This is a genomic window from Comamonas endophytica (assembly GCF_023634805.2).
In the GTDB taxonomy this organism is placed as follows: Bacteria; Pseudomonadota; Gammaproteobacteria; order Burkholderiales; family Burkholderiaceae_C; genus Comamonas; species Comamonas endophytica.
This window is the reverse complement of the sequence record NZ_CP106881.1, coordinates 517,035-574,705: the sequence shown is the minus strand read 5'-3', so window position 1 is coordinate 574,705 and position 57,671 is coordinate 517,035. Positions and strand designations below refer to the sequence as shown.

The window sequence follows — 57,671 nt, the reverse complement described above, 5'->3', positions numbered from 1 at the left end:
TGCCGGCCAGGCCCGTGCGCGTGGCATAGGCGCGCACGCGCTGCGGGTCGTCGGCGGCGAGGAACAGCTTGCCCGTCGAGGTCAGGTGCAGCGGCGCATGGCCGCCGATCGCCCGCACCACCTGCATGCCCGAGCGCTCGCTGTAGGTGCGCTCCACATAGACGATCTCGTCGCCCTGGCGCACGCTCAGGTTGACGGGCTGCTGGATCTGCTTGTGCAGCAGGCGCATCGGCGCCATGGCGGCCTCGCGCACGCTGAGCCGCGCCTTGACCAGATTGCCCAGCTCCAGCAGGCGCATGCCCAGCCGGTAGCTGCCCGACTCGGGGCGGTCGACATAGCGGCCGAGCGTCAGGTCGTTGAGGATGCGGTGCGCGGTGGAAGGGTGCAGCCCGGTCTTCTCGCTGATTTCCTTGAGCGACACCGCTTCCTCGCGCGAAGCCAGCACGTCGATCAGGGTGAACATGCGTTCAAGGACTTGGACGCTGGGCGCGCCCGGCGTGCCGGATTCATTCGTTTTCATCATGCGGAAGATGGACGGCAATGTCGGATTCTAGCGCCTGCCCACGCGCGCCCGCGCAGGCGGGCGGCCTTCACGCCAGCGCGGCGCGGCGCGCGGCGTGCTCCGCCCGGTCGACGCGCTGCCACTCCTCATGGATGCGCACCTCGTGCGGCAGGAAGCGCGACTTGTATTCCATCTTGGCGCTGTGCTCGATCCAGTAGCCCAGATACACATAAGGCAGGCCCATCGCGCGTGCCTGGTCGATCTGCCACAGCACATTGAAGGTGCCATAGCTGGCGCGCGCCTCGGGCTCGTAGAAGGTGTACACGGCCGAAAGCCCGTCCTCCAGCACGTCGAGGATCGAGACCATCTTCAGCGCGCCGGGCGCATCATCCGCGGCCGGTTCGCGGAATTCCACGAGACGCGAATTGACGCGGCTTTGCAGCAGGAACTGGGTGTACTGGTCGATGCGGTCTTCATCCATGCCGCCGCCGCTGTGGCGCCGGCGCTGATAGCGCAGGTACATCTGGTAGTGCTCGTCGCTGAAGGCCAGTCGGCCGATCGAGACCTGCAGCGCCTGGTGCTGGGCGATGGCGCGGCGCTGGCTGCGGTCAGGGCGGAATTCGTGCGCCAGCACGCGAAGCGGAATGCAGGCGCGGCAGCCGTCGCAGTAGGGCCGGTAGGTGAACAGGCCGCTGCGCCTGAAACCCAGCGTGACCAATTCGGAATAGGCGGCGTCCTGTATCAGATGGCTGGGCGTGGCGACCTGCGAGCGGGCCATGCGTCCAGCCACGTAGCTGCAGGGGTAGGCGGCAGTGGCATAGAACTGCAATGCCTGAAGGGGGAGGTCGTTGAGTTGCGTCATGCGAGGCCCAGCCGCTCCCAGTATACGGCGTCGAAGCGCCAATCCATGCGCGGCCGGGCGCGCTGCGCCTGCACCTGCGCGACGAACTCGCTGCGCGGCATCGTGCGCGCGCCCATCGAGGCCAGATGCGGCGTGGCCTGCTGGCAATCGATCTGCGCGGCGCCCTGCGCGCGGCACAGCGCGACCAGCGCCGCCAGCGCGATCTTCGAGGCGTCGGTGGCATGCGCGAACATCGATTCGCCGAACACCGCGTGCCCCAGCGCCACGCAATACAGGCCGCCGACCAGCTGGCCGTCGATCCAGGTCTCCACGCTGTGGGCATCGCCCTGGCGGTGCAATTCGCTGTAGGCCTGGACGATGCTTTCCACGATCCAGGTGCCGTCCTGGCCGGGGCGCGGGGTGCGCGCGCAGTGGCGCATCACCGTCTCGAAGGCGGAGTCGATGCGGATCTCGCAGCCGGGCGTGGCGCGAAAGCGCTGCAGCGTCTTGCGCAGCGAGCGATGCAGCCTGAAGTCCTGCACCTGCAGCACCATGCGCGGGTCAGGCGACCACCAGAGGATCGGCTGCCCGGCGCTGAACCAAGGGAAGATGCCCTGGCAATAGGCATTGCGCAGGTGCTGGGCATCCAGCTGCCCGCCCGCCGCCAGCAAGCCGGGAATGGGATCGCCCTCGCCCCAGGTCTGCTCGACGCCGGGGAAGGGCTCGTGCGGAGCCAGCCAGACAAGGGAGTTGGACATGGAATTCAGATGGGTAGGGGAGCATCCTACAGCCGATGTTGCATTGTGTTGACATCGGTTGCGACTTCCAAGGCTTAATTTACGTCTATCCGCAAGCGTTGCAAACGCTTGCGCCGACTAGAAGCCATCAAGGAGCAAATATGCCGTTCAGCAAGATCTGGGGTGGGAGTTTGACCGAGCCGCGCCATATCCGCCGCAGCCGGGCCTATCTTCAGGAAGCACGCATGGCAATGCTCGAACATTCGATCGCCGCCGAGCATTACCAGTCTTCGGCGGAGATGTATGCCGCCCGTGCGCAGCGCCTGGAGCAGGAGATCCACGAATGGGAGGAACAGGCGCTGCGCCGCCACAGCGCCGCCAAGGGCGGGCTGCCCGCGGCGCGCGTGGAGGCTCCCGCAGCGGTGACGCCCATGGCCGGCCCGTCGGTCGTGCGTGCCGCCTGAGCGCGCCGTTTGAACCAATGCCACTGCCCCGCGCCATCACTGGCCGGGGCAGTTGGTCTTTCTGGGGCTGCGCCCGCGTGCAGGAAACGCTTATTGGGTCTTGACCCCCGAGCTGGCGACGACGCCGGCCCAGTGCGCCGCCTCCTTCCGCACGAATGACTTGAAGTTCTCCGGGCCTGCGGGCGCGGCGGTTTCCACGAACAGCTGCTCGAGCCCCTTGCGCACCGTGGGGTCGGCGAGTGCCGTGTTGAGATGCTGGTTGAGACGGCGCACGGTTTCCTGGGGCGTGCCGGCAGCGGAGAACAACCCGAACCAGCCTTCCTGGACCACGTTCGGATAGTTCAGTTCCTTGAAGGTGGGCACGTCGGGCAGGAAGCGGCTGCGCTGGTTGGCGGCCACCGCCAGCGGCTTGATCGAGCCGGCTTCGAGATACGACGCGACCGCGCCCGAGGTGGCGAACATCATGCTGATGCGCCCGCCCACCAGGTCCTGCAGCGCCGGCGGGCTGCCGCGGTAGGGCACGTGCAGCGTGGCCGCGCCGGTCGCCTGGCCGAACACATGGCCCAGCAGGTGCGCCGTGCCGCCGATGCCGGTGGAGCCATAGCTCAGCGGTGCGCCGTTGCCGGACGCCAGCAGGGCCTTGAGCGTTGCCGGGCCCTTGGCCGGCACCACCAGCACGCTGGCGGTGCTGCCGATGAAGCCGATGGATTCGAAATCCGCCACCGGGTCGTAGGGACGCGGCGCATGCACGGCGGGTGCGATCGCATTGGTGGCGATGTGGCCCAGCAGCAGCGTCTGCCCGTCAGGCTTGGACTGCGCCACGTACTTGGTGCCGATCACGCCGCCGGCGCCGGCCTTGTTCTCGACGATGACGTCCTGCCCCAGCGTCACGCTCATGCGCGCCGCGATCAGCCGGGCCACGCCATCGGTGGCGCCGCCCGCGGGGCCGGCGACGACGATGTTGATCGGGCGCAGGGGATGGGCAGGCCGGTCGGCGGCGCCGGTCGGGCCGGCCAGCAGGGCACCCAGTGCCAGCAGGCTGGACAGCATGCGTCGGGGGGAAGGAATTCGTTGGGTCATGGTCATGGGGAAGGCATGCGGCGGCGTTACCGCTGCGCATTCGGGCAGCGGCGGGCAGCGGGAGATAAGGGAAGCTGTTTACTGCACGCGGTCGCTGACCTGGGTGCGGTACATCAGGCGGCGGGCCAGGGGGTCGAAGGCATCGCGCCGGTGCAGCGTGACGCGGTTGTCCCAGCCCACGAGGTCGCCAGGCTGCCACTGCTGGCGCCAGGTGAATGCATCCTGCACGGCATGCGCCCAGAGCGTGTCCAGCAGCTCCTCGCTGTCGGCCAGCGACAGGCCGGGCACATACGCATTGCGGCGGCGGCCGAGGTACAGGCTCTTGCGGCCGGTCACGGGGTGGATGCGTACCAGCGGATGACGCGCGCCCACCGTATTGCGCGGATCGGTCACGCGCTCGAAGCCCAGGCGCAGTTCGCCGGCGCTGTTGATGCTGGCGTCATGGATGCAGTCGAGCCCGGCAATGGTCTGCTTCAGATCCTGGGGCAGGCCTTCATAGGCGGCATACAGGTTCAGGAACTGGGTGTCCCCGCCGCTGGCCGGCACTTCATGCGCATGCAGCAGCGCCGCGCGCGGCGGCGTGGGGTTGTAGGTCATGTCGGCATGCCAGACGGATTCGCCATCGCCGAGCCCGCCGATCGGCTGGGCATCGATCTTCACATTCGAGATGATGGCGATTTCATCGGGCAGTTCCTGTACGCTGGCGTGCATCGCCTTGGCCGCAATGGGTCGCTTGTCCAGCTCGCCGAAGTGGCGGGAAAAGGCGATCTGCCCCTGCAGGCTGAGCTGCGTCTGGCCGCGAAAGCGCAGCACCAGATGGCGCTCCCAGGCATCCTTGATGAACGCCACTGTGCGGGCATCGAGCGGCTGTGCAAGGTCGATACCGTCGATCTGGGCACCGATGTGCTCTCCCAACGGGGTGACGCGGAGCTGTTCTGTGGTGGCGTGGGTCATGGGGCAAGCCGGCGCAAGTCAAAAACGCGATACTACGCAGGGCTGCTTCGACATGGAACGAATAAAAACTCATTTCCTTCATTCGAAAACAGCTTAGAAGCTTGGGGCCTGCCGTGGCAAAAGGCAAAAAAAGCCAAGCAGTCGAAAACTGCTTGGCTTCTTGTGGCTCCTCAACCTGGGCTCGAACCAGGGACCTACGGATTAACAGTCCGGCGCTCTACCGACTGAGCTATTGAGGAATATCTGCGGTACGCCCGGTACAATTGCCGGGCAGAAATTTTTGGCTCCTCAACCTGGGCTCGAACCAGGGACCTACGGATTAACAGTCCGGCGCTCTACCGACTGAGCTATTGAGGAACAACTTGACTGACGCAATTGCCTTGTTCGATTGCAAGGCAAGAAAAATTCTTGGCTCCTCAACCTGGGCTCGAACCAGGGACCTACGGATTAACAGTCCGGCGCTCTACCGACTGAGCTATTGAGGAACAAGACTTGAATTATAGGATGAAAATTTCCGTCTCCGGAAAAGATGGGCAATTTTTGCTGAATTTCTTGCCGCTCAGGTTTCGGGCCTGGCCCATAGCCAGGCCAGCACGCAGGCCATGCTGGTCAGCGAGAACCAGCGCACCCAGCTGGGCACGGGAGCCCAGCACACCACGGCCGCGCCCAATGCCATGGCGGCGCTGGCGCTCCATTTGGCGCGCCGACCCACGCGGCCGCCCGCGGCCCAGTCCTGCAGCATCGGGCCGAACAGCCGGTGCTGCCACAGCCACAGATGCAGCCGCTCGGAACTGCGCGCCGCTGCCCAGCCCGCCAGCAGGATGAACACGGTGGTCGGAAGGCCGGGAATGAACACGCCCGCAATGCCCAGCGCCAGGCACAGCCAGGCGCAGCCCTGCAGCAGCCAGCGCAGCGGGCGCGAGGGCAGCATGCGCAGCGCGGGAATGCTGCGCGTCGGGGCAGGGGCGGGCTGCTCGGGATCGGGCATGGCCTATTGTGCCGCGAGGATGGCTGCGCGCGCAGCCGGCAGGCGCGCTATGCTTGGTGGCGGTGCCGGGCCGGTTTGCGCCCGGCCGCGGAGGTGCCGTTGCACCGCCCGCGTTGCAAGGAATACATATGACGGTACGCACGATTTTGAAGATGGGCGATGCGCGGCTGCTGCGCGTGGCCCAGCCGGTGACGGCGTTTGATACCGATGCACTGCATCTGCTGGTGACCGACCTGCTGGACACCATGGCCGCGGCCAACGGCGCGGGCCTGGCCGCGCCGCAGATCGGCGTGGATCTGCAGGTGGTGATCTTCGGCTCGGGGGCGCCCAATCCGCGCTATCCCGAGGCACCGGTGGTGCCGCGCACGGTGCTGATCAATCCGACGATCACACCGCTGGGGGATGCGGTGGAGCATGACTGGGAAGGGTGCCTGTCGGTGCCGGGCATGCGGGGCGTGGTGCCGCGGTGGCAGCGCATCCGTTATACGGGCTTCGATCAGTATGGGGATCCCATCGATCGCACGGTCGAAGGGTTTCATGCGCGGGTGGTGCAGCATGAGTGTGACCATGTGTGGGGGAAGCTCTATCCGATGCGGATGACGGATTTTTCGAAGTTCGGGTTCACGGAGGTGTTGTTTCCGGGGATCAGTGCGGCGGAGGACGATTGAGGCAGAGACTTGCTGCGACCAAGATAGCGCCCTTGTTTTGAGCGCAGGCCGTCCATCCTTCGACAGGCTCAGGACGAACGGTTATTGAACCCGCGAGGGCGCGTTAGAAATGAGGTCAACATTTTTTACGTCTCAAAGAAGCTATCCCGCTCCCTGCCGCCGCCCATCTGCCTGCGCCTGCCGCGAAGCGGAAGATCGCAGGCAGATGGGGCCAGGCGCCCCCGCCGATTCTTTTGCTTCGGTTTCTTGTGCGTCAAGAAAACGAAGTCGGCTGCCGGGCCTAGACCCGGCCCCTGCCCGCGGCAAAGGCATGCCGTTGAACCCGTTAAAGTGTGCTGGCCGCCCGGCTGAAGCCAGCTTCTAAAACGACAGCGCCTCAATCAACTCCGTCTCAATCGCAATCTGCCTCGCATTGCTCTGCAACTGCGCCCCTTCCACCAGAAAGGTGTCTTCCACACGCTCGCCCAGCGTGCTGACCTTCGCCAGTTGCACGCTCAGGCGGTGGCGCGCCAGAATGCGTGCAACCACATAAAGCAAACCGGCACGGTCGATGGCCGAAATGCTCAGCAGCCAATGCTGTGCCTTCTCGTCAGGACACAAGCTCACGCGCGGCACCATGGGAAAGCTCTTGACGCGGCGGGACACGCGGCGCTGGGTGGGCTCCGGGAGTTCGCCGCCGCGCTCGATGGTCTGCACGAGCTCTGTCTCCACCAGATTCATCAGCTCGCGATAGCGCTCCTGCATCGCCGGTGCGACGATCTGGAAGGTGTCTAGCGCATAGCCATTGCCCGCGGTATGCACGCGCGCATCGAGAATGCTGAAGCCGGCGCGGTCGAAGTAGCTGCAGATGCGCGCGAACAGGTCGGCGCGGTCGCGGGCGTAGACCAGTACCTGCAGGCCTTCGCCGGCCAGCGACTTGCGCGCGCGCACGATGGGGTGCGATGCGCCGACATTGCGCGACAGGTGGCGCGCGTGCCAGGCGATGTCGGCCGCTTCGTGGCGCATGAAGTAGCGCACGTCCAGCGTGTCCCACAGCTTCCTGTGCGACTCGAAGGGCTGGGCCGACAGCGCCAGCTGCACCAGCGCCTCGCGCTTGCGCGACTCGATCTCGGCCGCGGCGTCGGGGGCGCGGCCGCCGAGCACGCGCAGCGTGGCGCGGTACAGGTCCTCGAGCAGCTTGCCCTTCCAGGCGTTCCAGACCTTGGGGCTGGTGCCGCGGATGTCGGCCACGGTGAGCAGGTACAGCGCCGTGAGGCGGCGCTCGGTGCCCACGCGCTGCGCGAACGCGGTGATGACCTCGGGATCGGCCAGGTCCTGCTTCTGCGCCACCTGGCTCATGGTCAGGTGCTCGCGCACCAGGAATTCGACCAGCGCCGCATCGGCCCTGTCGATGCCGTGCGCCCGGCAAAAGCGCTTGACTTCCACTGCGCCGATCACCGAGTGGTCGCCGCCACGGCCCTTGCCGATGTCGTGGAACAGCGCCGCAAGGTACAGCAGCCAGGGCTTGTCCCAGCCGCCGGCGAGCTGCGAGCACATCGGGTACTCGTGCGCGTGCTCGGCCATGAAGAAGCGGCGCATGTTGCGCAGCACCATCAGGATGTGCTGGTCCACCGTGTAGACATGGAACAGGTCGTGCTGCATCTGGCCGACGATGCGCCGGAACGGCCAGAGATAGCGCCCGAGCACCGAGGTCTGGTTCATCAGCCGCATCGCATGCGTGAGGCCGCTGGGCTGTTTCAGGATCTTCAGGAAGGTGGCGCGGTTGACCGGGTCGTGGCGGAAGCTGCTGTCCATCAGGCCGCGCGCGTGGTAGAGCGCGCGCAGCGTGCGCGCCGACAGGTCGGTGAGGCCCACATGGGTCTCGTACACCAGGAAGGTCTCGAGGATCGCGTGCGGGTGGCGCTCGTAGAGATCGTCGCTGGCGATCTCGATCATGCCGGCCTTGTCGAAGAAGCGCTCGTTGAGCGGCACCAGCTCGTGCGAGGCGGGACTCACGCGCTCCTCGATGTTCAGCCGCAGGATGTGGCACAGCTGCGTCACCGCCTTGGCCGCCCAGTAGTACTCGCGCATCAGTGTTTCGCTGGCGCGCAGCGCCAGGCGCTGGCCGTCGGGCGCGACCGACTGGAAGCCGAAGCTCTCGGCCACGGCGGTCTGCAGGTCGAACACCAGCCGGTCCTCATGGCGCCCGGAAATCGCATGCAGCCGCGCGCGCACCAGGCTCAGCAGCGCCTCGTTGGCTTCGAGCTGCTGGGCTTCGAGCTCGGTCGCCAGGCCGTTGGTCGCCAGTTCGCGCCAGCTGTTGCCCAGGCCCGCGGCGCGCGCCAGCCACATGATGTAGTGCAGGTCGCGCAGGCCGCCGGGCGACTCCTTGCAGTTGGGCTCGAGCGCGTAGGGCGTGTTCTCGAACTTGTTGTGGCGCTGGCGCATCTCCAGCGTCTTGGCCATCATGAAGGCGCGCGGGTCCATCTGCGCGCGGTACTGGCGCGTGAAGTCCTCGATCAGCGCCAGGCTGCCGCAGATGCGGCGCGCTTCCAGCAGCGCCGTCTGCACCGTCACGTCGCGCTCCGACTCCTCCAGGCATTCGGCGACGGTGCGCACGCTCGAGCCGATCTCCAGCCCCACGTCCCAGCAGCTGCCGATGAACTGCTCGAGCTGCCCTGCGAGTTCGCTGCCCGCCACAGCCGGTTCAGGCAGCAGCACCAGCACGTCGACGTCCGAGGCCGGGAAAAGCTGGGCACGGCCGTAGCCGCCCACGGCCAGCAGCGCGGCGCCGGCGGGCAGGCCGGCACGTTCCCAGAGCTGGCACAGCACGCGATCGGTCAATGCACTCAACTGGTGCAGCGCCTGGCGGATGTTGCGCTTTTGCATGGCGGGCGTGAGCAGCGCGGCCACCAGGGCGGCCTTTTCCAGGCGGTAGGTGTCACGCAGGGCGTGCAGAGGATTCATGGGCAAGGGAAGAAAAAGAAATATCCACCGTTCATCAAGCAAGAATCATGCGCATGCAAGCCCTGCCGGGCAGCATGCTCAGCAGCGCGTGGCCGTGACGAAGGCCGGCAGCGGCGGCGAGCCGGCCGACAGCGTCATGACTTCATAGCCGGTCGGTGTCACCACCAGCGTGTGCTCCCACTGCGCCGACAGGCTGTGGTCCTTGGTGACGATGGTCCAGCCGTCGCGGCCCAGTTCCTTGATGTCGCGCTTGCCCAGGTTGAGCATGGGCTCGATGGTGAACACCATGCCGGCCTCGAGCACGGTGCCTTCGCCGGGCTTGCCGTAATGCAGGATCTGCGGCTCCTCGTGGAACTTCCTGCCGATGCCGTGGCCGCAGAACTCGCGCACCACCGACAGCCCGTGGCCCTCGGCGAAGCGCTGGATCGCATGGCCGATGTCACCCAGCGTGTTGCCGGGCTTGACCTGCTGGATGCCCAGCCACATCGACTCGAAGGTCAGCTGCGACAGGCGCTTGGCGGCAATCGAGCATTCGCCGATCAGGTACATGCGCGAGTTGTCGCCATACCAGCCTTCGGGCGTGATGACGGTGACGTCGACGTTGACGATGTCGCCCTTCTTCAGCGGCTTGTCGCTCGGGATGCCGTGGCAGACCACGTGGTTGACCGAGGTGCACAGGTGGCCGGGGTAGGGCGGGTAGCCGGGGGGCTGGTAGCCGATGGTGGCCGAGACCGTGCCCTGCTGCGCCATGCACTCGGCGCCCAGGCGGTCGATTTCCGCGGTGGTGATGCCGGGTTTGATGTGGGGGGCAATGTAGTCCAGCACTTCGGAAGCCAGGCGGCAGGCGACGCGCATGCCTTCGATGTCTTCGGCGGTTTTGATGGTGATGCTCATCGGGCAATTATCCCATTGCACCTCCGGGCCTGCAGGGCTCCAGTCTGCGGACCTCACGGGGCGCAAGTAAAATGCCGCGCATCGCCCACGGCGCACCGCGCCGTCTCCACGCCTCACATTCCGACAGGCTGCCACGTGACCTTGCATTTGACCCAGCTGGAGGGCGGCAACGCCCTGAGCTCTTTCCGCGCCCGACAATTGCTTTCCGCCCTGGAAGCGATCCACCCCAAGATCAACGGCGTCACCGCGCGCTTCGTGCATCTCGTGGCCACCGACACCGCGCCCGACGGCGATGCCCACAGCCGGCTGGCGGCGTTGCTCAACTATGGCGAGCCCTATGCGGGACCCGAGGACGGCCTGGCGCTGGTGGTCACGCCGCGCCTGGGCACGATCTCGCCCTGGGCCTCGAAGGCCACCGACATCGTGCGCAACTGCGGCCTGGCGATCCAGCGCGTGGAGCGCATCACCGAGTACCGCATCCAGCTCAAGAGCGGCCTGCTCGGCGGCACGCCCGAACTCACGCCCGAGCAGCTGGGCCAGGTGGCGGCATTGCTGCACGACCGCATGACGGAGTCGGTCATGACCTCGCGCAACGAAGCCGCCAAGCTGTTCACCGAGCTGCAGGCGCAGCCGATGGCCTTCGTCGACGTGCTCGGCGGCGGCGCGCAGGCGCTGGTCGAGGCCAACAAGGCCTGGGGCCTGGCGCTGGCCGACGACGAGATCGGCTATCTGGTCGATGCCTTCCAGGGCCTCAAGCGCAATCCCACCGACGTGGAGCTGATGATGTTCGCGCAGGCCAACTCCGAGCACTGCCGCCACAAGATCTTCAACGCCAGCTTCACCATCGACGGCGTGCCGCAGGAGAAATCGCTGTTCGGCATGATCCGCAACACGCACCAGCTCTCGCCGCAGCACACGGTGGTGGCCTATTCGGACAATGCCTCGATCATGGAAGGCCACCAGGTCGAGCGCTTCGTCGCGCGCCTCGATGCACAGGCGGGCCAGGCCGCCGCGCCCACCTATGTCAAGGAAGAGGCGACCCATCACGTGCTGATGAAGGTCGAGACGCACAACCACCCCACGGCCATCTCTCCGTTCCCGGGCGCCTCGACCGGCGCGGGCGGCGAGATCCGCGACGAGGGCGCGACCGGCCGCGGCTCCAAGCCCAAGGCCGGCCTGAGCGGCTTCACCGTCTCCAAGCTCTGGGGCAGCGAGATCGGCCGGCCCGAGCACATCGCCAGCCCGTTGCAGATCATGATCGAGGGCCCGCTGGGCGGCGCGGCCTTCAACAACGAATTCGGGCGCCCGAACCTCGCGGGCTACTTCCGCGAGTACGAGCAGGAAGTCGGCAGCGTGCTGCGCGGCTACCACAAGCCGATCATGATCGCCGGCGGCCTGGGCGTGATCGATGCCGACCAGACGAAGAAGATCGAATTTCCCGCGGGTTCGCTGCTGATCCAGCTGGGCGGCCCGGGCATGCGCATCGGCATGGGCGGCAGCGCCGCCAGCTCGATGGCCACGGGCACCAACGCCGCCGAGCTCGACTTCGACTCTGTGCAGCGCGGCAACCCCGAGATCGAACGCCGCGCGCAGGAGGTGATCAACCACTGCTGGCAGCAGGGCGCGAACAACCCTATCCTGGCGATCCACGACGTGGGTGCGGGCGGCTTGTCGAATGCCTTCCCCGAGCTGACCAACGACGCGGGCCGCGGCGCACGCTTCGATCTGCGCGCCGTCAACCTGGAGGAATCCGGCCTGTCGCCCAAGGAGATCTGGTCGAACGAAAGCCAGGAGCGCTATGTGCTGGCGATCGCGCCCGAGTCGCTGGCGCAGTTCACCGCGTTCTGCGAACGCGAGCGCTGCCCGTTCGCGGTGATCGGCACGGCCACCGAGGAGCGCCAGCTGGTGCTGGAGGACACGGCGGTGGCCGAGGGCGCGCAGAAATTCCCGGTCGACATGCCGATGGACGTGCTGCTGGGCAAGCCGCCCAAGATGCACAAGGAAGTGACCTCGTGCGAGCGCACGCTGCCGAACATGCTGCTGACCGGCGTGCCGCTGGAATCCGCGGTGATCGATGTGCTGGCGCACCCGACGGTGGCCTCCAAGCGCTTCCTGATCACCATTGGCGACCGCGCGGTGGGCGGCCTGACGCACCGCGACCAGATGGTCGGCCCGTGGCAGGTGCCGGTGGCCGACGTGGCGGTGACGCTGGCCGATTTCCGCGGTTTCGCGGGCGAGGCGATGGCGATGGGCGAGCGCACGCCGCTGGCGGCCATCAACGCGCCGGCCTCGGGCCGCATGGCGGTGGCCGAAGCCATCACCAACCTGCTGGCCGCGCCGATCGAACTGCCGCGCGTCAAGATGTCGGCCAACTGGATGGCGGCCTGCGGCGAGCCCGGCGAGGACGCTGCCCTGTACGCCACCGTCAAGGCGGTGGGCATGGAGCTGTGCCCGGCGCTGGACATCTCCATTCCCGTGGGCAAGGACTCGCTGTCCATGCGCACGCAGTGGACGGAGGATGGCGTGACCAAGAAGGTCACCTCGCCCGTGAGCCTGATCATCACCGGCTTCGCTTCGATCGAGGACGTGCGCACGACGCTCACGCCGCAGCTCGATGCCGTGGAAGAAGACACGACGCTGGTGCTGATCGACCTGGGCCGCGGCAAGATGCGCATGGGCGGCTCGATCCTGGGACAGGTGCTGGGCCAGAGCGGCAACGAAACGCCAGACCTCGACGACGCGCAGGACCTGGTGCGGCTGGTCGATGCCGTCAACGCGCTGCGCGCCAAGGGCCAGATCCTGGCCTACCACGACCGCGGCGACGGCGGACTGCTGGCCACCGCGGCGGAAATGGCCTTTGCCGGCCATGTGGGCGTGTCGCTCAACGTCGACATGCTGGTCACCGAGGGCGACGGCATCTCCGACAGCCGCATGGACAGCGGCGACAGCAAGAACTGGGCGCAGCAGGTCAGCGGCCGGCGCGAGGAGCTCACGCTCAAGGCGCTGTTCAACGAAGAGATCGGCGTGCTGCTGCAGGTGAAGACCTCCGAGCGCAATGAAGTCATGCAGACGCTGCGCGAGCACGGCCTGGCGCAGTGCAGCCATTTCGTCGGCAAGACCCGTCCGCTGTCGAGCCCCATCGACGCGGGCAAGGGCCAGCTGCAGGTCTGGCGCGATGCCAAGTCGGTGTTCAGCGCCTCGTTGAGCGACCTGCACCAGGTCTGGGATGCGGTCAGCTGGAAGATCGCGCAGCAGCGCGACAACCCGGCCTGCGCCGATGCCGAGCACGCGGCCGCGGGCGAGCCTGGCGATCCGGGCATGCACCTGGAACTGAGCTTCGATCCCAAGGAAGACGTCGCCGCGCCCTTCCTGAACCTGGCCAAGCCCCGCGTCGCGGTGCTGCGCGAGCAGGGCGTGAACTCGCATGTGGAGATGGCCTATGCCTTCACCGAAGCCGGCTTCGAGGCCGTCGACGTGCACATGACCGACCTGCAGACCGGCCGCGCGAAGCTGCAGGACTTCGCCGGCATCGTCGCCTGCGGCGGCTTCAGCTACGGCGACACGCTGGGCGCGGGCATCGGCTGGGCACGCTCTGTCACCTTCAACGAGCGCCTGTCGCAGCAGTTCCAGCAGTTCTTCGGCCGCACCGACACCTTCGGCCTGGGCGTGTGCAATGGCTGCCAGATGTTTGCCGAGCTGGCGCAGATCATTCCCGGCGCGCAGGACTGGCCGCGCTTCACGCAGAACCAGAGCAACCGCTTCGAGGCGCGCCTGTCGATGGTCGAGGTGCTGGAGTCGCCCAGCCTGTTCCTGCAGGGCATGGCCGGCAGCCGCCTGCCGATCGCCGTGGCGCACGGCGAAGGCTTCGCCAACTTCAGCGAGCGCGGCAATGCGGCTCAGGTGCTGGGCGCGATGCGCTATGTGGACAACCACGGCCAGCCCACCGAGCAGTACCCGTTCAACCCGAACGGCAGCGCCGGCGGCCTCACGGCGGTGACCACGGCCGACGGCCGCTTCACGGCCATGATGCCGCACCCGGAGCGCGTCTTCCGCAACGTGCAGATGAGCTGGACCTCGGGCGACAAGAGCGAGTTCAGCCCCTGGATGCGCGTCTGGCGCAATGCCCGCAAATGGATAGCCTAATCACCCTCTGAGCCGCTCACGCCCTAGGCGGGCCCCCCTAGGCGGGCCGCCCTACGCGGGCCGCCCTACGCGGGCCGCGGCTTCCCCCTCACATCCTTCGATGGAGGGGGGCGCCCGGCTAGGGACGGCACCCCCGCTGCGGGGGGGCCGCCCAGGTGCGGCCCTTGCTCGGTGCTTCTGAGACAAGAGACGCTGTTCGCGATTGCATGTTCTATGCTTGCAGCAGCTGCCAGCGCACGCGCTCGAAGGCCGCCTCGGCGCGCGTGCGCAGCGTATGGTGGCGTGGCAGCAGGCGCTGCTGTCCGGCCACCCATACCTGCTGCACCGCCGAGCTGCGCGCGCTGGCGAACACATGGCCGGCCAGCGCGTATTCGGCGGCCAGGCCGCGCAGCGCGATATGCGCGGGATCGAGCATCACGAAATCCGCCTGCTGGCCCGATTGCAGTCCGGCCACCGCGCGGCCCGTGGCCTGGGCGCCGCCGGCCACGGCCTGCAGCAGCATGGCCGTGGCGGTATGTGGCTGCCCGGCGCTGGCCAGCACATTGCGCCGGCGCCGCTGCAGGCGCTGGCCGTATTCCAGCAGCATCAGTTCCTCGGCCGCGTTGACGCAGACCTGGCTGTCGGAGCCCACGCCCCAGCGTCCGCCATGGCGCAGCCAGCGCGGCAGGTTGAAGATGCCGTCGCCCAGATTCGCCTCGGTGCTGGGGCACAGGCCGACGACGGCGCCGCTGCGCGCGGCCGCGGCATATTCCCCTGGCGCCATGTGGGTGGCATGCACCAGGCACCAGCGCGCGTCGACGGGTGCATGGTCCAGCAGCCATTGCGCCGGTCGTTGCCCGCTCCAGGCAATGCAGTCGCGCACCTCCTGACGCTGCTCGGCAACGTGGATATGCACCGGCGCCTTCGGCAGCAGCGCATGCAGCCCGGCGACGCCGGCCTCGAGGCTGGCCGGCGGCACCGCGCGCAGCGAATGCGGCGCCAGGCCCAGCGCCGCGCCCTGCGACTGCGCAATGGGCGCCAGCCGCTGCACCAGGGCCAGCAGCTTGTCGGTGCTGCGGATGAAGCGCGCCTGCTCGGGGGCGGGCGGCACGCCGAAGCCGGAGGTCTGATAGAGCACGGGCAGCAGCGTCATGCCCATGCCCGCTTTGTGCGCAGCGCGCAGCAGCGCCAGGCTCATGGTGGCATCGTCGGCATAGGGACGGCCGCCCGCGTCATGGTGCAGGTAGTGGAACTCGCAGACCGAGGTATAGCCGGCGTCCAGCATCTCGAGATACACCCACAGCGCAATCGCCTCGAGCGCCTCGGGCGTGATGCGGTTGGCAAAGGCATACATGCGGCGGCGCCAGCTCCAGAAGCTGTCGGGCGCCTTGCCGCGCCATTCGGTCAGGCCGGCAAACGCGCGCTGGAAGGCATGCGAGTGCACATTGGGCATGCCCGGCAGCAGCGGGCCGGCGGCACGCTCCACGCCCGCAGGCGCCGGTACCCCGCTTTCGACCTGCGTGAAGGTGCCGGCCGCGTCCCACTGCAGCAGCACTTCGCGCGCCCAACCCTGGGGCAGCAGCGCATCCTGGGCCCAGAGCCTGCAGTCCGAAACAATGCCGGGCGCGCTCATGCGGCAATGCGCCCCTGGCGCACGATGGTGCAGGCCGGGCGCTGGCCCAGCCAGTAGGCCAGCTCCGCGCCGTCCTGCACCGGCCAGAGCACGAAGTTGGCGGGCCGCCCGCTGGCGATCAAGCCGTGCGTATCCTGCAGGCCCAGCGCGCGCGCCGCATGCCGCGTGATGCCGGCCAGCGCCTCGGGCACGGTGAGGCCGAACAAGGTGCAGGCCATGTTGGCCATGAGCAGCAGGCTCAGGCAGGGCGAGCTGCCGGGATTGTGGTCGGTGGATACGGCCATCGGCACGCCGGCTGCGCGCAGCGCCGCGATCGGCGGGCGCCGGGTATCGCGCAGGGTGTAGAAGGCGCCGGGCAAAAGCACCGCCACCGTGCCGGCAGCGCGCATGGCGGCAATGCCGTTGGCCGACAGATGCTCCACATGGTCGCATGACAGCGCGCCATGGCGCGCCGCCAGCGCCGCGCCTTCCATGTTCGACAGCTGCTCGGCATGCAGCTTGATCGGCAGGCCGAGCTGCCGCGCGGCATGAAACACCTGCTCGGTTTCCGCCAGCGAGAAGGCAATGCGCTCGCAGAACACGTCGACCGCGTCGACCAGGCCTTCGGCGGCCAGCGCCGGCAGCATGTGGCTGCAGACGAGGTCGATGTAGGCCTGGCTGCGGCCCGCGTATTCGGGCGGCAGCGCGTGCGCGCCCAGGAAGGTGCTGCGCACCGTGACGCCGCACAGCTGCCCGAGCCGGCGCGCGACGCGCAGCTGCCGGCGCTCGTGCACGAGCGAAAGGCCGTAGCCCGACTTGATCTCGATGGCGCACACCCCCTCGGCCAGCAGCTGCTGCAGGCGCGGCAGCGCCTGGGCCAGCAGTTCGTCCTCGCTGGCGGCGCGCGTGGCCGCGACGGTGGACAGGATGCCGCCGCCCGCGCGCGCGATCTCCTCATAGCTCGCACCGGCAATGCGCAGCGCGAACTCGTGCGCGCGCTGGCCGCCATAGACCAGGTGCGTGTGGCAGTCGACCAGGCCCGGCGTGGCCAGCCGCCCCCGGCCCTCATGCCGCGGCAGCCGGGCGTGACAGGCGGGCAGGACAGCCTGCGGGCCGATCCAGGCAATGCGTCCCTGGTCCACGACGATGCAGGCGAGCGCGCCAGCGTCGATGGCCGCATCGGCCTGGTACATGTCCGGCGCAAGCGTGACCGGCTGCCAGCAGCCGTCGGCCGGGGGCAGGGTGGCAAGGGGCGCGGAGCACGGCATGGGCATCAACGCTGCATCGGCAGGTCCAGGCCATGGCGCCGGGCCGTGTCCAGCGCCTGCGTGTAGCCGGCATCGGCATGGCGCATGACGCCGCTGGCCGGGTCGTTCCACAGCACGCGCGCCAGGCGCGCCGCGGCTTCGGGAGTGCCGTCGGCCACGATCACCATGCCCGCGTGCTGCGAGTAGCCCATGCCGACGCCGCCGCCGTGGTGCAGGCTGACCCAGGTCGCGCCGCTGGCGGTGGTGAGCAGGGCGTTGAGCAGCGGCCAGTCCGACACCGCATCGCTGCCGTCGAGCATGGCCTCGGTCTCGCGGTTCGGGCTGGCGACCGAGCCGCAGTCCAGATGGTCGCGCCCGATCACGATCGGCGCCTTGAGCTCGCCGCTGTGCACCATTGCGTTGAACGCCAGCCCCGCGAGATGCCGCTCGCCCAGGCCCAGCCAGCAGATGCGCGCGGGCAGGCCCTGGAAGGCGATGCGCGCGCGCGCCATCTCGAGCCAACGGTGAGTAGGGTGGTTGCCGGGAAACAGCTGCTGGATGCGCGCATCGGTGCGGTAGATATCCTCGGGGTCGCCCGAGAGCGCGACCCAGCGGAACGGACCCTTGCCTTCGCAGAACAGCGGCCGGACATAGGCCGGCACGAAGCCCGGAAAGTCGAAGGCATTGCGCACGCCGGCATCGAGCGCCACCTGGCGGATGTTGTTGCCATAGTCCATCGTGGGAATTCCCAGCGCGTGGAAGTCGAGCATCGCGCGCACCTGCAGCGCGATGCTCTGCGCCGCCGCCGCCGTCAGGCGCGCGTGCTCGGCGGGGTCGTCGGCCGCATCGCGCCATTGCGCCACGCTCCAGCCGGCGGGCAGGTAGCCATGCACCAGATCGTGCGCCGAGGTCTGGTCGGTCACGATCCCGGGGCGCATGCCGCCGGCCCGGGCGCGCCGCGCGAGCTCAGGGAACACCTCGGCGGCATTGCCGCACAGCGCCACCGAGAAAGCCTGGCGCGCTGCGGTGTGCTGCGCGATCAGCGCCAGCGCGTGGTCGAGGTCGCGCGCCTGCTGGTCCACATAGCGCGTGCGCAGGCGCAGGTCGATGCGGCTTTGCTGGCATTCGACGGCCAGCACGCAGGCCCCGGCCAGCACGCCGGCCAGCGGCTGCGCCCCGCCCATGCCGCCCAGCCCCGCGGTGAGGATCCATTGCCCGGCCAGGCTGCCGCCGTGGTGCTGGCGCCCGGCTTCCACGAAGGTCTCGAAGGTGCCCTGCACGATGCCCTGCGAGCCGATGTAGATCCAGCTGCCGGCCGTCATCTGGCCGAACATCATCAGGCCCTGGCGGTCCAGCGCGTGGAAGTGCTGCCAGTCGGCCCAGTGCGGCACCAGGTTGGAATTCGCCAGCAGCACGCGCGGCGCCCCCTCGTGGGTGCGCAGCACGCCCACCGGCTTGCCCGACTGGACCAGCAGCGTCTGGTCGGGCTCGAGCCTTCTGAGCGAGGCCAGGATCTGGTCGTAGCACTCCCAGTTGCGCGCCGCGCGGCCGATGCCGCCGTAGACCACCAGGTCCTCGGGGCGCTCGGCCACCTCGGCATCCAGATTGTTCTGCAGCATGCGGTAGGCGGCTTCGATGGACCAGTTCCTGCAGCTGATTTGCGCGCCGCGCGGCGCGCGCACCATGCGCTGCGGGTCGTGGCGGTGGCCTGGAGAAGGACGTGCGGCAGCGTGGATCATGGCGTGATTCCTTGGCCGGAAGGGGCATGGCTGGGCAGGCATTGCAGCAGCGCCTCGGGCCAATGGTCCTGCAAGGCCCACTGGCGCATGGCCTCGATATCGGGCGCGAGGCACCGGTCTTGCGCAAGAAAGGCCACGCGCTCGCGCACGGCGGCGAACTGCGCCTCCAGCAGCGGCGAGCTCTTGATCCGGCGGTCGAACTCCAGCCCCTGGGCCGCGGCCGCGGCCTCGATGCCGACGATGACCGCGGTGTTGTCGACCATCTCGGCCAGGCGCCGCGCGGCAAAGGTGGCCATCGAGACATGGTCCTCCTGGTTGGCCGAGGTCGGCAGGCTGTCGACGCTGGCCGGATGGGCCAGCGACTTGTTCTCCGATGCCAGCGCCGCGGCCGTGACCTGGGCGATCATGAAGCCCGAATGCAGCCCGCTGTCATGCACCAGGAACGCCGGCAGGCCCGACAGCTGGGTATCGAGCAGCAGCGCGATGCGGCGCTCCGACATCGCGCCGATCTCGGCCACGGCCAGCGCCAGGATGTCGGCCGCGAAGGCCACGGGTTCGGCATGGAAGTTGCCGCCCGACAGTACCTCGCCGCTGTCGAAGACCAGCGGGTTGTCGGACGCCGCATTGGCCTCGGTCAGCAGCACCCGGGCGGCATGCCGCAGGTTGTCGAGGCAGGCGCCCATGACCTGCGGCATGCAGCGGATGGAGTAGGGGTCCTGCACCCGGCCGCAGTCCGCATGCGAGCCGGCAATGGCGCTGCCTTCGAGCAGCGAGCGCAGCGCCGCGGCCACGGCGATCTGCCCCGGCTGGCCGCGTGCCGCATGGATGCGCGCATCGAAGGGCGCGGCCGCGCCGCGGATGGCTTCCAGCGACAGCGCGCCCGCCACCAGCGCCGCGGCAAACACTCTCTCGGCGCCAAACAGCCCGGCCAGCGCCAGTGCCGTGGACACCTGCGTGCCGTTGAGAAGGGCCAGTCCTTCCTTGGGGCCCAGCACGAAGGGCTGGCGGCCAATGGCCTGCATGGCTTCGTGCCCCGACACCAGGCGGTTGCCGATACGCGCCTGGCCTTCGCCGATCAGCACGCAGGCCAGGTGCGCGAGCGGCGCCAGATCGCCCGAGGCGCCGGCCGAGCCCTTGGCGGGAATCACCGGCAGCAGCTGCGCGTTGGCCAGATCGAGCAGCGCCTCGGCGAGGTCCGGATCCACGCCCGAATGGCCGCGCGCCAGGCCCATGGCCTTGGTGGCCAGCACCAGGCGCACCACCGGATCGGCCAGCGGCGCACCCGTGCCCACGCTGTGCGACAGCACCAGATTGCGCTGCAGCGCGGCCAGACGCTCGCGTGCGATGCGGGTGCTCGCCAGCCGCCCAAAGCCGGTGTTGATGCCGTAGACCGCGCGGTCTTCGTTGACGATGCGCTGCACCGCGCGCTGCGAGGCCAGCATGGCGGGGCGCGCATCCGGGTCCAGGCGCAATGCCACGCCGCCCGCATGCACGCGCCGCAGCAGGGCAAGATCCACCGTGCCAGGGCGCAGCCATGAAATGCAGTGAGGGGCCGGAATGGGGGGCGTCATCGCGGAGCTCGTCGAATTCAACGCACGATAACGCCATCGAAGCTGCGTTCTTTGCCAGCCACCCGCCGCCTTCTTGCGCGAAAGCTCCTGCATTTGTAAGCCGGCCCGCGCAAGCGGCGCCATTGCCGCTGGCATGCAAGTCAGTGGCCGCGGTTGCCTGTCAAGGCGTATAGGAGACCAAGTACATCGCCGTGCGCAAGCCAGCTTCAGAAAGCTCCCTGGCGGCTGTCAGTGTTTTGCAACAAACGTTGTAAAACAAATGCGAATCATTATTATTCGTTACTTCTTTCGGTTTTACGGGTTTTCCACGTGCCTTCCCAGTTTCCCCAGCAGCGCTGCGCTCCTCCCCTACGCCTGGGCGTTTTGCTTTTTCCTTTGTTGGCAGCCGCTGCAGTGCAGGCGCAGGAGGTAACGGCTCTGAACACCGTCGTGGTCACCGGCACGCGCTCGGAGAAAACGCTCGATGAAACCCCTGTCCCCACGGATGTGGTCGACCGCCGCGAGATGCAGCGCACCCAGGCGCGCACGCTCAAGGACGCGCTGGAGAACGTTCCCGGCCTGCAGCTCACGGAAATCCACGGCAAGTCGGGCTTCCAGGTCTCGCTGCAGGGCATGACCAGCGACCAGGTCCTGGTGCTGATCGACGGTCTGCCGATCTCGGCCAGCACCGGCTCCTCGGTCGATGTGTCGCAATACCTGCTGACCGAGGTCGAGCGCATCGAGGTGGTGAAGGGCGCGAGCTCCGCGCAGTACGGCAGCTCGGCCATGGGCGGGGTCATCAACGTGATCACGCGGCGCATCGCACCGGGCCTGTCGGCCGAGGCAACCGCGGATGTGGGCACCTACGGCGGCCAGAACGTGGGCAGCCCGGGCAATGCGCACGGCAATGTGCGCGTGGGCGGCGGCAGCCAGCAGTGGCGCGCCAGCGTCGCGGCCGACGTGCTGGACAACAAGGGCTTCGCGGTCGATCCCGATGCCTGGAGCCGCCAGGGCGATGCCATCCGGCGCGAGCAGTACAGCGGCCGCCTGGAATGGCTGCCCACGCCCGCGGGCCAGTTCTGGCTGGACGCCAGCCGCTACCGCGAGACCGACACCCAGCGCTACACCTACTTCGCGCCGCCGACCTATGTGCCGCAGCGCAAGACCGAGGACATCACGCGCGACCGCCTGGCCTACGGCGGCCAGTGGCGCTTCGGCAATGGCGTGAAGACGCGCCTGGCGGGCGTGACGGAGGACTACGACAGCGCCACGCGGGAGTATTCCAATGCGGTGGGCACCGCGCGCCGCAACTCGTCGCAGCGCACCGAGCATGTCTCGCTGCAGGTGGACCTGCCGGCATGGCAGCGCCAGCTGTGGCAGTTCGGCGCCGACGTGCACCGCGAGCGCCTGCGCCAGAACGCCAACGGCATCTCCGAGCTGGCGCGCAGTGCCGAGCGCACGTCGCACGAGCTGTTTCTGCAGAACGACATCCTGTTCAACGACACCTGGGAGATGGTGCTGGGCCTGCGAGCGCAGGACGACTCGGATTTCGGCACCCATTACGCGCCCAAGATCGGCCTGCGCGCCAACCTGCCGACGGGCGATGCCTGGAAAACCGTGCTGCGCGCCAACTTCGGCCAGGGCTACCGCGTGCCCAACCTGAAGGAGCGCCATTACCTGTTCGATCACAGCGCGCTGGGTTACGTCGTGCTGGGCAACCCGAACCTCAAGCCCGAGTCCTCGAACAGCTTCCAGTTCGGCGGCACCGCCACCTGGAACGAGCGCCTGAGCCTGAGCGCCAACCTGTTCCACAACCGGGTGCGCGACCTGATCCAGACCGACACCGAGAACTTCGAGGTCGTCAACGGCATTGCCGCCTATACCTACCGCAACGTGTCGCGCGCCCGCACCCAGGGCCTGGAGACCGGCGCCCGGTGGCAGGCCAGCAGCGTGCTGGCGCTGAACGCTGGCTACACCTTCACCGACACCGAGGACCTGAACACCGGCCAGGAACTCACGCGCCGCCCGCGCTCGATCGCGCGCGTCGGCTTCGACTGGCAGCTGCAGCCCGCGACCGAGCTGTCGGTGCGCGCGCGCTACCAGAGCAGCGAGCTCGCGGCTTCGACCAGCCCCGAGCGCTCGCCCGGCTGGGCCACGCTGGATTTCGTCGTCAACCAGAAGCTCGGCCGCGACGTGACCGCGTTCTTCGGCGTGAAGAACCTCACCAACCGGCAGCGCGATTTTTCCAATGCCAGCGATTTCGGGCCCGTGGCGGGGCGCTTCCTCTACCTCGGCGCCCGCATCAGCCTGGATGCCGTTCGTTAATCACAGAAAGAAAAGCAAATGATCCATGCACCTTCCCTGACTTTTGGCAAGACCGCGCTGGCGATGGCCGTAGCGGTGGTACTCACGGCCTGCGGCGGTGGCGGCGGCGGCGACGATGCGGCCAGCGACCCCACCGCGCCCGTGACGCCCGCACCGACGCCCACGCCGACACCAACGCCCGAACCCACGCCCGTCGGCTTCACGCAGTCGGCGCAGTGGAACGTGGCGCTGCCCGCTTCCGGCGCATCTGTCTGCTATGACTTCAACGCCAAGGCCGAAGTGCCCGATTGCAGCGGCACGGCCTGGGACCTGAAGATCAAGAGCGCGGGCATGACGGCGACCTTCTGGACCAACAGCGGCACCAGCGGCAGCGGCCAGGGCGGCGCCTTCGGCGGCCCTCTGACCCAGACCTGGACCCAGCTCAAGACCTGGGCGAATGCCACCACCGATCCCACCGCCGGCCCGCTGCCCGCGACGGTGTATGCGAAGGACTCCGCCAGCGGCGTGTTCACCGGCAGCAACTCGATTGCCTCCGCAGCCTTCGAATACGGCGTGGGCGGCAGCACCGACCACCGCCTCTACCCCAACTACCGCACCTTCCTGATCACCACCGACAGCGCCAGCGCCAGCACGGCCGGCACCGTCACCGCGCCGGTGTTCGCGCTGCAGGTCACGGGCTACTATGGCGGCGCGGGCGGCACGACCTCCGGCTACCCCTCGTTCCGCTGGGTGGACCGCAGCGCGCCGGCCGTCGTGCGCTCGGCCAGCGTCAACGCCAGCGGCGCCGACTGGGTGTATTTCGACCTGGCCGCGGGCGCCGTCTCGAGCGCCACCGGCACCTGGCACATCGCCTTCAACCGCTACAACTTCAAGCTCAACGGCGGCGAGTCGGGCAGCGGCACGGTGGCCGGCTTCCTGGCCAAGACGCCCGCCGGTTTCTACGATGCCCAGGGCAAGCCGGTGGCCGCCCAGTTCACCAACGCCGCGAACCTGGCCGCCACCCAGGCCGACCTGGGCGCCTCCGATCTCGCAGTGCCGGCCCGGGCCGCGAACTGGGTCAAGGACGCGACCACGTCGCCGCTGCAGCCCAACCCCGCCTACACCGGCACCTACCCGAACCCGCTGAACTACGGCTGGTTCACCTACCACCCGACGGTGGCCGCTTCCACGGCCGCCGGCCTGCCCGCAGTGGCCCATCTGATCAAGGCCAACAGCGAGAGCGCCAGCCTGCTGCGCGGCGGCGAAGGCAACACCTACGCGCGCTTCCATCTGTCGAACATCGCGTATGCCAACCCCAGCGTCGCGACCAGCCAGCAGACCTGGACCATCGACTTCGACGTCCAGCCCCAGCCCTGAGGCGCAGCGCAAACCCCGGCGGCAAGCCCGCCGCCGGGCGTTTTTCCTCCTTTCACCGAAGAAGATTTCACCATGGCCGTTCCCACCGAAGACAGCCTGCAGGCGCGCCACGCGCAGCTGCAGCAAGATGAACCCAAGTTGCGCATCCGCGACCGCGCGCTGCGCCTGGGCGTGACCGAAGCCGAACTCGTGGCCGCCGATTGCGGCGTCACGTCGACCGCGCTGGCCGGCAGCCCGCAGGAACTGTTCGGCGCGCTGGGCGCGCTCGGCACCGTGATGGCGCTGTCGCGCAACGACCATGCGGTGCACGAGCGCCACGGCAGCTACCTCGACATCCAGGCCAATGGCCCGGTCGGCATCGTGCTCGGGCCGGACATCGACCTGCGCATGTTCTTCGGCAGCTGGAAGCATTTCTACGCCGTGACCGAGCACGGCCGCCAGAGCCTGCAATTCTTCGACAAGGCCGGCATGGCGGTGCACAAGATCTACCGCACCGAGCAGACCGACGGCGCCGCCTGGGATGCCTATGCCGCGCGCTTTGCCGCGGCGCAAAAGCCCGAGGTGCTGATCGAGCCCTTCACCGCGCCGGTGGAGCCCGATGCCCCGTCGGACGCCGCGGGCCTGCGCAGCCACTGGCTCGCGCTCAAGGACACGCATGACTTCTTCACCATGCTGCGCCAGTTCAAGGTCTCGCGCGTGGGCGCGCTGCGCGCCGCGGGCGAGGACCTGGCCCAGCCGGTCGAGGCCGATGCCGTCGAGCGCATGCTGACGGGTGCCGCCGAGACCCGGCTGCCGATCATGTGCTTCGTCGCCAACCGCGGCATCGTGCAGATCCACACCGGGCCCGTGCAGAAGCTGCTGCGCACCGGCCCCTGGTTCAACGTGCTCGATGCATCCTTCAACCTGCACCTGAACACCGAGGCCGTGGCCTCGAGCTGGGTGGTGCGCAAGCCCACGACCGACGGCTGGGTCACCTCGCTGGAGCTGTTCGGCGCCGGCGGGGAGCTGATCGTGCAGTTCTTCGGCGCGCGCAAGCCCGGCCAGCCCGAGCTCGAAGGCTGGCGCGAGCTGCTGCAGTCGCTCAGCCCGCAGGCACTCGCGGCCTGATTCGGCAGGGCCCTTGTCCGGGCCCCTTTCTTCGCTATCCCTTACCCGCTCACCATGAATATCCTTCGCGCCGCGCTGCTCCTGCTTCTTTGCAGCGCCCCCCTTGCGCAGGCCGCAGCGCCCGCGCGCGTCGTCGGCCTGGGCGGGCCGGTCACCGAAATCATCTATGCGCTGGGCGCGGGAGAGCGCCTGGTCGGCGCCGATGCATCGAGCATCTATCCCGCCGAGGCGCACCGGCTGCCCAAGGTCGGCTATTACCGTTCGTTTTCCATCGAGGGCGTCGCCAGCCTCAAGCCCGATCTGGTGCTTGCCTCCGAAGACAGCGGCCCGCTGCACGCGCTCGAGCAACTGCGCCGCCTGGGCAGCCTGGTGGTCATCCTGCCTTCGGCGCCGACCCTGGAGGCGCTGGACCAGCGCATCATGGGCGTGGCCAAGGCGCTCGACATCGAGCCGCGCGGCGCGGCGCTGGTGCAGAAGCTGCACGCCGACCTGCGGGCCGTGCGGCCCAGCCCGGCCAAGCCGCGCGTGCTGCTGATCAGCAGCCACACGGGCCGCCTGCAGGGTGCGGGCGACGACACCGCCGCGGCCGCCATGCTCAAGCTGATGGATGCGCGCAACGTGCTGGCCGGCCAGCGCGGCTACAAGCCGTTGTCGGCGGAGGCCGCGGTGGCGCTGCGCCCGGAGGTGATCGTCACCGGCAGGATGTCGGTCGACGCCAGCGGCGGACTCGATGCCTTCCTGGCCCAGCCCGGCCTGGCCGCCACGCCCGCGGCCAGAAGCCGGCGCGTGGTGGTGATGGACGATCTGCTGCTGCTGGGCTTCGGCCCGCGCCTGCCCGAGGCGCTGCGCCTGCTGGACGCCGGTTTTTCCACCCAGGCCGTGGCGCGCTGAGTGCGTGCCGATCCCATGCAGCAAGTGGCCGTTTCCCCTGCCGCCGCCGTGCGCCCGCGCTTTCGCGCCGGCCCCGGCGCCGTGTTCGTTGCGCTGTGCATTCTTCTCGCGCTGATGGCGCTGGGCTCGGCCGGCAGCGGCGCGCTGGACATTCCGCGCACGCAGCTGCTGCCGGTGCTGCTGTCGATGCCGGGCAGCGACGAGGCGCTGATGTGGCGCAATATCCTGATCGAGGTGCGCCTGCCGCGCATTGCGCTGGGCCTGGTGGCCGGCGCCGGGCTGGCGCTGGCCGGCGCGGTGATGCAGGCGCTGTTCCGCAATCCGCTGGCCGAGCCCGGGCTGATGGGCATCTCGCTGGGCGGCGCCACGGGCGCGGTGGCGGCCATCGTGCTGGGGGTGGGCAGCATGCTGGGCGTGGCCTCGGCGGCGTTTGCCGGCAGCCTGGCGGCGACGGCGCTGGTCTACCGGCTCGGCACCCGCCGCCCGGGCGTGGCCAATCTGCTGCTGGCGGGCGTAGCGATCAACGCGCTGTGCGCCAGCATCGTCGGCTTCTTCACCTTTCAGGCCAGCGACGTGCAGCTGCGCAATCTCACTTTCTGGAACATGGGCAGCCTTGCCGGTGCGAACTGGACCATGCTGGCCTGGCTCGCCCCGCTGGTGGCGGTGCTGAGCGCGCTGCTGCTGCGGGACTGGCGCGCCATGAACGCGCTGCTGCTGGGCGAGCGCGAGGCGCAGCATCTGGGCTTCGATCTCAAGCGCCTGCGCCGGCGGCTGGTAGTGCTGACGGCGCTGCTGGTCGGCCCGCTGGTGGCTGTCACGGGAAGCATCGGCTTCGTCGGCCTGGTGGTGCCGCATCTGATCCGCCTGCCGCTGGGCGCCGACCACCGCTGGCTGCTGCCCAACTGCCTGGCCGGCGGCGCGATCGCACTGACGCTGGCCGACTGGTTCGCGCGGCTGGCGGTGATTCCGGCCGAGCTGCCCATAGGCATCGTGACCAGCCTGGTAGGGGGTCCCTTCCTGCTGTGGATGCTCTCGAGAAGGAAGGATTGAGCCATGCTGTCAGCCCATCAACTGGGGTGCCGGCGCGGCGCCCGGCAGATCCTTTTCGGCATCGACCTCGAGCTGCGCGCCGGCGAGGTGCTGGGCGTGCTGGGGGCGAACGGCGCCGGCAAGACCACGCTGCTGGCGACGCTGGCCGGCGAACTGCCTGTCAGCAGCGGCCGGCTGGAACTCGGTGGCCGCGCATTGTCCGGCTGGGAGCCCCCGGCGCTGGCGCGCCGCCGCGCGGTGCTGCCGCAGTCGCCCAGCCTGGGCTTCGATCTGTCCGTGCGCGATGTCGTCGCCATGGGGGCCTATCCCTTTCCCGAGCTCACGCCCGCAGCGCACGAGGCGCTGCTGCGCGAGGCGCTGCAGCAGGCCGATGCCACGGGTCTTGCCGAGCGGCGCTATCCGGGCCTGTCGGGCGGCGAGCAGCAGCGCGTGCAGTTCGCGCGCGTGCTGGCGCAGGTGCTGGGCGCGCGTGCGGCGGGGGAGTACCGCGTGCTGCTGCTGGACGAGCCGACCTCCAGCCTCGATCCGCGGCATCAGCTGCTGCTGCTGCGCACGGTGCAGGCGCTGGCGCGCGCCCAGGGCATCGCGGCGCTGGTGGTGCTGCACGATGTCAACCTGGCGGCGCAGTGGTGCGACCGCCTGCTGCTGCTGGCCAGGGGCCGCACGGTGGCGCAGGGCATGCCGGCCGAGGTGCTGACGCCGCAATCGCTCGAGCAGGTCTATGACATGCCGGTGCAGGTGCTGCCGCATCCGCTGCACACGCGCGCGCCGCTGGTGGTGTTCAGCGCTGGTACTTGAGCAGCCGGCCCTTGTAGGCCGGCAGCAGCGCGCTGGCGGCGCGGTCCAGGCGCTGCTCCTCGACGCCGAAGCCCAGTTCGGCCATCTGGCGGCTGAAGGCCGAACGGTTGCCGCGGTCGGGGTCGACCACCCAGATCTGCGCGGCCTGCGTGCAGTGCGAATCGATGTAGTGCGCCAGCGTGGCGCGCGCATCGCGCTCGTAGAGCAGATCGCTGCCGACGATCAGGTCGAAGCGCCCGTCGACGGCCCAGGCATCGCTTTGCTCGCTGGTGGCGGACTGGAAGTCCTCGGGCAGGTGGCGCCGGCCATGCGTGAGATCGTCATGGTTGCGGTCGGCGATGTCCATGCGTTCGTAGGCGGTCTCGTCGGAGTGCGTGGCGCCCCAGTGGCCGATGCGGAATTTCATCGGCGGCAGATGGTTGAGCCGCAGGTTCTCGCGCATGAAGGCGCCGGCCAGCGGATGGCAGTCGCTGGCGGTGACGTCCTCGCCGCGGCGGTGGCACACCAGGCTGGCCAGCCCCAGGCCGCAGCCCAGCTCCAGGATGCGCTCGCCGGCCACGCGCGGGCGCGCCGCCATGCAGGCCGCAAGCTGCTCGCCGGAGGGCCACAGCTGCCCGAACAGCGGCCAGAACGCTTCGGAAATGCCCAGCCGCGCGGCTTCGCCCAGCGGATCATCGAACTGCTGCTTGTCGAGCAGGGAGCGGATGGTGAGCTGCTCCACGCCTTCGACGGCAACGGATTCCTGCTTGGTGAGATAGCCTGACATGGCTGGTCGACGCGCCTGCATCGTGAGGACGAGGCGGTTTCGGTGAAGAAGCACGCAGTATGGGGCTTTTGCCTACAGGCTTCGCGCAGCAAGGATACAGCGGCGCCGTTTTTGCCGGGCACAATGGCTGCGACCTCCGGCGACTCACAAAGGATATCCCATGGCTGCAACCGGTTTGCTGATGCTCATCGATGACATCACCGCCTTGCTCGACGACATTGCCTTGATGGCCAAGACCGCTGCGCGCCAGTCGACCGGCATGGCCGACGACGTGGTGACAATGACCAAGCTGGCGACGCAAAAGACCGCAGGCGTGCTGGGCGACGACCTGGCGCTCAATGCCGAGCAGGTCTCGGGCGTGCATTCCAACCGCGAGCTGGCCGTGGTCTGGGCCGTGGCCAAGGGCTCGCTGATCAACAAGGTGATCCTGGTGCCGGCGGCGCTGCTGATCAGCGTGTTCCTGCCCTGGGCGATCATTCCGCTGCTGATGGTGGGCGGCGCCTTCCTGTGTTTCGAGGGCGTGGAGAAAATCATCCACTCCTGGCAAAAGCGCCAGGCGCGGCGCGCGGGCAAGGCGCATGTGGCTGAAGCAGCCCCGGTGGCCGCCACGGCGCAGGATATGAAGGCGCTGGAAAAAACCAAGGTCAGTGGCGCGATACGCACCGACTTCATCCTGTCGGCCGAAATCATCGCGATTGCGCTGGGCACGGTCTCGTCCGAGCCGCTGGTCGAGCAGGCGCTGGTGCTGTCGCTGGTCGCGCTGCTGGTCACCGTGGTGGTCTACGGCCTGGTGGCGCTGATCGTGCGGCTCGACGACGTGGGCCTGGCGCTGATGGCGCGCACCAGCGCCGCCGCCAAGTCGCTGGGCCGCGGCATCCTGGCCGCCACGCCCTGGCTGATGCGCACGCTGTCGATCGTCGGCACGGCCGCGATGTTCCTGGTCGGCGGCAGCCTGCTGGTGCATGGCATGCCGTTCATCGAGCATGGGCTGGACACGGCAGTCGAGGCCATTGCCAACTGGCCGGTGGCAGGCCTCTGGCGCTTCCTGCTGCCGCAGCTGGTGCATGTGGCGGTGGGGGCGCTGGTGGGTTGTGTGGTGCTGGCGGTGGTGACGCTGGTGCAGCGCATGCGGGGGAAGGGGGCGGCGCATTGATTACAGCTTCAAGCTGCTGGGCGGCGTGACCGATATGCCGAGGAGCAGTTAGAGCCAAGCGCTGCTGGCGGGACCCAGCTATTGGTTCCAAGGGCGTCTTATCTCCCATTGCGCGACGCGCCAACACGATAAGTGGCCAGGAATTTCCAACTCACAACTACCGTTCGTCCTGAGCTTGTCGAAGGACGTTTCAGGGCGTGGTTCTGGGATGGGGGCTGAGGCACGATGGCAGACAGCACGCACTCATCCGAGCTCAGGCCGTCCATCCTTCGACAGGATGCCCTGCGCCAAGCTCAGGACGAACGGAGGAGAAGTCGCCCCGACATATGTTTGGGTTTTCCTCCCGGACCTCGCTCCCTCTTACCGCCACCCACCCCCCAGCGCCCTGTACAACTGCACCCGGTTCTCCAGCTCCGCCTGGTGCAGCCGCACCACCTCCAGCTGCGCCGCATAGAGATTGCGCTGTGCATCGAGCTCCTCTATGTAGCTGGCATACCCCGCCTGGTAGCGGTCATGCGCGAAACCCAGGCTGCGCTGCAGCACGTCGCGGCGCTCGACCGCGTGGCGCGTCTGCTGCGCCAGGCGCACGCTGCCGGTGAGCGCGTTTTCGGTATCGGCAAAGGCGGAAAGCACCGCGCCGCGGTAGGCCAGCGCCGCCTGGTCGCGCTGGGCACTGACGGCGTCAAACTGGGCCTGCAGCCGGCCGGCGTCGAACAGCGGCGCCAGGAGGCTGCCGCCCAGGCTCCACACGGTGAGCGGGTCGTAGGAAAGCGCATTGACCAACAGGCTGCCCACGCTGGCGCTCAGATTGACCTGGGGCAGGAAAGCGGCGCGCTGGGCCTGCAGCTGGTGGTCGCTGGCGGCCAGCAGCGCGGCGGCGCGCGCGATATCGGGGCGTCGTTCCAGCAGTTGCGAAGGAAGCGTTGCGGGCACGGCAGGCAGCTGCAGGTCCTGCAGGCGCACGCCCGGTGCGGGCTTCACGCCGCCAGCTTGTCCCTGCAGCAGATTCAGAGTGCTCAGCTGCCTGTCGATCTGCCAGTTCAACTGCTCCACCTGCTGCTGCACGGCCGCCAGCTCGGCCTGGGCCTGGGTCTGCTGCAGCTGCGAGATATAGCCCACGCGCACCTGATCGAGCGCCAGCGCCAGCGCCTGCTCGCGCGCCGCCAGCGTGGCTTCGCTGATGGCCTGCTGCGCCTGCAGCGAACGCAGTCCCACATAGGCCTGCACCGTGGTCGCGGCCACGCTCAGCGCCACCGCATCGCGGTCGGCCTGGCTGGCAATCAGGCGCTCGCCCGCGGCCTGATTCAATTGCGACAGCCGGCCCCACAGATCGGGCTCCCAACTGGCCTGCAGGCCGGGCTGGACCGAGCGTGTGTGCGTGGGCCCGAGCGCACCCAGGCTGCGCCCGGACTGGGCGCCCAGCGTGGCATTGAGCTGGGGCCGGCCGGCGGCGCCGGCCACGTCCAGCTGCGCCTGGGCTTCGCGCACGCGTGCCAGCGCTGCCTGCAGATCGTTGTTCTGCGCCAGCGCCTGCGCCACCACGCGGTCGAGCTCTGGATCCCCCAGCTGCGTCCACCAGTCGCTGGCAATGGCTGGCGCCGCCGAGTCAGGTGCCGGCACGCTCCATTGCGCGGGCAGGACCACAGGCGCTGCCGGATGCGTATCGCTGGGAGGCACCGCCGCGCAGCCGGCCAGTACCGTGGCCGCCAGCAACGCCAGTGCAGTGGGGCGCAGGCGTCTCATGGCTGTGCTCCCTGCTCGCGCGTATCGACATGCGCGATCACCGACATGCCCGGCCGCAGGCGCGCGGCCAGCGGCTGATCCGGGTCGATGGCGATCTTCACCGGCAGGCGCTGCACGACCTTGGTGAAGTTGCCGGTGGCGTTGTCGGCCTTGAGCACGCTGAATTCCGAACCCGTCGCCGGGGCCAGCTCCAGCACCTTGCCGGTGAGCGACGCGCCGTCGAGCGCGTCGACGGTGAAGCGCGCGGGCTGGCCGACGCGCACCTGCGCGGTCTGGGTTTCCTTGAAATTGGCCATGACCCACAGCTGCGGCGGCACCACGTACAGCAGCTGGCTGCCCGCCGCCACATACTGGCCCTGGCGCACCGAAACCTCGCTGGCCTGGCCGTCGCTCGGAGCGCGCACCGTCGTGTTGTCCAGGTTGATCTGCGCCTGGCGCAGCTGGGCCTCGGCCACCTGCACCGCAGCTTCCAGCGCGCCGCGGTTCACCGTGGTGGCCTTGATGCCTTCGCGGCCGATGGCGATATCGGCCTGCGCCTTGTCGACATTGGCCGCCGCCAGCCGCGCCGTGGCGCGCACCCGGTCGCGCTCGTTGAGCGAGACCGAGCCGCGCGCGGCCAGTTCCTCCACGCGTTCGAGCTCGGCGCGTGCGCGTTCCGCCTCGGCGCGCGCGGCCGACAGCGTTGCCTGGCGCACCTGCAGCCCGGCCTGGTTCTGCGACTGGGTCTGCGCGGAGTTCGCCAGCTGCGCGCGCGCGCTGGCCAGCTGCGCCTGGGCCTGGGCCAGCGCCGCGGCGTAGCTGCGCGTGTCGATGTGCACCAGCGCCTGGCCCGCCGTGACATGCTCGTAGTCGCGCACCAGCACTTCGGTCACATAGCCATTGACCTGGGGCGCGAGTACCGTCACCTGCCCGCGCACATAGGCGTTGTCGGTGGAGATGTCGCTGGTCTCGAAGGGCCCGAGGTTCCAGGCGCGCAGCACCAGCACGATGCCGACGGCGCCGAGCGCCGCCATCAGCAGCGCGCTGCGCAGGCTGGGGCGCTCCTTCTTCGGGGTGGGAGAGGGGCCGGCAGGGGCGGCCGCGGGGGCAGACGCAGGAGAAGCAGGGGTCGTGGCGCTCATGGTGTTGGATCTTTGTGGTGGAGCGAAAGCAGTGGGAGTCAGCGGGTGGCAGGCACGGGAGCAGGGCCCGCGCGCGCCTCGGGCTCGGGCGGCATGTCATCGTTGTCAGGTCCGGCCGCGCCATCGGTACCGACCTCCGGCGTGGTTTCGGCCGTGTGCTGCGCGCTGCGCACCGCCGCGAGCCGGCTGGCGCGGCGCGCGCGGGCGGCCTCGAACAGCGACCAGGCGAGATAGACGGCCGCCACCAGCGCGACCACGCGGAACACATCGTTCCACGCGCGTACCTGGGCCTCGCGCCGCACCACCTGCGCCAGCTGCGCCGTGCCCTGCGCGGCGCGCAGCGTGGGGTCGGTGATCTGGCTGGCCAGCGCCTGCTGCTGCAGCTGCAGCCGCTGCGCCACCTGCGGCTCGGCCGGGTTGATCTGCTGCGACAGCGCCACCGAGTAGGCCTGCGTGCGCTGGGCCTGGAAGGTGCCCAGCAGCGCCGCGCCCGCCAGCCCGCCCAGCGACTGGGTCATGGAGATCGTGAGGATTGCCGTCAGCATGTGGCTGGGACCGTTCTTCAGGCCCTGCACCACGCCCGTCAGCATCAGTGGGCCCATGAAGATGCCCGAGCCCAGCGCCAGCAGGAACTGGCTCAGGTAGAAGTCCGCGGGCCGGTCCAGGCTGGTGCGGCCGAAGTCCAGCCAGGTCGCAAGCCCCAGCAGCACCAGCGCCGCCAGCAGCTGCGTGCCCGCGTGCTCGATGTCGAAGCTCAGCGCCGACAGCAGCATGCCCAGCAGCATGCCCGCGAAGATCACGCCGAACAGCGGCTGCATCTGATCGGGGCCCATGCCCAGCGTGCGCAGCATGCCGACCACGCCATAGCTTTGCTCGGTGGTCAGAAAACGCAGCACGATGGCGCCGATCACGAAGCGGATGGTGGCGCCTTGGGTGAACCAGCGCGTGTGCAGCAGCGGGTTGCTGCGGTGGTGCTCGAAGTACAGGCCGCTGAACAGCAGCGCCATGGCGCCGATCAGCATCCAGGCCAGCTCGGGCGCATCGAACCACCAGCGCGTCGTGCCCTGCACCAGCACCGCCACCAGCAGGCCGATGCCCGGCACCAGCAGCGCGATGCTGATGAAATCACGCTTCTCGAAGGCCTTGAACTGCGCGCCCGCCGGCAGCTTGAGCAGCACCACCGCGGCAAACGACATCAGCGCCAATCCGGCTTCGAACCAGTAGAGGTTGTGCCACTGGCCATGGTCGAGCAGGCTGGGCGAGAGCAGCCAGGCCAGCGGCGTGGCCAGCTGGCTGACGCCCACGCCCAGCACCAGCATCTTCAGCACATACACGCGCGGCATCGACTGCAGCATGTAGAGCGTGGCCAGCGAGGTGCAGGCGGCCGCGGCAAAGCCACTGGCGCCGCGCAGCCACAGCAGGCTCTGCGCGCTGCCCAGCACCAGGTGCAGCAGGCACAGCAAGGCATACAGGCCCAGGCTGATCTCGGTGAACAGGCGCATGCCGTACTGCTGGCGGAACTTGAACAGCAGCAGGTTGGCCGTCATGCTGAAGGTGACGTAGGCGCCGGTGAGCCATGCCGCCTCGCTGGTGGTGAGACCCATCTGCCCCTGGATGGTTGGCAGGTTGGCGCTGAACAGCGCATTGCCCAGTCCGCCGGTGATGCCCAGCAAGATCGCCACGAGCGCATAGAAGACCCGCTCCCAGGGCGCATGCGAGAGCATGGCTGGCGAGCCAGGCAGCGCTGGCTTTTCATGCTCCTCCCAGTCCGGGGGGCGGCGCAGGTACACGATCTCATTCACGGACAGCATGCTCCTGTGCGTCGGGCCGCAGGCCGCGGCGGATGACATCCAGCGCCTGCTGCGCCAGCCGCCGGCGCTCGGCATCGCTGGTGCCGCGCAGCGCCGCGCCCAGCATGCCGATCAGCAGCGACAGATCGCGCGCCTGCACATCGGCGCGCACCAGCCCCTGGGCCTGGGCGCGCTCGAGCGCGGGCGCGAAGGTGCTCCAGACCTGGCGGCGCAGATGGGCAAAGCGCGGATCGCTGAGGCTGGAGCTGCGCCAGTAGTCCGACAGTGCAGGGGAACGCACGATGCGCTCGGAAAGATAGGCCATCAGCGCGAAGAACGCGTCGGGGCGTTCCTTCAGGGCCTGCGCCTGCTCCTGCAGCCGCTCGGTCGAGCGTTCGAGCAGCGCCAGCAGGATCGCGTCGCGGTCGGGAAACTGCCGGTACAGCGTGGCGCGGCCCACGCCGGCGCGCTCCACCACGAGTTCCAGCGGCGCATTGACGCCGTGGGTGATGAACACGGCGTCGGCCGCATCGAGCAGCTGCGCGCGGCGCGTCGCGGCATCGGGGCGCTTGGTGGCGGTGGGCTTCATGGCATCCATTATCGGACAATGTTGTCCGTTAGGTGGCTTTGCCCGGATTGTCCATGATGGCGTTGGTTGCTATGGCCCGTGCCAGCGCCGCCGTCGGGCCGTTCAGGCACGCTGCATGCGCTCGCGCTCGATGCCCCGGCCGATGGTGGCCGCCAGCAGGTCCAGCTCCTGCACCAGCACCTCCAGGATGTCGTCCAGCGTCACCAGGCCGATCAGCAGCTGCTGCGCGCCGACCACCGGAATGCGCCGCACGCCATGCGCGCGCATGCTGCGCAGCACATCGATCACCGAGGCATCCTCCGCGGCCGTGACGGGCTTGGCGCTCATGACATCGCCAACGTTGAGATTTTCCGGCACGAGCTCGGGCGCGACCACGGAAATCACGATGTCGCGGTCGGTGAGCAGGCCGGCGACGGTGCGCAGCCCCTGGGTTTCATCGACCACCACCAGCGCGCCCACATGGTATTCGCGCATCAACTTGGCAGCCGTCACCAGGTCGGTATGGCGAAAGGCGATCGCCACCTCGCGCGTGCAGATGTCCCCGGCAGTCAATCGTTCGCTCATGGCAGCCTCCAGCGAAGAAATTTGTCCGCGGCCGGGCAGGGTGCCCCGAGGCCTGGAGCCGATGATGGCTCCAACGCCCGGGCGGGTCAATCGCGCCCCCGGTTCATGACACGCGTTTCTGTCCTACCCGTAGGTCAGGCTTGCATGGCTAGGCTGGAGGCAATCCTGCGCTGCGGGCTGGCGCCGCAAAGCCTTGCCGCAGCGCGTTTGCCGTCATCTCGAGAAGGTCGCGCACCATGCTGCTCTCCGTTGCTCCCGCCGCTGCCGAGGCCCTTGCCCCGGCAGCCCAGTCCAAGCCCGCGCTCCGCCTGGTGCCGAACCTGCCAGACCCCGCGGGCACGCCCGAGGCACTGGACGAACGCGCGGCCATTGCACAGGAGCTGGCACGCACGCCGGCGCGCATCTCCGCCAAGTACTTCTACGACCAGCGCGGCTGCGAGCTGTTCGAGGCCATCACGCGCCTGCCCGAGTACTACCCCACGCGCACCGAGAAGGCGCTGCTGATCGAGCGCGGCGCCGAGATCGCGCAAAGCGTGGGGCCCGTCACCAGCCTGATCGAGCTGGGCGCGGGCAACTGCGAGAAGGTGCGGCTGCTGCTGCCCGCGCTGCAACCCAGGTGCTTTGTCGGTGTCGATATCGCCGGGGATTTCGTGCAGGGCGCGGTCGATCAGCTGGCGCAGGAATTCCCCGGCCTGGAGGTCTGCGCCGTCGGCACCGACATCACCGCACCGGTGACGCTGCCCGCGCAGGTCGCGCCCGGCGGGCGGCTGGTGTTCTATCCGGGCTCCTCGATCGGCAACTTCAACCCCAGCGGCGCGATGACCCTGCTGCGCCAGATGCGCGCGCTGGCGGGCCAGGGCGGCGGTTTGCTGATCGGCATCGACCTGCCCAAGGCCACCGCGGTGCTGGAAGCGGCCTATGACGATGCGCAGGGCGTCACGGCCGAGTTCAATGTCAACGCGCTGCGCCATGTGAACCGGCTGCTGGGCAGCGACTTCGATACGTCGCAATGGGAGCATGTGGCCTTCTTCAACCATGCGCGTTCGCGCATCGAGATGCATCTGCAGGCGCGCGAGGCGCTGCAGGTGCGCTGGCCCGGCGGCGAACGGACGTTTGCCGCGGGCGAGCGCATCCATACCGAGAACAGCTACAAATACCCGCTGCCGCTGTTCATGCAGATGCTCACCCAGGCCGGTTTCAAGACCGCGCGCGCCTGGACGGACGACAACGACTGGTTTGCCGTGATCCATGCTCAGGCCTGAAGACCCGGGGGCGGCGCCCCAGATCCTTTCGCGCCTCGCGCAGGCATACGCGGATGTGCGCCGCGCCACCCGGGCGCTGGCCGCGCCGCTGTCGGCCGAGGATTGCTGCGTGCAGTCGATGCCCGATGCCAGCCCCGCCAAGTGGCATCTGGCGCACACCACCTGGTTCTTCGAGACCTTCGTGCTCGAGCCGCACGAGCCGGGCTTCGCGCCTTTCCACCCGGCGTTCCGCGTGCTCTACAACTCCTACTACCAGGGCGTGGGCGCGCGCCATCCGCGCGCCGAACGCGGGCTGATCACGCGCCCGGCGCTGCAGGAGGTGCTGGACTACCGCACCCAGGTCGATGCGCGCATGCAGGCGCTGCTCGCGCGCCCGCTCGATGCGCAACTGCAGGCCCTGATCGAACTCGGGCTGCAGCACGAGCAGCAGCACCAGGAACTGCTGCTGACCGATATCAAGCATCTGCTGTCCTGCAATCCGCTGGCGCCGGCCTATGCCGAGGCGGCCTATGCCGAGGCGGCCTCTGCCGAGGCGGCCTACGCCGGCGCAGCCATGCAAGACGCGCCGGCACTTGCAGCGCTGCGCTGGCTGCCGCTGGCCCCGGGCCTGCGCGCAATCGGCCACGCGGGCGAGGGCTTTGCCTTCGACAACGAAACGCCGCGGCACCGCGTCTACCTGAACGGTTGCGAGATCGCCTCGCGCCCCGTGAGCAACGCCGAATACCAGGCCTTCGTCGACAGTGGCGCCTATGCCGAGCCGGCCCATTGGCTGGCCGAAGGCTGGGACTGGCTGCAGTCGCGCGGCCGCACCGCGCCGCTGTACTGGCAGCGCAGCGAGGATGGCGGCTGGGCCGAATTCACGCTCCATGGCCTGCAGCCACTGCAGTCCGCGCAACCCGTCGTGCATCTTTCCTATTACGAAGCCGATGCCTATGCGCGCTGGGCCGGTGCACGCCTGCCCACCGAAGCCGAATGGGAATGCGCGGCGCTGGAATTTGCCGGCGAGGTGCCCGTGCAGGCGGCGGCCCGGCTGCACCCTGCGTCCATGAAAAGCGCCGATGCCGGCTTTTGCAGCGCGCCTGGCGAGGTCTGGGAATGGACCCAGTCAAGCTATGCGCCCTATCCCGGCTTTGCGCCCGCGGCCGGGGCGGTGGGCGAGTACAACGGCAAGTTCATGGTCAACCAGTATGTGCTGCGCGGCGGCTCCTGCGCCTCGCCGCCCGGGCATGTGCGGCCGAGTTACCGCAACTTCTTTCCCACGGTTGCGTGCTGGCAGTTCACCGGCCTGCGTCTCGCACGCGATCTCTAGACCGCCAGCTGAACGAACACCGTCTCCGCCGGCGCATGCACCTGCGCCAGCGTCGATTGCGCCAGCAGCCGCTCGCCGCAGGGCAGTTGCAGGCTGTAGACCAGGTGGCTGCCGCGGAACTTGCATTCCAGCACCCGGGCCGGCAAGCCCCCGGGGCCCAGGCCCAGCTGCTCGGGGCGCACCAGCACCTCGGCGCCTGCATCGTTCGGATAATGCGGCAGCGTGGCCGGCAACTGGCCCAGCACCGTCTGCCAGCCGCCGCCGGCATGGCGCGTGGCGGGCAGCAGCACGCCTTCGCCGACGAACTGCGCGACCTCGCGCGTGGCCGGCGTGCAGTAGACCTGCATGGCCGAGCCCCATTGCATCAGCCGCCCGCGCGCCATCACGCCGATATGATCGGCCATGGCAAAGGCTTCGTGCTGGTCGTGCGTCACCATCAGCGCCGTGGCCTGCGCCTGCTTGAGGATCGCGCGCACCTCGCGGGCGATGCTCTCGCGCAGGCTGGCGTCGAGGCTGGAGAAAGGCTCGTCCATCAGCAGCAGCCGCGGCCGGGGCGCCAGCGCGCGTGCCAGCGCCACGCGCTGCTGCTGGCCGCCCGAGAGCTCGTGCGGCCAGCGTTTCTGCATGCCCTGCAGGCCCACGAGTTCCAGCATCTCGGCCACGCGCGCCGGGCGTTCTCCAGCCGGCAGGCGGTGCAGCCCGAAAGCCACGTTGCCCGCCACATCGTGGTGCGGAAACAGCGCATGCTCCTGGAACACCATGCCGATGTCGCGGCGCTGCGGCGGCAGGCAATGGCCCGGCGTGGACACCTCCTGGCCCTGCAGCGCAATGCGGCCCGCGCGCACCGGCTCGAAGCCGGCGATCGCGCGCAGCAAGGTGGTCTTGCCGCAGCCCGAGGCGCCGAGCAGGCAACCGATCTCGCCGCGGGCCAGGGGCAGGCTCACATCGTGCACCACCGTGGTGTCGCCATAGCCCAGTGAAACGTTGTTGACTTCCAGCATCTCGGATCTCGCTTTCATCGGTCGGTCTGCCGCATCAGCAGCACCACGGGCAGGATGCCCACCAGCACGATGGCCAGCGCCGGCAGCGCCGCCTGGTCCCACAGCGACTCGGAGGTCAGCTGGAACACGCGCACCGCCAGCGTGTCCCAGCCGAACTGGCGCGTCATCAGCGTGATCGGCATTTCCTTCATCACATCGACCATGACCAGCAAAAAGGCCGACAGCAGGCCGGTGCGCAGCAGCGGCAGGTGCAGCCGGCGCAGCGTCTGCCATGGGCTGAGGCCCAGCGAGGCGCAGGCATCCTCCTGGCTGCGCGTGATGCGCTGCATCGCGCTGTCGGTGGAGTGGAATGCCACGGCCAGGAAGCGCGCAGTCAGCGCCAGCAGCATGGCCGCGAGACTTCCCTTGAGAACGCCCAGCGAATCGACGCCCCAGGGCGCCAGCCACGCCAACAGCAGCGCATCGAGCCAGGCAATGGGCACGAACACACCGACGGCCAGCACCACGCCGGGCAGCGCGTAGCCCAGCACCGCCAGCCGCACCGTCCAGCGCGTGAGCGCGTCGGCATGGTGCCGGCGCACCCATGCCAGCACCACGGACAGCGCAGTGGCCACGCCCGCCGTGACGAGCCCGAGCAAAAGCGTGTTGCGCGCGTAGCCCCAGTAATCGGCGTTCAGATCCGTGCGCCATACCGACAGCGCCCACAGCACGATCTGCAGCATCGGCACCGCAAAGGCCGCGGCAAACACCAGCAGGCAGACGGCACTGGCGGCCCAGCGCGCCGCGCCGCGCAGCGCCATGCGCTGCTGGCGTGCGGGCGATGCATGGAAGCGCTGCGCGCCGCGCGCGCGCTGCTCGGCCGCCACCAGCAGCAGCACGACCAGCACCAGCAGGCTGGCGAGCTGCGCCGCGGCCGCCATGTTGTGCAGGTCGAACCACGACTTGTAGAGCGCGGTGGTGAAGGTGTCGTAGTTGAAGACGGCAATCGCGCCGAAGTCGGCCAGCACCTCCATCAGCACCAGCGCCAGCCCTGCGCCAATCCACGGCCGGGCCAGCGGCAGCGCGACCTTTAAGAATGCTGCCAGGGGGCTCAGCCCCAGCGCCTGCGCCGCCTCCATGCAGCGCCGGCCCTGGGTCAGGAAGGCGCTGCGCGCGAGCAGGTAGACATAGGGATAGAAGGCCAGAACCAGCACCAGCACCAGCCCCCAGAGGCTGCCGCGGATATCGGGGAACCAGCGGCTGCTGCCGAACGCATCGCGCAGCAGCGCCTGCACCGGGCCGGCGTATTCGAACAGGCCCATCTGCACGAAGGCCAGCACATAGGCGGGGATCGCCAGCGGCAGCATCAGTGCCCAGGAAAAGAAGCGCCGCCCGGGGAATTCGCACAGCGCCGTGAGCCAGGCCAGCGGCACGCCCACGGCCAGCACCACGGCGCCGACGAGCACCAGCAGCAAGGCGGTATTGGCCAGCACGCGCGGCAGCACGTATTGCCACAGGTGTTGCCAGATGTCGGGCTGGGGCGCGAGCGCGAGGCCGAGCACGGCGGCCAGCGGCACCAGGGTCAGCAGCGCGATCGGCAGCGCCAAAAGGAAACCGCGCCAGCGATGGGCCGGCGCGGTGGAGTCTGCAAAAGACAAGGGTCAGCGACCTCGATCAGCGGTAGCCGACGCGGTCCAGCAGGCGGATGGCTTCGGCCTGGCGTGAGCCGATGTCCGCGGCGTTCAGCGGGCTTGGCGTGAACTTGCCCCAGGCCTGCACGATCGGGTCGGCCTTGGCCCGGGTGTTGATCGGGCTCTCGAAGGTGCCGTGGGTGTAGGCCGTCTGCACGCCTTCGGACGACAGCCACTCGAGCAGCTTGCGCGCGCCCTCGGGATTCTTGGCATGGGTGGTGACGCCCGCGCCCGACAGGTTGACGTGCGCGCCGCCCTGGTTCGCTCCCTGGTTGGCCCAGAACAGCTTCACGCCCTGGCCGAACTCGGGCTCGCGCGACAGGATGCGGCCGTAGTAATAGGTGTTGGCGATGCCCACGTCGCACTGGCCCGCGGCGATCGCCTTGAGCAGGCTGTTGTCGTTGGTGAACACGTCGCCCGCCAGGTTGTTCACCCAGCCGCGCGTGATGGCCTCGGCCTGCTGCACGCCATGCTTGGCGATCATCATCGCCACCAGCGACTGGGTGTAGGTCTGCTTGGAGGTACGCAGGCACAGCTTGCCCTTCCACTTCGGGTCGGCCAGGTCCTCGTAGGTGCTCAGCTGCGCGGGCTTGACGCGGTCGGCCGCGTAGAAGATCGTGCGCTCGCGCTGCGACAGGCCCCACCAGCGGTTGCCCGGGTCGCGGAAGTTGGCCGGCACATTGGCGTTGAGCATCGGCGAGTCGATCCTGCGCAGCAGGCCGCGTTCGGCGGCGTTGTGCAGGTTGCCCATGTCCACGGTGATCAGCACGTCGGCGGGCGAGCTCTTGCCTTCGGCCGCCAGGCGCTCGGACAGCGAGCCGCCGCGGTCCGTCAGCAGGTTGATCTTGACGCCGGTCTGCTGCGTGTACTGGTCGAGCGTGGGCTTGAGCAGGTTCTCGATGCGCGACGAATAGACGGTGACCGCCTGCGGCGCGGGTTGGGCCTGGGCCAGCGTGGCCACGCCGACTGCGCTCGCGCACAGGGCTTTTTTCCAGAATTTCATGTGAATCTCAGGTCGAGGAAGAAGGCGCCCCGCTGGCATGTCATGCCGCGTTCGAGGGCTGGGATGCGGACGAATGTTGGTCTGTTTGTGCGTCCGGCGTGGGAATAAGAACAATTCCCACCCGCAAATTCTAAACAGGTTGCGTGCGACTGCGGCTGAAATTCACCTGGCCGTGCAAGGTTGCGCCGCAAGGGTGGCAACGCATCGCTTCACGCATTGCGGGCTTGTGATCGTGGGTTTTTTGCCACATATTTTGTAGGCCAGAACCGCATTGAGAATGCGATCGCCTATCATTTTCGGGCTCGCCCTCACACAAAGACACATGACACAGGGGCGGTATATGCCACGCGGCCGTGCTTCACCGGCTGCGCTTCGGCAACCCCCATCCCTTCTTCCATCCCGACATCGCCGGCGCCCTTGCCGGCGAGGAGACGTCATGCCTGTCCGTTCCTGCCGCACCCTCTTGCAACCCGGTCTGTTGACCCTGCTGGCCGCCGCCTGCGCCGCCGCCAATGCCCAGACCGCCTCTGCGCCCAGCGCCGCATTGTCCGAAGTGGTGGTTTCCGCCTCGGGTTTCGAGCAGGAACTCAAGCAGGCGCCTGCCTCCATCTCCGTGGTGACGCGCAAGGAGCTGGAAACGAAGAACTACCGCGATCTCGCCGAGGCGCTGCAGGGCGTCGAAGGCATCGATGTGATGGGCGGCACGGGCAAGACCGGCGGCCTGGACATCAGCATCCGCGGCATGCCCAGCGACTACACGCTGATCCTCATCGACGGCCGGCGCCAGAACGTCGCCGGCGACGTCACGCCCAACGGCTACGGCGCGGCACTCAACAGCTTCATGCCGCCGGTGTCGGCCATCGAGCGCATCGAGGTCATCCGCGGCCCCATGTCCACGCTCTACGGCTCGGACGCGATGGGCGGCGTGGTGAACATCATCACGCGCAAGGTGGCCAGGGAGTGGGGCGGCGAAGTCAGCGTCTCGGCCGGCATTCCGCAGGACAGCGAATGGGGCAACCAGGGCCGCGCGAATTTCTACCTCAGCGGCCCGCTGAAGAACGACGTATTGGGCCTGGCCGTGCGCGGCAGCATCTACGACCGCGAGGCCTCGGACTGGGTGCTCGCTCCCGGCGCGGCCCAGCCTGCAGGAGCACGCAACCCCGCGCCGGCCGATACCCGCCAGCACAATATCGGCGCACGCCTGACGCTGGCCCCCGCACGCGGGCACGACCTGTGGCTCGATGTGGAGCAGGGCCGCACGCGCTACGACAACTCGGACGGCCGCCTGGGCAACCGCGATGCGCTGGCGCCGCGCAACCCGCCGGGCTATGCCGACACGCTGCGCTTCAACCGCGAGCAGATCGCCATCGGCCACAACGCGCACCTGGGCTTCGGCCGGCTGGAATCCAGCCTGATGCGCACCGAGACCGAAACCCTGGGCCGCACCATTCCCGGCGCGGCCGTGCCGGCCCGCGACCCGCGCATCGGCACCGCGCGCGAGCTCAGCACGACCAACGTGGTGCTGGATTCCAAGCTGATCGCGCCCATCGGCGATGCCCATCTGCTCACCTTGGGCGGCCAGTGGTGGGATGCCAAGCTCACCGACGGCCTGCTGCCGGACCGCCACGGCCAGACCATGTGGTCGCTGTTCGCCGAGGACGAGTGGCGCCTGCGCGAGGACCTGACGGCCACGCTGGGCGGCCGCTACGACCACCACGACGCGTTTGGCGGCCAGGTCAGCCCGCGTGCCTACCTGGTCTGGGATGCCAGCTCGCAGTGGACCTTCAAGGGCGGCGTGAGCCGGGGCTTTCGCGCGCCGCGCCTGAACCAGCTGATCGACGGCGTCAGCGGCGTGTCCGGCCAGGGCTCGGTGATCAACATCGGCAACCCCCATCTCAAGCCCGAAGTCAGCACCAACACCGAAATCTCGGCGCTGTTCGACAGCCTCACGGGCGTGACCGCCTCGGGTACGCTGTTCTACAACCGCGTCAAGGACAAGATCGCCAGCGGCGGCAACTGCGCCGACCAGGCCATCTCCAGCTGCGTCTTCAATCCGGCGGCCGACTACAGCATCAACGTCGACCAGGCCAAGACCTGGGGCCTGGAGCTGAGCTCCCGCGCCCAGCTGGCGCGCGACTGGAGCGTGCGCGTTGGCTACACCTGGACCGACAGCGAGGTGATCGAGGGCGGCGTGAAGACCGGCCAGCTGGCCTTCACCGCCAAGCACATCGCCACCGCCCAGGTGGACTGGAACCCCAACGCCCAGTGGCGCCTGTGGCTGCGCGGCGAATACCGCGGCCAGAGCCCGCGCTTCAATGCGCTGCCCGAGACGCTCAGCGCCGCCAACCGCGCGATCTACGACGCACTGGGCGAGCACACCAAGTCCTATGGCCTGCTGCACCTGGGCGGCAGCTACGCGCTGTCGAAGAGCGTGACGCTCAGCGCCAATGTGTTCAATCTGCTGGACAAGGATTTCCGCAGGTACCGCCTGATCAACACTACCGTCGGTGGCACCCCGTCGTCCGCGTATGTCAACGAGTATTTCCAGGGCGGCTCCTCCATCGCCGGCACCACGCCGGCGGGACGCACGCTCTGGCTGACGGCCAACGTGAAGTTCTGAGCCGGCGCGCGCCTGAATGAAGCCAGCTGGCAGTGACTGCCGGCTGGCTTTTTTGCGTGTTGCTATACCACCGCAAGGGTATGTGTTTATTTACAGAAGGAGGCTTTTATTTTTCGGGTTTTTATCCCCGCGGTGTGTGGACGGAGCTGTGGACAACTGCCCGGTGAACCCGGGAAACCCGCGCCGGCATTGGGCTCTGACGCAGTGCTTAAAAAAAAGGCAGCTCTGGAGCGGGCCGCGAGCGCGGCTGCCGGGCAGCGCTGGCGCGGCCGCTCGATGTAACAGGCGCCGTGCATTACGATCGGCCCAGCCGCTTTCCCGCGGCGCGAGCGAGCAGGAAGGAATGCATGGAATTGCACAGTGATGAAGCGGGCATGCGCGCCGCGCTGGCCGAGGCGCAGGCCGCGGGCGCGGCGGGCGAGGTGCCGGTGGGCGCGGTGGTGGTCAGGGACGGCATCGTCCTCGGCCGCGGCCGCAATGCGCCCGTGGCCTCGCACGACCCGACGGCCCATGCCGAGATCATGGCGCTGCGCGACGCCGCGCGGCAGCTGGGCAATTACCGGCTCGACGGCTGCACGCTGTATGTGACGCTCGAGCCCTGCGCGATGTGCAGCGGCGCGGCGCTGCATGCGCGCGTGGCGCGCGTGGTGTATGGCGCGGCCGAACCCAAGACCGGCGCCGCGGGGTCGGTGCTCGATCTGTTTGCGGAGACCCGTCTCAACCACCACACGCGGATCGTGCGCGGCGTGCTGGCCGGGGAGTGCAGCGCGCTGCTGGCCGGCTTCTTCCAGCAGCGCCGACGCGAAAACCAGGCCGCGGCGCGCGCCGCCCATCCGCTGCGCGACGATGCGCTGCGCACGCGCGACGCGGCTTTTGCCGAGCTGCCCGGCTATCCCTGGGTGCCGCATTACGCCAGCGACTGGCCCAGCCTGCAGGGATTGCGGCTGCACTATGTCGACGAAGGCCCGCGCGCTGCGCCGCTGACCTGGCTGTGCCTGCATGACACCGCGGGCTGGAGCTACGGGTGGCGCCATCTGCTGCCGGTCTTCCTGGCCGCGGGCCACCGGGTGCTGGCGCCGGATCTGATCGGCTTCGGCAGGAGCGACAAGCCCAAGAAGCCCGCTTTTCACACGCTGGAAAACCATCGCCGCATTCTGCTGGACCTGCTGGAGCAAGCCGATGCACAGCGCTGCGTGCTGGTGCTGCAGGGCGGGGCCGGGCCGCTGGGGCTGACGCTGCCGATGGCGGCGCCTGAACGCTTTGCGGGGGCGCTGCTGCTCGATACCTGGCTGGATGCGCAGTCCGGCGTCCGCAGTCCGGCCCAGGGCCCCGCCTACGCCGCACCCTTTCCCGATGCCGGCCATCGCGCGGCGCTGCGTGCCTTCGCCGCGATGAACGCCCCGGATCCGGCATTGGCGCGGGCAACGCGCATGTTCTGGCGCGACCAATGGCAGGGCCGGATGCTGGCCTTTGCGCGCAGGCGCGGCATGAAGGAGATGCAGATGCTCGTGGAAGGCATCCGTGGCTGCCCGCCGCCGCGCCTGCTGTCCGATGAGGAACTGGTCGAACCCGGAGCGGGCGTGGCCTTGCAGGCTGTGGAATACTTCGGGGCATCTTAGAGCGGCTTCTCCTTGTTGGGGGCGGCACCTTTGGGCAGGCTCAGGCAAACGGTGCAATACGTTCGCCCTGAGCCTGTCGAAGGGTGGGCGGCCCTACCTCAGGTGAAGGCGCTCCCAGGGTAAAGCCCCTGACCCATGTCTTACCGGAGCAGGCTGCACCGCCAGCCTGAACGCCTTGTCCTCAAAACCCGCTGTCCCCCATTCCCACGCCGACCATGTCCACGACGCCGACGGCAGCTGCTGCGATCACGCGCATGCACATGCCCATGTGCACGACGCCGACGGCGCCTGCTGTGCGCATGACCACAGTTCGGGACCGCGCCATATCTATGTCTACTCGCCCTCCAGCGCGGTCATCGACAAGCCGGCCTTCAAGCGCGGTATCGCGCGGCTGCGCGCGATGGGCCATGAAGTCGAGATCGATGCCGATGCGCTGGCGCGCGACACGCGCTTCGCGGGCGACGATGCCACGCGCCTGGCTGCCTTGCACCGCGCGGCCGCCAGCGGTGCCGATGTGGCGCTGATCTCGCGCGGCGGCTATGGCATGAGCCGCCTGCTGCCGCGCATCGACTATGCGGCCGTGGCCAAGGCCATCGACGGCGGCACCAAGTTCGTCGGCCTGAGCGACTTCACCGCGTTCCAGAGCGCGCTGCTGGCGCGCACCGGCGCCGTGAGCTGGGCCGGCCCCTCGGTGGGCGCCGACTTCGGCGAGGCGCAAGGCATCGACGACATCATGCTCGATTGCTTCGACGACCTGCTGTCGGGCCAGGGCGAGGGCAGCGGCTGGCGCATGCCCAAGGAAAAGCCGCGCGCCGATGGCACGCCGGCCGTGCCCGAGGTCTACCTGCAGGACGCGACGCTGTGGGGCGGCAACCTGGCCATGCTCGCGTCGCTGGTCGGCACGCCCTACCTGCCGGACATCAGGGACGGCATCCTGTTTCTCGAAGACGTGGGCGAGCACCCGTACCGCATCGAGCGCATGCTGAGCCAACTGCTGCACGCCGGCGTGCTGGCCCGCCAGCAGGCGGTGGTGCTCGGGCAGTTCACCGGCTGGAGGGTCACGCCGCAAGACAAGGGCTACAAGCTGCAAAGCGTCGTCGACTGGCTGCGCACGCAGATCCAGGCGCCGGTGCTCACGAACCTGCCTTTCGGCCATGTCGCCACCAAGGTGCTGCTGCCCGTGGGCGCCAAGGTTTCGCTCTCCGTGGAAGGGCGCGATGCCCTGATCTACTGGGGCCATCTGCACTGAAATCCGGGACAGGCCGGCATGCGCCTGTCCCACGCGCCGTGTAGTCATCGTCCGTCAGGATGGCCTGGGTAGAGACCCTATCGTCAGGGTTCCCAACCACTTTCTGGAGAACGACTATGGCGATGAACGACAAGGAAAAGACAGCGACGGGTGCAGGTGCCGTTCTGGGCGGCGTGGCCGGTGGTGTCGCTGGTGGCGCGGCTGCAGGTGCCGCCATCGGTGGGATGACTGGTCCCGTGGGCGCTGCCGTAGGTGCCCTGGCCGGTGCAGCCGTGGGCGCGCTGGCCGGCAAGGGCGTGGCGGATGCCGACCCCGTGGCCGAAGATGCCTACTGGCGCGACAACTACTCGAGCCGTCCATATGCCAGCGGTTCCAGCTATGACGAACTGGGCCCCGCCTACCGCTATGGCGTGGACTCCTACTCCAAGTACCAGGGCCGTTCCTTCGACGAAGTCGAGGGCGATCTGAGCCGCGACTGGGGCACTGCCCGCGGCACCTCCACGGCCGACTGGGACCGTGCACGTCCCGCAGCGCGCGATGCCTGGGACCGCCTGAGCGACCGCGTGGAACGCGCCGTTCCCGGCGATTCGGACCGCGACGGCAAGTAAATCCAGGGAGCCTGCTTGCGCAGGCGGGCACTGCCGGGGCCATGGCTTGCGGCAGAAACGACCTTTGCCAATGGGCCATCCATCGGCTGATGCCCGAAAGGGCCTGCCCGGCGGGGCCGCTACTCCAGGTAGCGGCCCTGTTCCTTTTTGCGCGCGCGCATGCCGGGTCTGAGGAAAAGATGGGTGCCGCCTTGCACTGCCAGGGGCTTGCGCGTATCTCCGGCAAGATGCGCGTCCACACGCGTTTCAAGATCGTCCAGCAAGGACTGCAGTTCCTCGCGTTCGGAGTCGGGCAGCTGTGGATGCTCCTGCAAGAAACCCTGCAGAAAACTGCGCGCATCGTCCAGCAGCGCCGCGCGCGTCGTGGCCAGCGAGTGGTAGCTGGCGTCATGCAGCCCCGGCGTTTCGGTGCCCAGCAGGTAGCAGCCTATATAGTCGCCGCGTGTCTGGCCCACTTCCGGGTCGCGGCTGATTTTTTTGAAGAAGTCGAAGGGCCACATACGGCGTGCAATGAAAAGGGTACGGCAAACCCCGCATTGTGCGCCACATGAGAACAACCGCGGTGGGCAGCCGCGTGCATCACGACAGGAGACGGCCATGTGGGGACGGGTGCTGGGAGGGGGCGCGGCAGCGCTGACGGGAATCATGCTGCTGGCGGGCGCGGCGCTGGCGGGCTATGCGATACGCACCCAGGCGCAGCTCGATGGCCGGCTTTCCGTGCATGGCCTTTCGCAGCCGGTGCAGGTGCGCCGCGATGCGGCCGACGTGACGCATGTCGCGGCGCAGTCGCCGCAGGACCTGTGGCATGCGGTGGGCTATGTGCATGCGCAGGAGCGCGGCTGGCAGCTCGAGTTCAACCGCCGCGTGATGCATGGCACGCTGTCCGAGGTGCTGGGCCCGGCGACGCTCGAGACCGACAAGCTGATGCGCGCGCTCGATATCCGCGGCGCGGCCCGGCGCCAGTACGCGGGCCTGCCGGCGCAGGCGCGCGAGGCGCTGCAGGCCTACAGCGCCGGCATCGCGGCCTTCCACATGCGGCGCCCGCAGGCGCTGACGCCGGAATTCCTGCTGCTGGGCGTGGAGCCGGGGCACGAGGGCGGGCAGCCCGGCCCGGCATGGTCGCCCGAAGACAGCGTGGGCTGGGCACTGATGATGGCACTGGATCTGGGCGGCAACTGGGGCAACGAGTTCGCGCGCCTGTCGCTGCTGCAGGGTCTGTCCACCGAACGGCTGTGGCAGCTGATGCCGCCCTATCCGGGCGAGCCGCCGGCATCGGGCACCGATCTGGCGGCGCTGTACCACGGGCTGGGCGTGTATGCGCAGGACGCGGCACCGCAGGCGGCCGCCCCCGCAGATGCACCAGGGCTCGCAGGGCTGACGGGCCACGCGCGCAGCGAATGGGCCCAGGCACTGGCCTGGCAGGCCGGCAGCAACGACGGCAAGGGCAGCAACAACTGGGTGGTTGCCGGCACGCGCAGCGCCAGTGGCAAGCCGCTGCTCGCCAACGACCCGCACCTGGGACTGAGCGTGCCGGCGATCTGGTATTACGCCCATCTGCAGGCGCCCGCGGGCCAGGCCGGCGACGGCACGCCCATCGCCGCGATCGATGCCATCGGCGCCACGCTCCCGGGCATGCCCTTCGTGGTGCTGGGCCGCACCGCGCGCGTGGCCTGGGGGTTCACCAACACCAACCCGGACGTGCAGGACCTGTACCTCGAACAGATCCATGCCCAAGATCCGGCGTTGTACCGCACGCCCGACGGCTGGGCGCCGTTTGCGCTGCGCGAGGAGACGATCCGCATCAAGGGCCGGCCCGATCTGAAGCTGCAGCTGCGCGCCACGCGCCATGGCCCGGTGCTCAGCGACGCGCAGGCCAGCCACGGCGAGGTGCTGGACCTGTCGAAACACGTGCTGGCGCTGCGCTGGACCGCGCTCGATGACGACAACCAGACCGTGCTGGCCGGCCTGCTGGCCAACCAGGCGCAGTCGGTGGCCGAACTGCAGCAGGCCTTTCGCCATTACCACGCACCCATGCAGAGCATCGTCATGGCCGATGCCGATGGCGCCATCGCCTTCAAGGCGGCGGGCCGGGTGCCGGTGCGCCACCCCGGCAACGATCTGCGCGGCGTGGCGCCCGCGCCGGGCTGGGAGGCACGCTACGACTGGCAGGGCTGGCTCATGCCCGAGCAGGCGCCGCAGGAGGATGGCGGCGCGCGCGGCTGGGTGGCCACGGCCAACCAGCGCGTGACGGCGCCGGGCTACCCGCATTTCCTGACCCAGGACTGGGCGCTGCCCTATCGCTACGAGCGCATCGGGCAGCTGCTCGAGGCGCGCGCGCTGCATGACATGGGGAGCATGGCCGCGATCCAGAACGATGTGACTTCGCTGGCCACGCAGCGGCTGCTGCCGGCGCTGCGCGCGGCCAGCGCCCAGGCCGATCACCCCCTGGCCGCGCAGGTGGCGCAGCTGCTGCAGGACTTCGATGGCCGCATGGCGGCCGATCAGGCGGCACCGCTGGTCTTTGCCGCCTGGGCCGACGAACTGGCGCGCGGCCTGATCGAGCCGCGCATCGGCCGCGCGCGTTTTGCCGCGACCTATGGCAAGCGCGATTTCCGCGCCGCCGTCGAAGGCATTCTCGCGCGCGGCGACGCGTGGTGGTGCGCGCCACATGGCTGCGCCGGCCAGTCGGCACTGGCGCTGGAGCGCGCGCTGGACCACTTGCAGGCGGCCCACGGCGCGCAGCCCGCGCGGTGGCGCTGGGGCCGCGCGCACATGGCCGAAAGCCGCCACCGGCCGCTGGGCAGCGTGCCGGCGCTGGCGCGCTTCTTCAGCGTGCAGGTGCCTTCCGCGGGCGACGGCTATACGGTCAATGTCGGGCAGTACAACGCGGGCGAGGGCGGCGGTGGCTTCGCCAACCGGCATGCGGCGTCATTGCGCGCGCTCTTCGATCTGGCCGACCCGGAGAACTCGCGCTTCATCTTCCAGACCGGGCAAAGCGGCAATGTGTTCTCGCCGCGCTATGCGGACATGCGCGATGCGTGGGCCAGGGGGGAATACCGGCCGCTGCGCAGGGAGTGGGGGCGGTGGGAGCATGAATTGGTTTTGGAGCCTGGGAGCTGAATTCGCCGGGTTTGCCACGCCCGCAACGGTGCCGATGGGGCTTCACTTGTGGTTCGGACGTTCATCCTTCGACAAGCTCCGGACGAACGACCAAAACCGTTCGTCCTGGCCCGTCGAAGGATGAAGGGCCTGACCTCGGGTTATCGCGCTCCCTCTCCCTCACCGCACCAGCCACCCGTTCACCCCCGCCACATTCCCCGCCCGGTCCTCCCCCACCAGGCTCCTGAGATTCAGCTGCCCCATCAGGTACCGGTATCTCGCCTGCGCCAGATCGCGCAGCGCCGCCATGTGCTGCTGCTCGGCCTGCAGCACGTCCAGCGTCGTGCGGGTGCCGGCCTGCAGCGACTTCTGGTTCGAATGCAGCGCCTGCTGCGCCGAGCGCACGGCCTGCTCCAGGGCGCGCACGCGCAGCACGCCTTCGGTCATGGCGCGGAATTCCTGGTGCACGCGTACGCCCAGCTCGCGGCGCGCGGCTTCCAGCGCCTCGCGCGCGCGCTCCTCGGAGGCCAGCGCCTGGCGCACCTGCGAGCTCACGACGCCGCCCGCATACAGCGGAACGTTGAGCTGCAGGCCCACCGACCGGTGCGCATGGCGCGAATGGATGCTGGTCACGCTGTCGCTCTGGCTGCGCGACCACTGCGCCACCGCATCGAGCGTGGGCAGATGCCCGGCCTCGGCCTTGCGCACTTCCAGCTGGGCGGCCTCGCGCTGCGCGCGCAGCGCCTGCAGCTCGGGACTGGCGGCCTCGGCGCGCGCGATCCAGTCCTCGAGCCGGGCGGGCTGGGGCGGCGCGGGCGCAAAGCGCTGCACGTCGAGGCCGGCAAGTACCGCCGCGCCTTGTCCCGTCAGCACCTCCAGCCGGCGCTGGGTGAATTCGACATGCTGCGCCACTTCCAGCTCCTGGGCCAGCGTCATGTCCAGGCGCGACTGCACCTCGTCGATGTCGGTGCGCGCACCGGCGCCGGCCGCAAAGCTCTTGCGCGCCGCGTCCAGCTGCGACAGGTGGCTGGCTTTCTGCACCTGCAGCAGCGCCACCTGATCGCGCGCCAGCAGCGCATCGAAATAGGCCTCGCCCACGCGCACGACCAGCGACTGTTCGTCGCGCTCGAGCAGCGCGTTGCTGTCCTCGACCTGGGCCCGCGCCTGCGCGATCTGCGCCGAAACGCCGGGGCGGTACAGCGGCTGGCGCAGGCTCAGCGCCTGGCTGCCGCTGTAGTAGTCGTTGTTCCAGCGCCGGGGCTGGCCCAGCGGATCCGTGGAACGGGTGGTGAGGTCGTTGTGGTTGCGGGTGGCGTTGAGCGCGACCTGCGGAAGGCGCTGGGACAGCGCCTGGGGCAGGCGCTCGCGTTGGGCATCGGCCTGGGCGCGCGCCGCGCGGATCGAGGCGTCATGCGCAACGGCGGCCTCGTAGGCCTGGCGCAGATCCAGCGCCAGGGCGAGGGCCGGCGCAGCCAGGCCCGCGGCAAGCAGTGCGCAGGCGCGCAGGGTAGGGACGGGCATGGGATCACTCTTCGGTCAGGGAAGCGGCAATGCGCTTGGTCAGTGGATGCAGCAGATAGGTCAGCAGCGAGCGTTCGCCGGTCTTGAAGACCACCTCCACCGGCATGCCCGGCTGCAGCTGGCGCTTGCCCAGGCGCTGCAGGCCCTCGGGGGTGACCTCGACGCGCGCCAGGTAGTAGCTGGCCAGCGTCTGCGCATCGGTGAGCAGGTCCGACGAGACCGACTGGACCCGGCCCTCGACGACCAGCTGCGGCGAATGGGCAAAGGAGGAGAAGCGCACATCGACCGGCAGTTCGGCGTGCACGCGGTCGATCAGGTGCGGCGCGACCTGGGATTCCAGCAGCAGCGGCGCGTTGAGCGGCACGATGTCCATCAGTTTCTCTCCGGGCTGCACCACGCCGCCCACGGTCTGCGCGGCCAGGCCCACGACCTGGCCGTCGGCGGGCGACTTGATGTCCATGCGCCCCAGCTCGTCGGCCAGGGCCTTGAGCTTTTCCTGCTCGGCCAGCACCTCGCGTTCGACTTCGGCCAGCTGGGTCTGAACCTCGCGGCGCTGCTCCTGCTGGCGCGAGAACGCGCGCTGGCGCAGCTCGGCCATGCTGCGCTGCGCGCGCACCGTGTTGCCCAGCAGGTCGGCCATGCCGCTGTGCGCGTCGGCCACCAGGCGCTCGAGCTCATGCTGGCGGTTGCGCGGCGCATAGCCTTCGGCCACCAGCCCGCGCAGGCTGTTCAGCTCGGTGTCCAGCGACTCCTGCTGGGACTGGCGGCTGCGCAGCATGCGCACATAGGCCTCGTACATGCCGCGCTGGCCCTGGATGCTTTCCTCGATCGACTGCAGGTCCGAGCGCAGCAGCTGGCGGCGCGTATCGAAAAGCTGTTCCTGGGTGTGCATCTGCTGGCGGATCAACGGGTCCGCCGCCGCGGCCTGCAGGTCGTCGTGGAAGACCAGGCTCTGCGCGCCCAGATGCTCGGCGGTGAGGCGCGCCTGCATGGCGCGCAGGCCCAGGTAGCGCTGGCGCGACGCCTCGTGGTTGGCGCGTGCCAGCGCGCTGTCGAGCCGGATCAGCAGCTGTCCGGCGTGCACCCGGTCGCCCTCGCGCACCACGACCTTCTCGATGATGCCCCCGCTCAGATGCTGCACCGCCTTGCGCTTGGTATCGATGGCCACCATGCCGGCGCTGGGCACGCCCTCGTCGAGCGGCGCGAACGCGGCCCACAGCAGGAAGCCGCCGAAGCCCAGCGCCAGGGTCAGGAGGCCGATGCGTCCGATGCGGCCGGCGTCCGCGGCCGCAGCGCCGGCTGCCGGGGCGGGGGCAGGGTGGGGGGTGGAAAGGGAAGGGTTCATGGCAGGGTGGCAAGAAGTGAGAGAAATGGCTTCAGAGCGTCAGCAGTTGGGCGGGGCGCGCGCTGGCCGCGGGCATGTCGCATGCCGTCTGGCGCGTCGCATCGCGCGTCGCATCGCGTGTCGCCTCGCAGGGCGCCTCGCGTTCGATGCAGCCGTGGCGCAGCGTCACCACGCGGTCGGCAACCGCCAGGATGCCGGGCCGGTGGGTCACCAGCACCACCGTGCTGCCCTGTTCGCGCAGCTCCTGCACGGCGCGCACCAGCGCGGCTTCGCCGGCGTCGTCGAGGTTGGCGTTGGGCTCGTCCAGCACCACCAACTGCGGGCGGCCGTAGAGCGCGCGCGCCAGCGCAATGCGCTGGCGCTGCCCGCCCGACAGCAGCGCGCCGGCCTCGCCCACCGGCGTTTCGTAGCCCTGCGGCATGCGCAGGATCATCTCGTGCAGCCCGGCGCTGCGCGTGGCGGCAATCACCTGCTGCGGGTCGATGTCGCCAAAGCGCGCGATGTTCTCGGCGATGGTCCCTTCGAACAGCTCGATGTCCTGGGGCAGATAGCCCAGATGGGGGCCCAGTTCGGCGCGGTTCCAGCCATGCAGCGGCCGGCCGTCGAGCAGCACCTCGCCCTCGGCCTGCGGCCATACGCCGATGATGCAGCGCGCCAGCGTCGACTTGCCCGAGCCCGACGGGCCGAGGATCGCGGTCACGGTTCCCGGCTGCAGCGCCAGGTTCACGCCCTGCAGCACCGGCCACGGGCGGCCCGGCGCTTGGGCCACGAGACCGCGCAGCTCGACCATGCCCATGGGCGCCGTGCGCTGCAGCCGCGGGTCGCGCGCCGGGTGCGCGCGCAGCAGGCCCTCCAGGCGCGTGAATGCGGCGCGCGCGCTGATGAAGCCGCGCCAGCTGCCCACCAGCTGGTCGATGGGCGCGAGCGTGCGCGTCATCAGCACGTTGGCGGCAATCATCTCGCCCGGCGACAGCTGGTGGTGGAGCACCAGCAGCGCGCCCGCGCCCAGGCCCAGGGACTGCTGCGAATAGCGGATGAACTTGCTCCAGGCCGTGATGCGGTGCGTGAGCGCCTGCGCCGCGCCCTGCAGCTGCAGCGACCTCTCGTGGCGCGCGGCCCACTGCGGGCGCAGGTTGTGCACCATGCCCATGGGCTCCAGCACCTCGACATGGCGCAGCTTGCCCTGCACGTAGGCGCGGGCTTCCGCGGCCGACTCGCTGGCGGCCTGCGCCGGCGCCACGGTCCTGCGATGCCCGAACCAGACCAGCGCTGCCTGGGCCAGCGCAAAGCACAGCGCGATGCCGCCAAGGAAGGGGTGCAGGAAGAACAGCACCGCGAGGTAGATCGGCGTCCAGGGCGCATCGAACAGCGCGAAGATGCCGTTGCCGGTGAGGAACTGGCGCAGCTGCAGCAGGTCGCCAAAAGCGCGCGGCGCGGTGTCGCCGCGCCGGCCCAGGCGGGCCTCGAAGCTGGCCTCGAAGATGCGCGCGCCGAGCAGGTTGTCCAGGCGCACGCCGCTGCGCACCAGCACCTTGGAGCGCATCCATTCGGAAAACGCCAGCACCAGGAACAGGAACAGCGTGATCAGCGACATCAGCAGCAGCGTCAGCTCGTTGCGGCTGACCATCACGCGGTCGAAGACCTGCAGCATGTACAGCGTGGGCGCCAGCAGCAGCAGATTGGCCAGCATGCTGAACAGACCAACCATCACGAATTCGCGGCGAAACGACCACAGCACCTGGGTCAGCTCGCTGCTCTGGAAGGAAGCGGTGTTTTTCATGGGGGCGGATTCCTGGAAACAGTGGGGCATGCCCGGGCGTCAGGCCGGCAAGGGCTGCAGCACCGGGCTGGGTCCGGCGCAGGGCACGCTGGCCGGGCGCACGCTCGCCGCCAGCGCGGCCAGCACCTCGGCACGCGGGCCGAAGGCCTGCTGGCGGCCGTCGCGCAGCACCAGCAGCTTGCCGGCCACGTCCAGCACGCTGCTCAAGTGGGTGATGACGACAAAGGTCGTGCCGCGCGCGCTAGCCACGGCAATGGCCTGCGCCAGCGCGGCATTGCCTTCCTCGTCGAGGCTGGAGTTCGGCTCGTCGAGCACCACCAGCGCCGGCTCGCCATAGAGCGCGCGTGCCAGTCCCAGCCGCTGGCGCTGGCCGCCCGAAAGCCGCGCGCCGCCGTCGCCCACCGGGCTGTCGTAGCCGCCAGGCAGGCCGAGGATGAATTCATGCAGGCCGACGGCCCGCGCCGCGGCTTCGACCTGCGCCGGCTGCACCGGGCCGAAGCGCGCGATGTTCTGCGCCACCGTGCCTTCGAACAGCTCCACGCCCTGGGGCAGATAGCCCAGGTGCGGGCCCAGCTCCTGCTTGTTCCAGCGGTGGAGATCGGCATCGTCGAGCCGCACCTTGCCCGACTGCGCCGGCCACAGGCCCACCAGCTGGCGCGCCAGCGTCGTCTTGCCGCTGGCCGAGGGGCCGATCACGGCCAGCACCTCTCCGGGGTTGAGCGCAAACGCGATCCCGCGCAGGATGGGCGCCGCCGCACCGGGCGCGCCCGCCACCAGCTGCTCGACCTGCAGGCGCCCGCGCGGCACCGGCAGCGCCATGCCGGGTGCGCGCTCGGGCACGGCCTGCAGCAGCTGCGCGAGCCGCTCCCAGGCATCGCGCACGTTGACCACGCCCTGCCACTGCGCGACGGCCTGCACCAGCGGCGCCAGCATGCGCCCGCCCAGGATGGAGCCGATCATCATCATGCCGCCGCCGCCGCGCAGCTGGTCGTGCAGCAGCAGCCAGCAGCCCAGGCCCAGCAGCAGCGAGCCCAGGACGTTCTGCAGCAGCCGGCCCAGGGCCTGGAAGCCTCCGGCGCTTTCCGAGGCCCGGGCCTGCAGCGCGAGAAAGCGCTGCTGGCGCTGCAGCCAGCGGCCCTGCAGATGGCGCAGCATGCCCATGGCTTCGAGCACCTCGGCATTGCGCAGGCTGGCATCGGCGTATTGCTGCGCCGCGAACGAGCTGCGGTTGGCCTCCATCAACGGCGGTTTGGTGCGCCGCTCGTTGCACCAGGCCACCGTGACCTGCAGCAGCGCGAACACCACCGCCGACCAGCCCAGCACCGGGCTGATCAGAAACAGCAGCACCATCATCAGCAGCGCGATCGGCGCCTCCATCAGCGCCAGCAGCGCCGGCGAAAACAGGAAATCGCACACCAGCCGCAGGTCCGACAGCGGCTGCGTGCTGGCGCCGCCCGCCTGCTTCAGCCGCGCGGCAAACATCGCGTCGAAGATGCGCCCGCGCATCCGCGCATCGAGCTGGCTGCCGGCGGCGCGCATGATCTCGCTGCGCGCCCACTCCAGCGTTTCCATCAGCGCGTAGGTGCCCAGCACCGCCAGGGTGAGCATCAGCAGGGTGAAGGGGTTGCGGCTGTTGACGACGCGGTCGTAGACCTCGAGCATGTAGACCGAGGGCGCCAGCACCAGCACGCTGGCCAGCACGCTGAATCCGCCCGCGCGCAGGAAACAGGGTTTCAGCGCGGCCAGCGCCGAGGCCAGTTCATTGGGAGACGTAGGAGCTTTCATGGAGCAGGGCGGGGTGCTGCGCAAGACGCGGGGAAGAAGACATCGAGGTTGCAATCGGTTTATTGATTCTAAGTATCGATTCTAATTGATCGATAGTAAATATCAATACTTTGGCCGAAATACATCAAGCGTCGCAGGTTCCCCGAAGAAAATCGCGTGTGCCAGGCAGGGCTCCAGTGCCCGGAATCCAGGACACGCATCGG

Annotated in this window: 43 protein-coding genes and 3 tRNA genes (1 of these 46 only partly in view); 17 read left to right on the top strand and 29 right to left on the bottom strand. The window is 69.1% G+C overall.

Annotated features, from left to right (window positions below; genetic code table 11):
* The 3 genes from M9799_RS02450 to aat form a co-directional block, all read right to left on the bottom strand.
* A protein-coding gene (locus tag M9799_RS02450; RefSeq protein WP_231044485.1) for an IclR family transcriptional regulator crosses the window boundary here: on the bottom strand, positions 1-520 show its 5' portion. 299 nt of this gene lie to the left of the window's left edge; the window shows 520 of its 819 coding nt (coding positions 1-520); it begins with the start codon at positions 518-520; the stop codon falls past the left edge of the window.
* Between the two features lie 70 nt (positions 521-590).
* Positions 591-1,364: an arginyltransferase gene (locus M9799_RS02445; RefSeq protein ID WP_231044350.1), complete on the bottom strand. Its 774-nt coding sequence runs from the start codon at positions 1,362-1,364 to the stop codon at positions 591-593.
* Positions 1,361-2,101, bottom strand: a complete 741-nt coding sequence (gene aat / locus M9799_RS02440; RefSeq protein WP_231044351.1) for a leucyl/phenylalanyl-tRNA--protein transferase — start codon at positions 2,099-2,101, stop codon at positions 1,361-1,363. Before aat ends, M9799_RS02445 begins: the two co-directional genes overlap by 4 nt.
* A 224-nt stretch (positions 2,102-2,325) precedes the next feature.
* Here aat and M9799_RS02435 point away from each other — a divergent pair, with 224 nt between their 5' ends.
* Positions 2,326-2,544: a hypothetical protein gene (locus tag M9799_RS02435; protein ID WP_231044352.1), complete on the top strand. Its 219-nt coding sequence runs from the start codon at positions 2,326-2,328 to the stop codon at positions 2,542-2,544.
* A gap of 90 nt (positions 2,545-2,634) precedes the next feature.
* Here M9799_RS02435 and M9799_RS02430 read toward each other — a convergent pair whose 3' ends face one another.
* The 6 genes from M9799_RS02430 to M9799_RS02405 form a co-directional block, all read right to left on the bottom strand.
* A complete protein-coding gene (locus tag M9799_RS02430; protein WP_231044353.1) occupies positions 2,635-3,624 on the bottom strand; it encodes a Bug family tripartite tricarboxylate transporter substrate binding protein in 990 nt (329 codons plus the stop codon).
* Between the two features lie 78 nt (positions 3,625-3,702).
* Positions 3,703-4,578 carry a TauD/TfdA dioxygenase family protein gene (locus tag M9799_RS02425; protein ID WP_231044354.1) on the bottom strand — a complete coding sequence of 292 codons (876 nt, stop codon included), beginning with the start codon at positions 4,576-4,578 and terminating at the stop codon, positions 3,703-3,705.
* A gap of 163 nt (positions 4,579-4,741) precedes the next feature.
* Positions 4,742-4,817, bottom strand: a tRNA-Asn gene (locus M9799_RS02420).
* Between the two features lie 42 nt (positions 4,818-4,859).
* A tRNA-Asn gene (locus M9799_RS02415) sits at positions 4,860-4,935 on the bottom strand.
* 52 nt (positions 4,936-4,987) lie between these two features.
* Positions 4,988-5,063 (bottom strand) — tRNA-Asn (locus M9799_RS02410).
* A 74-nt stretch (positions 5,064-5,137) separates the two neighbouring features.
* Positions 5,138-5,566, bottom strand: coding sequence for a YbaN family protein (locus M9799_RS02405; RefSeq protein WP_231044355.1), 429 nt, complete (start codon positions 5,564-5,566; stop codon positions 5,138-5,140).
* A gap of 128 nt (positions 5,567-5,694) precedes the next feature.
* On the opposite strand from M9799_RS02405, the gene def reads away from it, so the two are divergent.
* A complete protein-coding gene (def, locus tag M9799_RS02400; RefSeq protein WP_231044356.1) occupies positions 5,695-6,234 on the top strand; it encodes a peptide deformylase in 540 nt (179 codons plus the stop codon).
* A 360-nt stretch (positions 6,235-6,594) separates the two neighbouring features.
* Here the strand turns inward: def and M9799_RS02395 are convergent, their stop codons facing one another.
* Both M9799_RS02395 and map read right to left on the bottom strand, forming a co-directional pair.
* Positions 6,595-9,180: a [protein-PII] uridylyltransferase gene (locus tag M9799_RS02395; protein WP_231044357.1), complete on the bottom strand. Its 2,586-nt coding sequence runs from the start codon at positions 9,178-9,180 to the stop codon at positions 6,595-6,597.
* Positions 9,181-9,258: 78 nt separating this feature from the next.
* Positions 9,259-10,074, bottom strand: coding sequence for a type I methionyl aminopeptidase (map, locus tag M9799_RS02390; protein ID WP_231044358.1), 816 nt, complete (start codon positions 10,072-10,074; stop codon positions 9,259-9,261).
* Positions 10,075-10,209: 135 nt separating this feature from the next.
* Here map and purL point away from each other — a divergent pair, with 135 nt between their 5' ends.
* Positions 10,210-14,217, top strand: a complete 4,008-nt coding sequence (gene purL, locus M9799_RS02385) for a phosphoribosylformylglycinamidine synthase (RefSeq protein ID WP_231044359.1) — start codon at positions 10,210-10,212, stop codon at positions 14,215-14,217.
* Positions 14,218-14,428: 211 nt separating this feature from the next.
* On the opposite strand, the gene M9799_RS02380 is transcribed toward purL, so the two are convergent.
* Genes M9799_RS02380 through hutH form a run of 4 tightly spaced genes read right to left on the bottom strand, consistent with a single transcriptional unit; the run spans position 14,429 to position 20,365 of the window.
* On the bottom strand, positions 14,429-15,829 hold the full coding sequence (locus M9799_RS02380; RefSeq protein ID WP_231044360.1) for a formimidoylglutamate deiminase: 1,401 nt from the start codon (positions 15,827-15,829) through the stop codon (positions 14,429-14,431).
* Entirely contained in the window at positions 15,826-17,076 is a 1,251-nt protein-coding gene (gene hutI, locus M9799_RS02375; RefSeq protein WP_231044361.1) for an imidazolonepropionase, read from the bottom strand. Before hutI ends, M9799_RS02380 begins: the two co-directional genes overlap by 4 nt.
* Positions 17,077-17,081: 5 nt before the next feature.
* Positions 17,082-18,794 (bottom strand): urocanate hydratase, encoded by a 1,713-nt coding sequence (hutU, locus tag M9799_RS02370; protein WP_231044362.1) that lies wholly within the window; start codon positions 18,792-18,794, stop codon positions 17,082-17,084.
* The gene (gene hutH, locus M9799_RS02365) at positions 18,791-20,365 is read right to left on the bottom strand and encodes a histidine ammonia-lyase (RefSeq protein ID WP_231044363.1); all 1,575 of its coding nucleotides are present in this window, start codon (positions 20,363-20,365) and stop codon (positions 18,791-18,793) included. Before hutH ends, hutU begins: the two co-directional genes overlap by 4 nt.
* A gap of 378 nt (positions 20,366-20,743) precedes the next feature.
* Between hutH and M9799_RS02360 the strand changes: the two genes are divergently transcribed.
* The 6 genes from M9799_RS02360 (at position 20,744) to M9799_RS02335 (ending at position 27,871) form a co-directional block, all read left to right on the top strand.
* Positions 20,744-22,669, top strand: coding sequence for a TonB-dependent receptor plug domain-containing protein (locus tag M9799_RS02360; protein ID WP_231044364.1), 1,926 nt, complete (start codon positions 20,744-20,746; stop codon positions 22,667-22,669).
* A gap of 18 nt (positions 22,670-22,687) precedes the next feature.
* Positions 22,688-24,025 (top strand): HmuY family protein, encoded by a 1,338-nt coding sequence (locus tag M9799_RS02355; protein ID WP_231044365.1) that lies wholly within the window; start codon positions 22,688-22,690, stop codon positions 24,023-24,025.
* Between the two features lie 72 nt (positions 24,026-24,097).
* Positions 24,098-25,132 carry a hemin-degrading factor gene (locus M9799_RS02350; protein ID WP_231044366.1) on the top strand — a complete coding sequence of 345 codons (1,035 nt, stop codon included), beginning with the start codon at positions 24,098-24,100 and terminating at the stop codon, positions 25,130-25,132.
* Positions 25,133-25,186: 54 nt separating this feature from the next.
* On the top strand, positions 25,187-26,023 hold the full coding sequence (locus M9799_RS02345; protein WP_231044367.1) for a heme/hemin ABC transporter substrate-binding protein: 837 nt from the start codon (positions 25,187-25,189) through the stop codon (positions 26,021-26,023).
* Between the two features lie 15 nt (positions 26,024-26,038).
* Positions 26,039-27,073 (top strand): FecCD family ABC transporter permease, encoded by a 1,035-nt coding sequence (locus tag M9799_RS02340; protein WP_422689346.1) that lies wholly within the window; start codon positions 26,039-26,041, stop codon positions 27,071-27,073.
* Positions 27,074-27,076: 3 nt separating this feature from the next.
* Complete coding sequence (locus M9799_RS02335; protein ID WP_231044368.1) at positions 27,077-27,871, top strand: heme ABC transporter ATP-binding protein; 795 nt, start codon at positions 27,077-27,079, stop codon at positions 27,869-27,871.
* Here the strand turns inward: M9799_RS02335 and M9799_RS02330 are convergent.
* Entirely contained in the window at positions 27,855-28,637 is a 783-nt protein-coding gene (locus M9799_RS02330; protein WP_231044369.1) for a class I SAM-dependent methyltransferase, read from the bottom strand. The genes M9799_RS02335 and M9799_RS02330 overlap by 17 nt on opposite strands.
* A 160-nt stretch (positions 28,638-28,797) precedes the next feature.
* Between M9799_RS02330 and M9799_RS02325 the strand changes: the two genes are divergently transcribed.
* A complete protein-coding gene (locus tag M9799_RS02325; protein ID WP_231044370.1) occupies positions 28,798-29,790 on the top strand; it encodes a DUF808 domain-containing protein in 993 nt (330 codons plus the stop codon).
* 360 nt (positions 29,791-30,150) lie between these two features.
* Here the strand turns inward: M9799_RS02325 and M9799_RS02320 are convergent, their stop codons facing one another.
* The 5 genes from M9799_RS02320 to M9799_RS02300 all read right to left on the bottom strand — a co-directional run bounded on the left by M9799_RS02320 (position 30,151) and on the right by M9799_RS02300 (position 35,597).
* Positions 30,151-31,533 carry an efflux transporter outer membrane subunit gene (locus M9799_RS02320; protein WP_231044371.1) on the bottom strand — a complete coding sequence of 461 codons (1,383 nt, stop codon included), beginning with the start codon at positions 31,531-31,533 and terminating at the stop codon, positions 30,151-30,153.
* On the bottom strand, positions 31,530-32,654 hold the full coding sequence (locus tag M9799_RS02315) for an HlyD family secretion protein (protein ID WP_231044372.1): 1,125 nt from the start codon (positions 32,652-32,654) through the stop codon (positions 31,530-31,532). The genes M9799_RS02320 and M9799_RS02315 overlap by 4 nt, the downstream gene beginning before the upstream one ends.
* 38 nt (positions 32,655-32,692) lie before the next feature.
* On the bottom strand, positions 32,693-34,465 hold the full coding sequence (locus M9799_RS02310; RefSeq protein ID WP_231044373.1) for an MFS transporter: 1,773 nt from the start codon (positions 34,463-34,465) through the stop codon (positions 32,693-32,695).
* Entirely contained in the window at positions 34,449-35,033 is a 585-nt protein-coding gene (locus tag M9799_RS02305; protein WP_231044374.1) for a TetR/AcrR family transcriptional regulator, read from the bottom strand. Before M9799_RS02305 ends, M9799_RS02310 begins: the two co-directional genes overlap by 17 nt.
* Before the next feature lie 102 nt (positions 35,034-35,135).
* Positions 35,136-35,597 carry a CBS domain-containing protein gene (locus tag M9799_RS02300; protein WP_231044375.1) on the bottom strand — a complete coding sequence of 154 codons (462 nt, stop codon included), beginning with the start codon at positions 35,595-35,597 and terminating at the stop codon, positions 35,136-35,138.
* 236 nt (positions 35,598-35,833) lie between these two features.
* On the opposite strand from M9799_RS02300, the gene egtD reads away from it, so the two are divergent.
* Positions 35,834-36,859 carry an L-histidine N(alpha)-methyltransferase gene (gene egtD, locus M9799_RS02295; RefSeq protein ID WP_231044376.1) on the top strand — a complete coding sequence of 342 codons (1,026 nt, stop codon included), beginning with the start codon at positions 35,834-35,836 and terminating at the stop codon, positions 36,857-36,859.
* Positions 36,846-38,168 (top strand): ergothioneine biosynthesis protein EgtB, encoded by a 1,323-nt coding sequence (egtB, locus tag M9799_RS02290; protein ID WP_231044377.1) that lies wholly within the window; start codon positions 36,846-36,848, stop codon positions 38,166-38,168. Before egtD ends, egtB begins: the two co-directional genes overlap by 14 nt.
* On the opposite strand, the gene M9799_RS02285 is transcribed toward egtB, so the two are convergent.
* The 3 genes from M9799_RS02285 to M9799_RS02275 are packed head-to-tail and all read right to left on the bottom strand — an operon-like array spanning position 38,165 to position 41,842.
* Positions 38,165-39,187 (bottom strand): ABC transporter ATP-binding protein, encoded by a 1,023-nt coding sequence (locus tag M9799_RS02285; RefSeq protein ID WP_231044378.1) that lies wholly within the window; start codon positions 39,185-39,187, stop codon positions 38,165-38,167. The genes egtB and M9799_RS02285 overlap by 4 nt on opposite strands.
* Positions 39,184-40,806, bottom strand: coding sequence for an ABC transporter permease (locus M9799_RS02280; RefSeq protein ID WP_231044379.1), 1,623 nt, complete (start codon positions 40,804-40,806; stop codon positions 39,184-39,186). The genes M9799_RS02285 and M9799_RS02280 overlap by 4 nt, the downstream gene beginning before the upstream one ends.
* A gap of 16 nt (positions 40,807-40,822) precedes the next feature.
* A complete protein-coding gene (locus M9799_RS02275; RefSeq protein ID WP_231044380.1) occupies positions 40,823-41,842 on the bottom strand; it encodes an extracellular solute-binding protein in 1,020 nt (339 codons plus the stop codon).
* 436 nt (positions 41,843-42,278) lie between these two features.
* On the opposite strand from M9799_RS02275, the gene M9799_RS02270 reads away from it, so the two are divergent.
* The 4 genes from M9799_RS02270 to M9799_RS02255 all read left to right on the top strand — a co-directional run bounded on the left by M9799_RS02270 (position 42,279) and on the right by M9799_RS02255 (position 47,938).
* Entirely contained in the window at positions 42,279-44,462 is a 2,184-nt protein-coding gene (locus M9799_RS02270) for a TonB-dependent receptor domain-containing protein (RefSeq protein WP_231044381.1), read from the top strand.
* Between the two features lie 347 nt (positions 44,463-44,809).
* On the top strand, positions 44,810-46,081 hold the full coding sequence (tadA, locus tag M9799_RS02265; protein WP_231044382.1) for a tRNA adenosine(34) deaminase TadA: 1,272 nt from the start codon (positions 44,810-44,812) through the stop codon (positions 46,079-46,081).
* Between the two features lie 268 nt (positions 46,082-46,349).
* The gene (locus tag M9799_RS02260; protein WP_231044487.1) at positions 46,350-47,330 is read left to right on the top strand and encodes an LD-carboxypeptidase; all 981 of its coding nucleotides are present in this window, start codon (positions 46,350-46,352) and stop codon (positions 47,328-47,330) included.
* A gap of 116 nt (positions 47,331-47,446) precedes the next feature.
* Entirely contained in the window at positions 47,447-47,938 is a 492-nt protein-coding gene (locus M9799_RS02255) for a hypothetical protein (protein ID WP_231044383.1), read from the top strand.
* Positions 47,939-48,057: 119 nt separating this feature from the next.
* On the opposite strand, the gene M9799_RS02250 is transcribed toward M9799_RS02255, so the two are convergent.
* Positions 48,058-48,438 carry a hypothetical protein gene (locus M9799_RS02250; protein WP_231044384.1) on the bottom strand — a complete coding sequence of 127 codons (381 nt, stop codon included), beginning with the start codon at positions 48,436-48,438 and terminating at the stop codon, positions 48,058-48,060.
* 97 nt (positions 48,439-48,535) lie between these two features.
* Between M9799_RS02250 and M9799_RS02245 the strand changes: the two genes are divergently transcribed.
* Entirely contained in the window at positions 48,536-51,058 is a 2,523-nt protein-coding gene (locus M9799_RS02245; protein WP_231044385.1) for a penicillin acylase family protein, read from the top strand.
* 159 nt (positions 51,059-51,217) lie between these two features.
* Here the strand turns inward: M9799_RS02245 and M9799_RS02240 are convergent, their stop codons facing one another.
* Genes M9799_RS02240 through M9799_RS02225 form a run of 4 tightly spaced genes read right to left on the bottom strand, consistent with a single transcriptional unit; the run spans position 51,218 to position 57,468 of the window.
* Positions 51,218-52,558, bottom strand: a complete 1,341-nt coding sequence (locus M9799_RS02240) for a TolC family outer membrane protein (protein ID WP_231044386.1) — start codon at positions 52,556-52,558, stop codon at positions 51,218-51,220.
* Between the two features lie 4 nt (positions 52,559-52,562).
* Positions 52,563-53,903, bottom strand: a complete 1,341-nt coding sequence (locus M9799_RS02235) for an HlyD family type I secretion periplasmic adaptor subunit (RefSeq protein ID WP_231044387.1) — start codon at positions 53,901-53,903, stop codon at positions 52,563-52,565.
* Positions 53,904-53,934: 31 nt separating this feature from the next.
* Positions 53,935-55,683: a type I secretion system permease/ATPase gene (locus M9799_RS02230; protein ID WP_231044388.1), complete on the bottom strand. Its 1,749-nt coding sequence runs from the start codon at positions 55,681-55,683 to the stop codon at positions 53,935-53,937.
* 39 nt (positions 55,684-55,722) lie between these two features.
* Complete coding sequence (locus M9799_RS02225) at positions 55,723-57,468, bottom strand: type I secretion system permease/ATPase (RefSeq protein WP_231044389.1); 1,746 nt, start codon at positions 57,466-57,468, stop codon at positions 55,723-55,725.
* Positions 57,469-57,671: the final 203 nt, after the last annotated feature.

Bases quoted from the DNA above. Each gene is read 5' to 3' on its own strand.
- M9799_RS02445 (WP_231044350.1), bottom strand. From the start codon at position 1,364: ATGACGCAACTCAACGACCTCCCCCTTCAGGCATTGCAGTTCTATGCC.
- aat (WP_231044351.1), bottom strand. From the start codon at position 2,101: ATGTCCAACTCCCTTGTCTGGCTGGCTCCGCACGAGCCCTTCCCCGGC.
- M9799_RS02435 (WP_231044352.1), top strand. From the start codon at position 2,326: ATGGCAATGCTCGAACATTCGATCGCCGCCGAGCATTACCAGTCTTCG.
- M9799_RS02430 (WP_231044353.1), bottom strand. From the start codon at position 3,624: ATGACCCAACGAATTCCTTCCCCCCGACGCATGCTGTCCAGCCTGCTG.
- M9799_RS02425 (WP_231044354.1), bottom strand. From the start codon at position 4,578: ATGACCCACGCCACCACAGAACAGCTCCGCGTCACCCCGTTGGGAGAG.
- M9799_RS02405 (WP_231044355.1), bottom strand. From the start codon at position 5,566: ATGCCCGATCCCGAGCAGCCCGCCCCTGCCCCGACGCGCAGCATTCCC.
- def (WP_231044356.1), top strand. From the start codon at position 5,695: ATGACGGTACGCACGATTTTGAAGATGGGCGATGCGCGGCTGCTGCGC.
- M9799_RS02395 (WP_231044357.1), bottom strand. From the start codon at position 9,180: ATGAATCCTCTGCACGCCCTGCGTGACACCTACCGCCTGGAAAAGGCC.
- map (WP_231044358.1), bottom strand. From the start codon at position 10,074: ATGAGCATCACCATCAAAACCGCCGAAGACATCGAAGGCATGCGCGTC.
- M9799_RS02380 (WP_231044360.1), bottom strand. From the start codon at position 15,829: ATGAGCGCGCCCGGCATTGTTTCGGACTGCAGGCTCTGGGCCCAGGAT.
- hutI (WP_231044361.1), bottom strand. From the start codon at position 17,076: ATGCCGTGCTCCGCGCCCCTTGCCACCCTGCCCCCGGCCGACGGCTGC.
- hutU (WP_231044362.1), bottom strand. From the start codon at position 18,794: ATGATCCACGCTGCCGCACGTCCTTCTCCAGGCCACCGCCACGACCCG.
- hutH (WP_231044363.1), bottom strand. From the start codon at position 20,365: ATGACGCCCCCCATTCCGGCCCCTCACTGCATTTCATGGCTGCGCCCT.
- M9799_RS02355 (WP_231044365.1), top strand. From the start codon at position 22,688: ATGATCCATGCACCTTCCCTGACTTTTGGCAAGACCGCGCTGGCGATG.
- M9799_RS02350 (WP_231044366.1), top strand. From the start codon at position 24,098: ATGGCCGTTCCCACCGAAGACAGCCTGCAGGCGCGCCACGCGCAGCTG.
- M9799_RS02345 (WP_231044367.1), top strand. From the start codon at position 25,187: ATGAATATCCTTCGCGCCGCGCTGCTCCTGCTTCTTTGCAGCGCCCCC.
- M9799_RS02340 (WP_422689346.1), top strand. From the start codon at position 26,039: ATGCAGCAAGTGGCCGTTTCCCCTGCCGCCGCCGTGCGCCCGCGCTTT.
- M9799_RS02335 (WP_231044368.1), top strand. From the start codon at position 27,077: ATGCTGTCAGCCCATCAACTGGGGTGCCGGCGCGGCGCCCGGCAGATC.
- M9799_RS02330 (WP_231044369.1), bottom strand. From the start codon at position 28,637: ATGTCAGGCTATCTCACCAAGCAGGAATCCGTTGCCGTCGAAGGCGTG.
- M9799_RS02325 (WP_231044370.1), top strand. From the start codon at position 28,798: ATGGCTGCAACCGGTTTGCTGATGCTCATCGATGACATCACCGCCTTG.
- M9799_RS02320 (WP_231044371.1), bottom strand. From the start codon at position 31,533: ATGAGACGCCTGCGCCCCACTGCACTGGCGTTGCTGGCGGCCACGGTA.
- M9799_RS02315 (WP_231044372.1), bottom strand. From the start codon at position 32,654: ATGAGCGCCACGACCCCTGCTTCTCCTGCGTCTGCCCCCGCGGCCGCC.
- M9799_RS02310 (WP_231044373.1), bottom strand. From the start codon at position 34,465: ATGCTGTCCGTGAATGAGATCGTGTACCTGCGCCGCCCCCCGGACTGG.
- M9799_RS02305 (WP_231044374.1), bottom strand. From the start codon at position 35,033: ATGAAGCCCACCGCCACCAAGCGCCCCGATGCCGCGACGCGCCGCGCG.
- M9799_RS02300 (WP_231044375.1), bottom strand. From the start codon at position 35,597: ATGAGCGAACGATTGACTGCCGGGGACATCTGCACGCGCGAGGTGGCG.
- egtD (WP_231044376.1), top strand. From the start codon at position 35,834: ATGCTGCTCTCCGTTGCTCCCGCCGCTGCCGAGGCCCTTGCCCCGGCA.
- egtB (WP_231044377.1), top strand. From the start codon at position 36,846: ATGCTCAGGCCTGAAGACCCGGGGGCGGCGCCCCAGATCCTTTCGCGC.
- M9799_RS02285 (WP_231044378.1), bottom strand. From the start codon at position 39,187: ATGAAAGCGAGATCCGAGATGCTGGAAGTCAACAACGTTTCACTGGGC.
- M9799_RS02275 (WP_231044380.1), bottom strand. From the start codon at position 41,842: ATGAAATTCTGGAAAAAAGCCCTGTGCGCGAGCGCAGTCGGCGTGGCC.
- M9799_RS02270 (WP_231044381.1), top strand. From the start codon at position 42,279: ATGCCTGTCCGTTCCTGCCGCACCCTCTTGCAACCCGGTCTGTTGACC.
- tadA (WP_231044382.1), top strand. From the start codon at position 44,810: ATGGAATTGCACAGTGATGAAGCGGGCATGCGCGCCGCGCTGGCCGAG.
- M9799_RS02255 (WP_231044383.1), top strand. From the start codon at position 47,447: ATGGCGATGAACGACAAGGAAAAGACAGCGACGGGTGCAGGTGCCGTT.
- M9799_RS02250 (WP_231044384.1), bottom strand. From the start codon at position 48,438: ATGTGGCCCTTCGACTTCTTCAAAAAAATCAGCCGCGACCCGGAAGTG.
- M9799_RS02245 (WP_231044385.1), top strand. From the start codon at position 48,536: ATGTGGGGACGGGTGCTGGGAGGGGGCGCGGCAGCGCTGACGGGAATC.
- M9799_RS02240 (WP_231044386.1), bottom strand. From the start codon at position 52,558: ATGCCCGTCCCTACCCTGCGCGCCTGCGCACTGCTTGCCGCGGGCCTG.
- M9799_RS02235 (WP_231044387.1), bottom strand. From the start codon at position 53,903: ATGAACCCTTCCCTTTCCACCCCCCACCCTGCCCCCGCCCCGGCAGCC.
- M9799_RS02230 (WP_231044388.1), bottom strand. From the start codon at position 55,683: ATGAAAAACACCGCTTCCTTCCAGAGCAGCGAGCTGACCCAGGTGCTG.
- M9799_RS02225 (WP_231044389.1), bottom strand. From the start codon at position 57,468: ATGAAAGCTCCTACGTCTCCCAATGAACTGGCCTCGGCGCTGGCCGCG.